The sequence below is a fragment of the Paenibacillus sp. Root444D2 genome, from assembly GCF_001426375.1.
Classification (GTDB): Bacteria; Bacillota; Bacilli; order Paenibacillales; family NBRC-103111; genus Paenibacillus_E.
The window spans coordinates 435,730-493,400 of record NZ_LMEO01000034.1 but is presented as its reverse complement, the minus strand read 5'-3'; the positions used below and the strand labels follow the sequence as shown (position 1 = coordinate 493,400).

Sequence of the window (57,671 nt, the reverse complement as noted above, 5' to 3'; positions counted from 1 at the left end):
AAGCACCCAGACTTGGACGATGTCCCCAACGGACACCACATCCATGGGGTGTTTTACGAAGCCGTTCTTGAGCTGGGAAATATGCACCAGCCCATCGTTCTTAATGCCAATATCGACGAAGGCACCGAAGTCGATAACGTTACGCACCGTGCCGGTCAATTCCATGCCCGGCACAAGGTCTTCAAGCTGCAGCACATCGGTGCGGAAGATCGGCGCGGGGACTTCGTCCCGCGGATCTCGCCCAGGCCGCTGCAGGCTGTCTAAGATGTCCCGCATCGTCGGGACACCTACGCCTAGCTTAGGAGCCAGTTCCTCTGGCTCCAGCGTCTGCAGCAGCGCTAGCAGCTGCTGTGAGCCAAGCTGCGCCAGTTCCAGGCGCAGCTCCTTGAACAGCCGATCCACCACGTCGTAAGACTCCGGATGGATCGGGGTGTTGTCGAGCGGGTTCCGACCGCCCGGAATCCGCATGAACCCGACACACTGTTCGAAGGTTTTCGCGCCAAGGCGCGGAACCTTCGACAGCTCCTGTCGGGAGCTGAACTTGCCGTTCTCCTCGCGATACTTGACGATGTTCTTCGCCAGTGTCGCGTTCACGCCCGACACGTACGAGAGCAAGGACGGGGACGCCGTGTTCAGGTCCACGCCGACATGGTTAACGGCCGACTCTACGACGGCCTTCAAGTTCTCGTCCAGACGTTTCTGCGAAACGTCATGCTGGTACTGCCCGACGCCGATCGCCTTCGGCTCGATCTTCACAAGCTCCGCGAGCGGGTCCTGCAGCCTCCGCGCGATCGAGATCGCGCTGCGCTCGGCTACGTCGAGCTCAGGGAACTCCGTCTGCGCCAGCTTCGACGCGGAGTACACGCTCGCCCCCGCTTCGCTTACGATCAAGTACTTGAGCTTCTGCTCCTTGATCTCGGCAATCAGCTCCGCAACAAACTGCTCCGTTTCACGGGAAGCCGTCCCATTACCGATCACGATCAGCTCGACGCCGTGCTTGCTGATCAGCTGCTTGAACTTCGCCTTCGCTTCCGCCACCTTATTATTCGGTGGTGTCGGGTAGGTGACGGCGATTTCAAGCATTTTACCGGTGTCGTCAATGACGGCCAGCTTACAGCCTGTCCGGTAAGCTGGATCGACACCCAGCACCACGTGCCCTTTGACCGGGGCTTGGAGCAGCAGATTCCGTAGATTTTCCGCGAAAATCTTAATCGCTTGCTCCTCGCCCATCTCGGTCATTTCACCACGCACTTCGCGCTCAATAGAAGGTGCGAGTAACCTTTTATAAGCATCCTCTACAACGGAGCGAAGCACTTCGCGAACAACAGAATCGCCTTTGACGACCTGCCTAGCCATATAATCGTGAATTTTATCGACCGCAACATCCAAACCAACCTTCAAAACATCCTCCCGCTCCCCGCGATTAATCGCGAGAATGCGATGAGGCGGCAAACGTTTAACAGGCTCTTGATAGGCATAGTACATCTCATATACGGATTCAGCCTTAGCATCTTTGGCCTCGGTACGCAAAATCCCCTGATCATGCGTATACCTACGCACCCAAGCTCGAATCTTAGCATCATCCGCGATATTCTCCGCAAGAATATCCATTGCGCCTTGAATCGCATCTGCGGCGCTTCCTACCTGCTTGTCCGCGTTAATATAACGCTCAGCTTCTTGATCCAGCGAGCCTTGGCGAGGCTGCTTCCAAATCCATTCCGCTAACGGCTCGAGACCGCGCTCTTTGGCAACGCTCGCTCTCGTTTTGCGCTTTTGACGGAACGGTCTGTACAAATCCTCGATTTCCTGCAGCTTCGCAGCGCCTTCAATCGATTTGCGCAGTTCATCCGTCAGCTTGCCCTGCTCATCAATCAAACGAACAACCTCGATTTTACGATCCTCTAGGTTGCGCAAGTACTGCAAGCGCTCCTCGATATCTCGCAGCTGATTCTCATCCAGCTCGCCTGTCATCTCTTTGCGGTAACGTGCGATGAACGGAATCGTGTTGCCCTCATCAAGCAGCCCCATTGTTGTCTTCACTTTGCCTGCGGGCAGCTGTAATTCAGCAGAGATCTGCTTCAGGATACGCTCCTGGATCTCTGCTTTCTTTTCTTCAGAGATCTGAACTTTCTCCCTCGGCTCCTCATACTCACTAGCCTTTTTCTTCGTTCCCTCTGTCTCATCCACTTCACTAGCCTTTGTCTTCTTTCCCTCAGTCTCGCTCAACTGTTGCTCTTCCATTTCATTAGCCTTAATCTTCAACTCTTCCGTATTTGCCACAAACAGTTCCCCCACTTCTATTCATTTTTATTCCTATGTATGTATACAAACCAAAAAACGAGGGAACCAATCACCCTCGTCCGTTCCTGATCTTATTCAAAATTCTATCAGTCCCACACTAATCTGCAAAGCGTCGTCCACCTTGCGCATCGTTTCTTCATCCAAATGCGTAATTTTGTCCGTTAGCCGTTGCTTATCGATCGTTCTGATTTGTTCAAGCAGAATCACCGAATCTCGGTCGAAACCATGCGTTTCCGCATCGATTTCCACATGCGTGGGAAGCTTCGCCTTCTGGATTTGAGCGGTAATCGCTGCAACAATCACGGTTGGGCTAAAGCGGTTGCCGATATCATTTTGGATCACTAGAACAGGACGAACCCCTCCCTGCTCCGACCCTACAACCGGCGAAAGATCTGCGAAAAAAACATCACCACGTTTGACAATCACTGCTTACACCCCGCTTACTAAGCGATCAAGCGTACCGTCCGCTTCTTCCTCCGCTTGAAAAGCTTCAGATGCCATGCTGAGATTTATTTTCGCCATCTCCATATACCCACGCTGCATGGATTCGCGTAGACTGCGCTTTTTACGTTCAATTAAATACAGCTTCATTGCCTGGCGAATAAATTCGCTGCGATTCGAATTCTCCTTCTCGACAATACCATCCACTTCTTGCAACAGATTGTCAGGCAAGCTAATCATGATCCTTTTCGTATTATGCGCATTGCTCACACTTTCGCACCCCCAGAAACGATACAAAGACAATATTACCAGTATGTCATTCCAAAAACCAATTTATACAATAGATATATGCATCCAGTATATCAAATATGTTACACACTTGGATATAAGAATCCTACTTACATAGTATTCGATGGTCAATTCGGAAAATCCTCTCCATGCAAAACAAAAAATAAATGGTAATTTAATCTGATATTTTAGTAGCGATGCCGCATGAGAGGATTAATTGCATCTATACGTTTGCCGTCGCGAACATACACGCGAGCAACACGATGTGAAATCATACAAATAATTTCATAGTTAACAGTACCTAGCTGACGAGCTACATCTTCAGCCGTAATGTGTTCTCCGTCTTGCTCCCCAATCACCACAACCTCGTCCAGAGACTGGACATCCGGTACATCCGAGACATTGATCATACATTGATCCATACAGATTTTACCGACGATTGGCACTCTTTTGCCTCGAACAAGAACCTCCGCTTTACCCGAAAGCATCCGAGAATACCCATCCGCATAGCCAATCGGCAGTGTCCCAATTTGTTCATGGCCCTTGGTGTGATAAATCGTACCATAGCTAACTCCAGAGCCTGGAGGCAGCGTTTTAAGATGAACAATCCCTGTTTTGAGACTCAGTACCGGCTTTAACTCAATTTTCGATTGATCGACATCCTCGGAAGGATACAAACCATACATCGAAATCCCCAAACGCACCATCGAATACGTCAATCCCGGCAAATCTATAGCCGCTGCGCTATTGCCTGCATGTATATATGGAAACGTAACACCTTTATCCGTAAAATAGCTCACAATTCGCTCAAAACGGCGATATTGCTCCATTGTATAGCTCTTATCTACTTCATCTGCATTCGCGTAATGCGTGAATAAACCCTCAACTTCCACATTCGGCAGCGTCAACGCTTCCTCAATGAATGGAATAGCATCCTCTTCCGTGTGCAAACCAAGCCGCCCCATGCCAGTATCCAGCTTAATATGGATCTTTAGCTTCTTTTGAAGCTCCTCGTCTTTCATTTGCCCCTGAAAACAAAGCTTTTCGAGAACATCCCTACTATAGACAGCAATCGTCACATCGAGTTCACGCGCTCTATCAACCCCTTCTGGAGGCGTATAGCCTAGTACCAGAATAGGTGCTGTGATCCCTGCATTCCTTAGCTCCAACGCTTCATCAAAAAACGCAACACCCAAGTAATCCACACCCGCATCGAGAGCCTCTTTGGATACTTCAACAGCCCCGTGTCCGTACGCATCAGCTTTAACGACTGCCATCTGTTTCATTCCTGCCGGCAGTACCTTTTGAAAACCTTCAATGTTGCTTCGCAGTGCATCTAACGAAATCTCTACCCACGTGGGACGATAAAAAGCATCCACCAGCGTTCACCTCATTTATCCATTACAAGTAAACCTATGTTAAGCCTAATCACGAAAAACTGTCAACCTTACTTTTGCAGGTCTACAAACAACATTTTTTATATTTCTTGCCACTTCCGCACGGACACGGTTCATTACGACCAGGCCGACGTTCAACCTGAATTGGCATTGGATCTAGCATGCTGATAAACATATCACTAATTGGATCTAGTCGCCCGTTACCACGTGATACTACTGCTTGCTTTCTCTGAGTTTGGAAATAACGAAACACACGGATACCTGATTCCGTTACCGCCATTTGAATGGGAGCTCTTTCGAACGAGTATGTGATTTCTGAATGTGGCATAAACTGAGCTCGAACTAACCCAAAACGCTCCAACACAGGAATTACAGAATGAAGAAACACATCGGTGCTTCCGTTAAAAAGCTCACCCTTTAACTTATTACGAATCCAATCACTATAAGCGTCTTGAGGTTCATCCGCCGGCCACGAGGCAAGAACTTGAGCGATCCGAGCTCTTGAAGCCTGAGTGACTTCAGGTCGGCCTGACTCATTGGATTCCTGTACTTGTGCCCAAGCAACTTTGTTCCATAACGCATCCAGCAGAATAGCTGCCTGTTCCTCATCCGTTAAAGCAAGAAACCCATCCGCCTGGTGCGTGATGACACATTGCTGCTTAATTTCTGCTATTAAACCCAGATGCTGAGATGCATAGAAAAAAAATTGAAATAAAGGAACATTATCTTGGTTCAAAGTCTCTTTATGAAAAAGCTGCCAGCTAAGCTTCTCGTCCAGCTCTTTCCAAAATTTGCGCGGTAAATGTTTTCTTGTAATCGTCAATTTCAAACTCTTGGCATCCTGCACAGCAGTCAGAAACTTTTGAAAATCGGCAACAATTTGAGGCACAGCTGTCTTTTCATCCATCCATTGTTCAAGCAAACTTTTATCTACTGAAATAGGTCTCATCTCAACCTTGATAGGTGCGGATTCAGACGCCTGAAGATCTTTATAAGCCTCAAAATCATTTGAATTATGCCAATCTTCCAAGGCCTGTTCACTATCTGCATCCATATACTGTTCAAAACGCTCTAAGAAAAACTCTTTATTCTTACATACATCTAATATCTCAGCACATTGATTAGCCGAAATCTTTTCAGATTGCAGAAGAAACTGCACCCACTTTTTAATCGAAGGTAAATAAGCACTTATATCAGACTTAGAACTATTCAGTACATTACTGATGTAGAAACGACCAAGAAAATCAATAATTGTCTCGCTACGCAGTTCTTCATAATCAATTTCGTAATTGTCAAAATAAACCGTCGCCATAAATTGCATGCGATCCATATGTTTGTCAATTGTGTCAGCTTTTAATTTGCCTTCATCCGCAAGATACTTGCCGAATAAGGCAATTTCATTTTCCCAGTAATGTTGCTGTTCTTCCATTGTTTGTCTATTCGTTGTTTTCATCAAAGACACTCCAATAACTATTTACTCCAAAGTTGCATTATACCAAAAAAACTCCCTTTATGGGGAGTTGGTTAAATCTTCTTGTTCAAGAATTGGCTAACGTTGCACCTATTTCGTTCTTCACTGCTTCTAATTTATAGATAAAACTCCAAAGGAATTTCTGACTTCCTTCCAGAATATGTACAACTTTTGAGCCTAATGATAGCTTTGCTTGCAGCAGTTTTTGTTCAGAACGAATTTGTTCTGGAAATTGAACTATTTTCAATAAGTCCGTCAAAACAAACGAATTATATGGAAATAAATCCTTCATATGTTTAGCAAAATTATCACCTAACAGTATGTAAGGCTGCTTATCATGCTGTATGTACCAATCAGTATACTCAGGCAACATCCAAATGAAATATAACGGATACTGATGACGTTCAGTTCCCTTGAATTCAAAGATTTTATCTAGATTCTCTAAGGAAAGTTCCATATCAAACATTCGTTTTACATAACTGCTCAGATATTGACGAAGATAATCCAAATATAACATTTTATCCATAGTTTACCTCCTCAAAACATCCTATCATTCGATATGAATTTCTCACCAACAACGGCCCAGTAGTTATTGTCTAAAATTTCGAAGCTTCCCCCGTAACCGTAACGAAACTCTTTATATTTGAATTTAAATTGCTCTATTGAGACAACACCAGATTGTAATATTTCTTTTATATCCTCGATATCCTTATCTAAACCACGACCAAGCTTAATCAAGGCAACATCCAACAACCCTAACGTATACACTAGGATACCTTCAAAATTCGCCTTTAATATCAACCTATTTCGATAATCCTCACAGAGAAAAAGTATATCCTCATTAATGATTTGAATATCATACTTTAAATAGCTCGCCACACGAGTGGTATTGAAAATATCAACATTCGTGGTTTTCCTTTCGGAATCGATTGTGAGAATAATGGAAGCAGCACCAATAACAATAACGGTTGTACCTTGACGAAGTTCTTTGGCAAACATTTCTAATCTGCTTAAAATATCCTCTTTCGCTAGACCGTCATCCTTGTCAAATAGATTGATTAAGTCCATTCTCCCATCACCTCTTGCTACTCATTATACCCGAAAAAATAGTAATAAAAATAAGGAAAGACACCTGCCTATTGCGCAGGGCTTCCCTTTTTTCACATATTCAATTCCTTTTTATTTCCCAGACTGCCCCTCAGTTGCCATAGCGACTTTGATCATTTCATTCGTAGGCAAATCACCAGTCGACAATCTGAATTCTACGCCGTCATTCGTCCAAGTGAGTGTCTTCTTCTCATCCCCTGTGAGCACGCCGATCGTGAATCCAAGATCAACAATCGTACCCGGCTGCAAGGACACTGATTTGGCCTGTGGTCTCACCTCGATAAGACTGAAGTTGTACTTCCCTTTGTATCTCAAAAGGACCGCTGCGTCCTCACCAAGCTTCATATCCGTGATATCCTGCTTCACCACATCTTTTGGCAGGTAGGACGGCTCGATGATACCGATACTCTGCGCTTTGCTTGCCGCGGCAGTTGACTTCGTCGTATCTGTTCCAGGCTTAGTCGCTGTAGCCTTTTGCCCATCTTGAGCTTGGCCAGCTGCTTGATCGGATTGACCGCCTGTTGCTGACAGATTCTTATCAGTTACAGACTTATCACTCGTTGCTGGGTGATTGGCATCCGCAACCCCAGCCATCGTAGGTAAAGACTTCAAATTCCAGCTGGTCATATTGCGCTCCATTTGGAAATAATCCTTGTCGAACTTAGCATCGAATTCAAAATTCGTAAAATTCACCTGAACCAACACATTCTTATTCGCATCCGACACCTGAACCTGCTTAGGCGCGAGTGTCTTCTTATTCAGCCAAATTTTCTGGCGTGACAGCTGCTCATTTTGATAATTGGCGGCAACATCGAACACATACGCATCATTATCCGTCGTAAATTGGCGATCCTTATCGGCAATTATACTCTTCGCAAGAGACTGGAACAGATACACCTGCCCCTGATTCTCCGGCCAATCACTTTGGAAGCGGAAGCTCTTCTTGAGATGCGGCGTCAAAACGAACACGCCCTCCTCATTACGCAGCACGATCTGCGTCACGTCCTTCCCCGCATTCGTAAGTGAAATACGGTAGAAATGTTCCGGCGAGTAAGCCACCTCCACCTGATACTCCTGCGGCTGCTGCCCCGTGTTCAGAATCATGCTTCCTGAAGCCTGATAGCTGCCCGACTTGCTGATCACATGATCCAAATCCTTTACGATAGATCCTGCATCCTTCTTGCCCATCCCGCATCCCGCGAGAACCATTGCTAAGCACATCACCACTGCTACCACCCATGTGACCCGGCGCATTCGATCATCCCCTCACTCATGATTAACATCAACATAGTACATGCATATGAGGGGACTTGGCCGATTATGCAGACGAGTTGGGGCTTGGCCCTGAAAAAGGTTTTATTAAGGGAATTAGTAAACATTTCAGCTGCGTTTCAGATTGTATACATAAATTATTCACAATTCTCTGGCATGATGGTTTGTAGGATCGATACCATGAACCGGAGGAGCTTTTATTGAATAAAAATCAGAGAATCGTGCTTCAAGCTTCACGAGGAGCGGCAGCATTTTTTGTGCTGCTGTTTCACACATCCGCCATGTCCTTCAAGTACTTTCAATACGACTTACTAGGGATTAGTAGCATAGGACGATCGGGTGGTGTAGATTTCTTTTTCGTACTTACTGGTTTTCTACTTTATCATACATATGGCCATAAAATCGGAACCAAAATGAGTGTTCTACCCTATTTATCGAATCGGCTAATACGAATCTACCCTTTCTACTGGTTAATCACACTCGTCGTACTGCCCGTTTATTTTCTGGTCCCGAGCTTTGGCTACGGATATGAGACCCATAAAGATACAATCATCAAATCATTCCTACTGCTGCCTCAAGCTCATGGTCCGGTGCTCCCAGTTGCCTGGTCGTTAAGTTACTTTGTACTCTTTTACTTGGTTTTCAGCCTTCTCATGGCTCTTGGCAAAAAGCCAGCCTATCTCTTCATTTCCATATGGGTAACATTAACCTTCTGCCACATTCTTCATGTACCTCTGATAGGTGCTGATATTGACCGTCATTTCTATTTAAATTTCATCTTCAATGATGTTAATTTAGAATTTATTACTGGCTGTTTATTAGCCAAATGGGCGGAGCATCATAGAAATAAACACTACAAATTGTTGATTGTTATAGGCGTGATTGGCTTTGCGGTAATATGGGTGAACAACAAATATCTTTTTACCCCTTATCACAATTACCAGCTTTACATCATACCAGCTGCATTTGTACTATTAGGCGCTTCATCTGTTCCTGAACAACTCCAGTTGCCTTATTGGGTGGAAATCCTGAGCAAGCTAGGAAATGCTTCCTATACGATTTTGTTAACGCATCTGTTATTTATTTCAATCTTAATGAAGCTGAGTGTGGCGACACATTTGGTTAATCATCTTGGATTTCTATTTACGGATCTAATTATTGTGGCGATGACTATGCCTCTATGCTACGCTTCTTATAAGCTTGCTGAGAAACCGCTTGTTACTGGGCTCAAAAATACAATGAAATTTAGTCCTTCCAAGGCATCTAATCCTGTTTCTTAGGTAAAAAGGCTGCAGTGGCTTTGATTAGCCCATGCAGCCTCTATAAGTGTTAAAAAAGCAATGTAAATTAGCTGCTCTCGTCTTGTAGTAGAGTGAGAACTGAAATTTCTTTGCGACCGCGTATGCGAAAAAATGCAAGATTAGGTTAGCTAATCTTGCTCATTTATTTGACCAATTTGAGTGTGCGTATACTTGCCGGATGCTCCATCATTGGAACAGCAATACCTGCAATCTGCTCAATTTGTTGTATTTGAACTCGTTTGATATCTTGTAAAGTTTCTTCAATTTTTATCAAGCTATTTTCAACACCTGAGAGACGATCCTCTACACCAGTGAGATGATTCTCAACGCCAGTGAGCCGATCCTCAACATTGCCCAATCGCTTGTCTATACTGTCCAACCGATCTTTAATGGCCGTAACATCAGCGCCTATCTCATTCAATCTCCTAAGTATCGCACTTAGAAATTCACGGTCTATAATTTCACTCATCAAGGTTAACCTCCACACCAGAAGCTTTATACATTTCATTATACCCAAGAATTAGTTCAAACGGTATCCCTTCTTCCTTCACCAAAACCATCCTTAAACAGACTTTAAAAGTTAATTCTTAAAAATTAATCTCAGCATCTTTAAGCAGCGGGCTCTTCTGATCCTTATCCGATAAAATTGGTTTATCTGTCGGCCAATCAATGCCAATAGCCGGGTCACTCCACAAGATTCCCCTGTCATGAGCAGGAGAGTAATACTCATCTACCTTGTATAACACTTGAGTTTGGGGCTCCGTCGTACAAAAGCCGTGAGCAAATCCTTGAGGCACAAGCAGCTGGCGCTTGTTAGCCGCACTAAGAGTGACGCCCACCCATTGACCAAAGGTAGAAGAGTTTTTACGTATATCAACAGCCACATCATAAATAGCACCTGAAACAACTCGAACTAGCTTCGTTTGTGCTTTAGGATTCAACTGATAATGAAGCCCTCGCAAAACACCAATTTCTACAGATAAAGAATGATTGTCTTGTACAAAAGGAATATCTATTCCATGCTCCACCAATTTCGCACAATGATAACTTTCCATAAAAAAACCCCGATGATCCCCATGAACATCAGGCTCAATAATAAATAATCCTGGAAGCTTTGTGGCAATAACATTCATCAGCTAGATCACCTCTGAACTAACGTATGCATGATTATTGGTAATTGTCTCTGCCGATGCCAATCAATAGATATACGTAGTCAGCCTCTTTATCCTCCAGATTCCGACATTTTCTTAGACAAAAAAAGAGACTGCTTGGGGCTATAATAGCCCCAGCAGCCTCTTCATTTATGAATTACGTTTTACCACATATACACAACACCGGCAATAATGGCCGCCCAGATCAGGGAGCCGAACACAACACCAACAATCAACCCTTTGCCAACCGACAAATGATCATCCTGGTAAGCGTCTTCATGATCGATCATAAGAATAACCTCCCCGCATACTAAGTATATGCATAGTATGGGGAAGATGTTGACGAATCATGCGGTTGATGCGAAAAAATTTTTAGTACGCATTTTTATTAATAAAACCATTAATAATCGTTCTCCAAATAATTTTAATATCAAATAAAAAAGTCCAATTTTCAATATAGAAAATGTCGTGCTTGATGCGTTCTTCGATAGATGTATCGCCTCGTAAGCCGTTGCTTTGCGCCCAGCCAGTAATACCAGGACGAATATGATGCTTCACCATATACTTCGGAACTTCTTCTTTAAATTGTTCCACGAAATAAGGACGCTCCGGCCTTGGGCCGACGACACTCATATGCCCAAAAAGCACATTAAAAAACTGCGGCAGCTCATCAAGACTCGTTTTGCGGAGAAAGGTACCGACTTTCGTTCGTCGCGGATCATTCTCAACCGTCCACTCCGTATTTGAGGCACTCTCCGCCAACACATTCATACTGCGGAACTTATACATCATAAACCTTCTGCGGTTAAGACCTACGCGCTCTTGCTTGAAAATGATCGGACCTGGAGAAGTAAGTTTAATTGCAATTACTGATGCAATCATAACGGGCAACGTAATGAGAATGGCCACACTTGCGAAAACAATATCGAAAGCTCGCTTGAAAAGTCGATTTCTGAACTCATCCAACGGGATATCACGAACGTTAATCAGCGGCATATCAGCAAAATTATCGAAATAAGGACGAGATGGTAAGAAATCATAAAAGTCCGGTATGATAAGTGTTTTAACTCCAATTTTTTCACACACATTTATAATACTGCCGAACTTACGATGAGCATCTAAGGGTAGAGCGATAATAACTTCATCGATGATGAGATCGTTCAATATGGACTCAAGATCGTCTATCTTCCCGATAATCGGCTTATAGCTCTGGTAAGTGACTTCGTGTTTCTCCTGATAATCATCAAGGAAACCGACTACTTCATATCCTAACTCTGGATGCTGTCTCAGCTTCGTGTAGAATTGCCGACCTAGTGAGCCTGCACCAAGAATTAAAATGAACTGCTTATTATAACCCTTTTGCCGGACTCGCTTTAGTGAGATTTTAATCATATAACGATAAAAACTGATGAAAAGTATATTGTTCACAAGGAATAATAAGAGATAAGAGCGTGAAACGTCGACTTCTTTTAAAATAAACAAAACACTTAACAGCAGCAGCAAGCTGAATATGTGGACTTGGATAATCTTTAAAACCTCATATGAGAACTGCTTCTTTCGTTTAGGTGTATAAAAGTTCATCATATAACTGAGAAAAATGGCTATAATCGCGTAGCTGACACTCCACATTAAGTAATGCTTGATCGGAAGAGGAGAATCGAATGGAATCCAGCCACTTCTAAACTTCAGCCACCATGACAGTAAGAACACGAGCTGAATACAAATGAAGTCGGCAAGTGCATAAAGTTGTGTTAGGAACCCCTGACTCTGTCGAATCAATGTAAATCACCTCGCTGGACGCAGTTTATTTCTTACTAAGGAGAGTATGAATTTTAAGCTAACACCTGCATAAACCATTGCGTTCGTTAGCCAGGAATACTTCTTACGATAATGCTTATTATGAAACAATATCATAGCTCTGTGAAACTCATATATGATCTTAAAAGGCTTCCTACGACTGCTTGCGCCTTTGTGATGGACAATTTGAGTGCCGGGGTAATAATAATTCACCCAACCCGCTTCCTTTATTCTATAACACCAATCTATATCCTCACCATACATAAAAAATTCCTCATCTAGCATCCCCACTTGATCAATCGCCTCGCGGCGGATTAACATGAAAGCCCCAACTAACGAATCGATGGGATAGGCCTCATCCGGACTTAAGTAACCCAGTTGATATTGGTTGAACCGAGGTGTGTTTGGGAATAGTTTAGAGAATCCAAAGGCATAGTAAAAGGACGCTGAAGGCGTAGGAAAGCCCCGCTTACAGGCTTTGTCGAGTGAACCGTCTGGAAGTACGATTTTACAGCCGCTAGCTCCTACGGTAGGGTTCTCGTCCATGAAACGAAGCATGACGTCTAATGTGTCGGATTCGACGATAGTGTCAGAGTTCAAAAGTAGGACGTAACGGCCTTGGGCGATGCGAATGCCCTGGTTGTTGGCTCTGGAGAAGCCTACGTTGTCAGTGTTTGCTATGAAGACCACTTGCGGGTATTGCTCAGTTGTAGCATGGATGATGCCGTCATTTGAGGCATTGTCGATTAAGATGACCTCATATATGTAAGATGTAGCTGACGAAAAAACAGATTCTAAACAAGCTAATGTCAAGTCGCGTGTTTTATAATTTAGTACAATAATACTTAAATCCACTTAAAAACCTCATTTTTATTAATTTCGTTACACTTATTATAACATGGGTTTATAAATTTTAGATTAAAAAAAAGACTAGCTTTATTTAGCTAATCTTACCTGGGTTATTTTACAAACCATCTGTTGATTTCAGAAGTCACTATTTTTTGCTTGCTTTGAATGATCCCTCGCTTTTTTCTTAGCTCTGAATACTTGCGAAAAAAGCTGGACCAAGCTCCAAGCAGCTTTGGTTCCCGCAATAGAGCGTAAACAAAGCTAAGACATTCATATACTAACAGAGGAATGATATGTTTCAACACCAGTGCGATTTGATCGTTTTTAAATATCATTTTATATCGATTAATATACGATAATCTCCTGACAAAAAGCGGCTTACTGCTCCTACCGCCTTCCTTCCAGCCTCGTTCGTGATACGCGACAGCAGATGGCTCATAGTAGGCCTTCCAGCCTAGTAACTGCGCTCGCCAAGCAACATCTACGTCTTCTTTATAAGCAAAAAAGTCCTCATCAAAAAATTCGCCATTCACACTAATGTCATTAATCATTTCGCGAGTATACATGGCAGCGGCACCAGACACACCAAAGACTTCTTCTTTATGCTCGAACTTGTCACTTGTCTGATGTGCACCGCGGTCAAAGGCTCTGCGAGCCTTGTTAATGACTAAGCCCGTACTATCAATGTGGCTATGATCTGCTATAAATAGCAGTTTTCCTGTGGCACTGCCGGCTTTTGTATGATTATTTAAAGATTTAATTGTGTTTAGTACATAATCAGGCTCAAGAACCACATCGGGATTCAGAATTAGACAGTAGTCCGTGTCTGTCATACCTATAGCCTGATTATGACCACCAGCGAACCCATTATTCACTTCGTTTGGAACGATTGTACAATACTCTGACCATTTTGCTAACTTTGTTAACGTATTGTCTTTTGAGGCATTATCGATTACTACTATCTGTTCAATTGGCTGTGATTGCTTAAGAACAGCTTCCAAACAGTCATCAATATATTCAGAACTATTATAAGTAACTATGTGGATACTAACCGTTTTCATCCTTACTTTCTCCTAGCTCCTTCAAAAATGCCCTGAGCCCCTCACGCCAAGGTCGTAAATCCTCAAAACCATTAGCACGGATCGCTCTATGATCCATAGCTGAATTCCGTGGTCTTGGAGCTGGTCGCGGGAATTCCTCCGTCGTACATGATTCTACCTTTATCTTCACGCCACTTTCTTCAAAAATGGCACAAGCAAAGTCATGCCACGAACAAACACCCGAATTAGAAGCATGATATACGCCATAAAGCTCGGTCTGTATGAGATTTTCAAGAAATAAGGCAAGATCCACTGTATAGGTCGGTGAACCAAATTGATCACTGACAACCTTCAAAGAATCTCTGGTTTTTGCCAGATTAAGCATGGTCTTCACGAAATTAGCCCCATACATCCCATAAACCCATGAAGTTCTCACGATAAAATGTTTTGTTGACAACGATTGGACATGCTGTTCGCCAGCACGTTTGGACTTCCCATAGACACTTTGAGGGTTCGTCACATCGTCTTCCACATAAGCACTCTTAGCCGTACCATCGAATACATAATCTGTGCTGATATAGCAAAATTTCGCCCCTATACTTTCTGCAGCCACGACAAGATTCTTAGTTCCATCAGCATTGACTCGATAAGCTTTTGCTTCTTCCGTTTCGGCAAGGTCAACAGCAGTGTACGCAGCACTATGAATGATAACATCTGGCTTCAAAGCTTTTAGAACCTCTAGACATTGACTTTCATTGGTAATATCCAGTTGCTCTCTCCCAAGTCCGTGAACCTCATGCTTAGCTCTTAGCAGTTTTACAACATCTTGCCCCAGTTGACCATTAGCCCCGGTAACTACTATTCTCATTTTTCGACACCAAGTCGTGAGCCATATTGCTCTGCAAAATATTTTTGATATTCACCCGTCTGAATTCGTTTCCACCAGTCTTGATTATCCAAGTACCAACGAATCGTTTCATGAATACCCGTCTCAAAATTATGCTTCGGCTTCCACCCAAGCTCCTCCGTAATCTTCGTTGCATCAATGCCATATCGACGGTCATGACCTGGTCGATCTTTCACGAATTGCATCAAAGACTCTGGTTTACCCAGTTCGCGAAGAATCGTTTGTATTATTTGAATATTCGTTCTCTCGTTATTACCGCCGATATTATAAACCTCACCGTTGATACCCTTATGTAGAACGAGATCAATCGCGCTGCAGTGATCTTCGACATATAGCCAATCTCTAATATTAAGACCGTCTCCGTAAACAGGGAGAGACTTATCGTTCAAAGCGTTCGCAATCATTAATGGTATTAACTTTTCAGGGAACTGATACGGTCCATAGTTATTAGAACAGCGAGTGATGTTAATCGGTAGTCCAAAAGTTTCGTGATAAGCACGCACCAGGAGATCTGAACCGGCTTTACTCGCTGAGTAAGGACTGTTAGGAGATAAAGGAGTTTCTTCTGTGAAAAGACCTGTTTCACCAAGTGTCCCGTAGACTTCATCCGTAGAAACATGGACGAATTTCTTAACGGAATATTTTCTAGCTGCCTCAAGTAAAACTTGCGTACCCAGTACGTTTGTCTTCACGAAAACATCCGGTTCCAAGATACTGCGATCCACATGTGATTCCGCGGCAAAATGAACTACCGTATCGATACCCTGTTCGAACAAACTGTTCACTAGCTCTGCATTTGTGATATCACCTTTAACAAAAGTATAATGGTTATTTTCTTGAATCGATAAAAGGTTCTCTAAATTCCCAGCATAAGTCAAAGCATCGAGATTAATAATTTCGTAGCTAGGATAACGATCCAGCATATAGTGAACGAAGTTGCTGCCGATAAACCCAGCTCCACCAGTTACAAGTACTTTCATGTCTGTATAGCTCCCTATTTAAAAGTTTATTTCCGCATCTTTAAGCAGCGGGTGCTTTTGATCTTTATCAGAAAGAATAGGTTTAGAATTCGGCCAATCAATACCTATAGCTGGGTCGCTCCAAAGAATGCCCCTATCATGTTCAGGGGAGTAGTACTCGTCAACTTTGTAAAGCACCTGAGTATTTGGAACAATTGTACAAAAGCCATGTGCAAAGCCCTGCGGAACAAGCAGCTGACGCTTATTAGCCTCGCTTAGAATAACCCCTACCCATTGCCCAAACGTAGATGAACCCTTACGAATATCTACCGCGACATCATAAATAGCTCCAGTTACCACTCTAACAAGTTTCGTTTGAGCTTTTGGATTCAACTGGTAGTGAAGTCCTCGTAACACGCCGGTTTCCACAGATAAAGAATGATTGTCTTGAACAAAGAGAAAATCAATACCGTGTTCAACAAATTTTGCACTACTATAACTCTCCATAAAAAAGCCCCGATTGTCACCATAGACATCGGGCTCTACAATATATAGTCCTTCTAACTTAGTAGATATAATATTCATCAGTATCAGCACCTCTTACAATTTAAGTTTCCCAAACTCTTCTCCAAAAAACAATTCTTTTGCCAATTCATTGGCTTTAGCTAACGAGGCATGTGTACCTGCATCAGTCCACCAGCCTTTTAAGATATCGTACGTCAGTTCGTTTTTCTGAATGTATGCGTTATTAACATCTGTTATTTCGAGTTCACCACGACCTGAAGGCTTAAGTGTCTTTACAATTTCAAATACAGAACTGTCATACATATAAATACCTGTTACCGCATAGCTGCTTTTCGGTTGTTTAGGCTTTTCCTCAATTGAGATGATCTTCTCTCCCTGTAACTCAGGAACACCGTATCTTTGAGGATCTTTGACCTCTTGAATGAGAATTTTTGCCCCATTTCGTTGAGCATGGAACTTGTTTACAAAAGGAACAATACTCTCTTCAAATACGTTATCGCCAAGAATCACGACTATTTGGTCATTGCCTACGAAGTGCTCAGCGAGGTCTAGCGCTTGTGCGATTCCTCCAGCTTCATCTTGGACTTTATAAGTAAAGGTTACCCCCATCTCACGACCGCTTCCTAAAAGGTTAACTACATCACCCATATGATCTTTTCCAGTGACGATAAGAATGTCATTAATTTCTGCTTCCTTCAACTTTGCAACGGAGTGAAAAATCATTGGGTATTTACCTACAGGAAGTAAATGTTTGTTTGTTACTTTAGTTAAAGGGTACAGTCGCGAACCTGTTCCACCTGCTAGAATAATGCCTTTCATATTTTCATCTCCTAATTAATAAGCTATTTTGATATTAAATAAACACCAAATATTATGGTCGCTACTCCTAACCATCTTGATACTGGGATAAACTCCTTAAAAATAAACATAGATATTATTAATCCTAAAACATATGCAACACTTTGCATAGGATACATATAACTTAACGGTAATCTTGACAACAGGTATAACCAGATTCCAGTTGCTAAAACATAGAGTATCCCACCTGCTATAATCCATGGAGAGAATATTATATTGTATAAATCCTTGGCTTCGTTTAACGGTGTTTTGGTAACACCAACCTTCCAGATAGTTTGACCTATAACAAGTAACAACACGTTCGTTAATAATAATATATTATTCATTTTGACACTCGTTCTCTCTTGAAGATATAATGTTGCCTAATTGCAATATTTCTTCTTTTAATTGTACTTTCTCAAGCTTATTTATTCCTACTTCCTGAGTCAATTGCTTTATTTTGTTTTGAGTATTAGAGATAGTTAACGTAAGACTAAATAGTATGACCATAATTAACAGAATTCCTAATAAAAAAATAGCATTAACTGGTTTTTCAATACCTAACCAATCACTAATAATTAATGAAATACCAGGAAATAAAGCTAAAATTATTGTAGTAATACTAAACAACATCCACAGTAATGAGTATTTAAGTTCCAATTTATATTTTACTATCATATTAATTAACATAAGTAAGCCTAATATTACTATTATTACTAGAAATATTTGCAATTTTATAGATATCATTCTGTGACCTCTTTTTCAACAAAGCTATTAGGCTTCCTTAATATGTCTAACATTATCGCAAGTGATACTTTTATCATATAATATAATGACCCAAATGATTTTATCGATGATTCTCCTCCAACTCTATGTTTCATAATCACGGGTACTTCTAATATTCTCATTCCTATCCTTGATAAATAAACAATAGACTCAGGTTCAGGATAATCAACTGGGTATTTATGGGCAAATAACTTTATTACTTTTTTATTACTTGCCCTGAAACCAGAAGTAGGATCAGTTACTTTTTGATTAACTAGGATTTGAATTAGTTTGCTAAAATATCGAATTCCAATTCTTCTTAGTTGTGTTGATTGAAAACCTTCTTTATTTAGATATCTTGAACCTATAACTAGATCAGCTGCCTCAGATATCAGTGGCTCTAATACATCTTTAATAAATGACGGGTTATGTTGACCATCACCATCGACTTGGATAGCAAAATCATAATTATTATTATAGGCAAATTTATAACCAGTTTGCATAGCACCACCAATTCCTAAATTACATGGTAAATCGATTACTTTAATTTTATTGAGTGCACAAATTTCAGAAGTTCTATCTTTTGAACAATCATTAATAACTAAAAGGTCTATTTTTTTATTGTTCACATGACAATCTTCTAGATCTTTGAGCAATTGTCCGATATTCGCTTCTTCATTATAAGCGGGAATAATTACAAGTATCTTCAAAATCAACCCTCCAATTATTCATACAATCTGTAGATATATAGATCATTTAGATCATCAAAGTATAATCTTTCGAGTTTACTTTCAAACTCATTTAAAGAACCTTTGGATAATATTAACGATATACCTGTTTTAGGAAGGTCACCAAAGTTAATATTGGCTTGGATTGCATCAAGTTGCATCAACTTAAAGTTTGTTTTTTCCTTTGTTAAATAAAACAAAACATGAGCATACCGATTATAAACGTCCTCATATTTATTTTCCTCATCCAATTTCTTCCACATGCTTATATCTGGAAAAAAATGTACACTATTAAACGTATTCAATCCTAATGCCACAAGTAATTGACCATTATATATACTGTTTACAGCAGCCCATTTTTCATGAGGATATTTTTTATTTAACTGTAGAATTTCATTAACAACGGGTTTATCATAAATCGATGCTGTACCTCTTGAGATAGGATTTACTGATAAACCAGATATTACAATTAATACCAACAATAATAGAAAGAATGATTTTACTTTACCACTTAATATTAAATAGTTAAGACAAACAAAGTAAATAACAGTAATTATTGCAAGGCTTGTCGTTAGATATTTTAACATTGGTGTATGCCATATTGAATATAAATAGATAACTCCTATGATAAATGAAATACTAATTTTTTCAAAACTATTAAACGTCTTGTGTTTTTGTATAGTTGAGATTAGCCATAAACTCAAATAAACTGCAGTTAAACCTAATATTAGATATGCTAATCTTTTTTCTGTAACGTATGAATATAATGTAACTTTAGCAAAAAATTTAGGATATTCTATAAACAACCAGGATATTTGAAATAATAAGTACGTAAATATACCCATTATTAGTCTTTTATTATGTTGTTCAAATCTATATACATAGAAAAATACTAATATTAATAATGGTAAAAAATTTACAAAGCTACTCAACTCACTACTATTAGAAAAATTAACATCCTTGTAAGGTAATACCCAATTAACAAGGTAAGTTTGCAGTTCATTGACATCTACACGACCACCAGTTGCAAATCGGTCTCCTGGATACTTTGTTTGAGACAACAATTTCAGATCATCATAAGAAAAATAAATAAAAGTACTTATTGAAATAACTAAAAGAAAAAAGCACGCACTTCCTACCCAAAGTTCTTGTTTATTAAATACAAATTTCTCCTTATTACCCCAATATATAAAAAACAGAAATACTAAAACTAGGTAACCCAATGAAACTTGAACAGGTGGATACAATAACGTAGTGAATCCAATAGTTGACATTGTAAAGAGAATAATAAATAGAGTTCTTAATTTAGTACTTCTATAATATTCAATAAAATATATTAAGGAAACAATCATTCCTTGAGCTAATATTATCAACTCTACAACCGCTGCAGGTGTATCAAACCACCATTGTATTGCCGGAGATAATGTTATCCAAAGGCCTCCTAAAAAAGATAACAATTTATTTTTTGTTAGGAAGTAACTTATCTCTAAAGATAATAAAAGTAACATGAGTAACTTAAAATTCCAGTACCAAGAAAGTCCAAAATCTTTTCCAAGCAATAAAAAACCCCAAAAATATGGTTTACCAATAATATCCGGACTAAATGTAGGTGCGTTAAGTGCAATCATAGAATGCCCATTTGAACCTATATTTTTATTAACAATGGGAAAATATTGATCATTTTGATTTTGTGCAAGCACCCATGGGGTATGTACTAAAAATTCATCAGAACGAATATCCCTTGCCTTACCTATCAAAGTAGTGCTTGAATGTGTCTCTTTATTTGTATTTACCATAATAGAATCCCATAAACCAATTGATGAACCTTGGAATTTAAATAAAACTAATAAAATAAATACTAGTAAAGTAATTTGGTATCTATAGTTAAATAGCATCTCATTATATTTCTTAAAAAATATTATAATTAGATAAATAAATGCTAATCCTAAATTTATTAGTAAAAATTTAATAAAATTAAAATGAAAACCTTTTTTGTTTAATGTAATACTATTTAGTAGAAATAAATCATTTGTTCTCTCAGTTACATCAACCCTTAAGTTTTCAAGGTTAATTGGTTTGTCAAAATTAATTATATATTTCTCTTGTTTATTACTGGTAAGTATTTTAATTGAATGTTCTTCATTGTACTGATGGTTAATATCATCTGTATAAAATACTTGCAAGGTAGCTCCAGAATTAACGTAGGTTATATTCATTTCTATATTATATGTTTTTTTATTTACCTGTTTAAACTCGACTTGTGGATCATTACTTTGAGAAATATATTTATTTGACGCCTCACTAATAATATTAGTCAACACAGCCTTACTTAAATCCAGACTTTGACTTTCCAGAGAACTACCATATATTAAATTTTTCTTGAAATAATCGTAATTAACTGCAAACAATTGTATAAAAATAGATATTATCAAGATTAAAAAAATAACATATGCCTTCTTATTAATTAAAAACACCAAGTACAACTCCTTAAATTAAATCAAGTTCAATGGATTAAATGGACTAAATTCAGGATTTTCTCACATTTCAATTGTATTAAACTCAATCCACCCTTTTGAATTATTTTCAGGCTCTTCGCCATATGGTGTTGAATGATAGAGATAGGGCTCTCTATCATTCGGTTGCAAGTTCAATGCCTGTTTACAAAGGTTTGCATTTTGCATTAGAGCATCGTTAAAACAACGAGGAATATAAGAATAAAATTTTATCAATATAAGTCGTCGATACTATCCTAATTCGCTTAATTATGATAGCGAAAAATCCTCATAATTAAGCGTTAGATTTGGATTATAATACTGATCTTCCAATAGGCTTTTTCCCCATCTTCTATTCATATACTCAATCTCCCCATTAAATCGGGCAATTTTAGCAGGTGTATTTTCTTGTCCACGACTTTTAGATTCGTGATGGTATAATTTTACATGTGGAAGCCACACATTTCTCAAGCCTGTTTTACCAACACGCAAGCAAAAATCAACATCATTAAAAGCTACTTCAAGACTTTCATCAAGCCCTTTAACTGAGACATAAACATCCTTTCTTATCATCAAACATGCCGCGGTCACAGCTGAATAATTTGTTACCATTCTTAACCTCGAGAAATAGCCATAATCCTTGGAATCAAAATACTTATGACTGTGACCGGCAACACCTCCGATACCCAGAATAATTCCTGCGTGTTGAATTGTGTTATCGGGATAAAGTAAACAAGCACCTACCGCTCCAATCTCACTACGCATTGCTTGGGCTGCCATTTCATCTAACCATGTAGGGGTTATAACTTCTATGTCATTGTTAAGAAGTAAAATTAGCTCTCCATTGGCCTTCTCTACTGCGATATTATTAAGTCGCGAGTAATTAAATGGAATGTCAATTCGTTCTACCTTGAATCTAAAAGGTTCTTTTTGAAGCCATGTTTGAAATAATTTTATTGTCGTTGGATCATCACTACCATTATCTACAACAATAATTTCGAAATTATCATAAGTTGTTTTATCGAAAATAGAAGCAATACAAGTATCAAGTATAGCTGTCATATTTTTTGTAGGTATAATAATAGAAATTAAGGGGTTGCTAATTAATTTATGATGTACTACGTATAAATTAGACACCTCTGGATCAGGCTCTACCCATCCATTAATGTTTCTTCTACTAATTGCTTCCTCTAATGCTCTAAATCCAGCATCATTTGTATAGCTTTTGGCAGCACCGCCTGAAGCCGTTGATTGTGGTATTGAGCGCCAATGATATAATATTTTAGGTATATGATAAATACGATTAGTTTTTTCAGTTACTCGCAAGACTAAATCGTAATCTTGGCTACCTTCAAAACCTTTACGGAACCCGCCTAGTTTTTTTATTAGAGATGTGCGGTATACACCGAGATGACATGTATACATTTGAGATAGCAGTGTATCAGGAGACCAATCTGGTTTGAAAAACGGTGAATGTCGCTCACCTTCCATGCTGATTTTATCCTCATCACTATATATCATATCGGCATCTAAATGTTTATTAAGTAATTTCACATTTTCAAATAAAGCATCAATCGTCAATTCATCATCGTGATCTAGTAGGGCAATAAATTCACCATTTGCAATTTCTAAAGCTGAATTAGAAGCTACAGAAATATGACCATTTTTTTCTCGATAAACAACCCTAATTCTTTCATCCAGCTTCTCATACTTCTGAAGCATCTCTCGAATATGAGGCTTTGGTGATGCATCATCAGCCACACACAACTCCCAGTTTGTATATAGTTGATTTCTAACCGATTCAATACACTTGACCAACCATATTTCATCAACATTATATACAGGAAGTATTACTGAAATTAGAGGTTTATATGTGAAACTGGATATTTCTTTAAGAATATCTTCTTTAATGTTATCAGTTATAGAATGACCAATAATCCATGTTTGATAATCTATAGAATTAGTAGTTTGGTTACCACCAGTTACGCTATATTTTATTTTTGTCCAAACTCCCCTTAAGCCTTGTAACTTATATATATCCCATGTTTTTCTTATTAAAGATTTTATAGTTACAAATGTTATGCCGCGTTGTTTAATATAAAGTAACGCTGATCTCATAAAAACGTGGAATCGAGTAATTTTATACATTTCAATAGGCTCAAGTAAAAATTCTGTTTCTAACTCGCCAGTATCAAGTCGGAGATTTAACGCTAAAGGACTTATAAAGACAACAGTTTCTTGAACTGTCTTATAACCTTTCTTTATATATCCGAAGATATGGCTATTAGTTTCTGAAAGCCCATTCCCTTCATCCCAGTACAACTTTAAAGGAAGATTAACATTACTATAAGAAGTCCATTTAATTTTAACCCAACCTTTTGGAAACTCCCCATGCAATTGAAAATGCGGATCGTTTCCAATGCTTGCCCATTGATAACCGCCGATTTCTTCAGTTAAATCCTTCATCGGCACCAAACCAAGAACAAACTTCTTTTGCATTAGCACCCTTAATATATCCCTTAATTTTCTACCTATATTTTTAAATCGTCCAAGTTTTCTCAAAGATTTGGTAATTTTCCAAGAAACTGTGTTTTTAATTCCATCTATCTCTTTTTTCATTTGTGATAGCTCTATTAAATAATCAATTTCATTTTTCTTAAAATTTTCCAACTCATCTTGAAGTGAGACTATATTTTTATTACCTTCTGAAAGATTAGTTTCAAGTTTTTGTAACCATACTGCTGATTCTTCCAATAGCTTAGTCGCATTTATAAGGTTATCTTTTTCTACTTTGTATACTGATTCGAGTTGAGTTAATTCGTCATTTGTCTTCTGTAATTCACTTGATTTAACTGCAAATGCATCTATGATTACACTTGATATATCTGGAGTACAGCTCATTTCAATTGTAATACTAATCTTACTATTAATATCATTTGTTTTTTCTGGGAGATTGATCATAATTTGAGGATCATTATTTAACGAAACTAACTTAAATGAACTAGGGTTTTCTAGTTGTAATAACCCATTATTTACTTTTAATCGTTCAGAATTTGTTTCTCTAGTTATTTCAAAAATTTCATTTTCCATTAAGTTTATTGTTATATGGTTAATTTCTATTAAACATTGTTTATTACTTGGATCAAGCCTTATACTCTGACCAAATTGAGGGACATCGAAAACGTATTGATGAACCTCACCGTCTTCAATAACCATTAACTTCTTAGAATTATTTTCTGTATATTCATTATTTATTGACCAAAACAACTGCAAGTAAGGATCTCCATTTGTTATTGGAATAAGAGGCTCACTAGTTTTTGTAAGTTCTTCAATCGAAATCCCCATAGTCCTATTAATAATCTCTAAGACCTTCTGTTTATGTAATTTAGATGAATCTATGAAAGCCTTTGTATTTAGAACTTTATTTTGTAATGTAATTTCGTTTAGGTGAAATAACAATTGTAATAGATGTTCGTCCACATTGATATTCAAGTTAAGCTCCTGTACTGGAATATTTGAATAATGACTACATCTGTAAATATCAATCCAGAAAAAATGTGTTTTTAAACTAAGGTCAAAATCCGTTAGATATAGCTTGTTATGTCCGAGTATAATATTACGCGTTAATATATCTCTGTTTGTCCATAGTAAATTAGTAGTTAACGATTCTATATTATCATTTATTAATTTATCCAACTTTGATTTAAGTTCTATTAGTGTATGCTCCGATAACTCTAATAACTCTAATGCAATAAAACACATTTTTATGTCTTCATCCAGTACTTTTTGATCAAAAGGAATGGACGGTTGCATCTTAATACTATTGAATAATAAATTTAAAATTTCAATGGTTTCATTATGCGAAAGATCACCTTGTTCCATAACATCAAATAAAGTTGTTTTGTTTTCAAGAAACTCTTCAACGATATATATATAACCATCTTCACCATGATAAATTCCATTAATATGCGGGGCTGATAAATCGGAGAAATCCCGGTACAATCTTTGTGTATACGAGATATTTTCTATATTAAATAAACCATTCGCTGGTATTTTTTTAACAGAGCATAACTTATCACCATTTGGATAGAAAACAAAAAACCTAGCGCTAAAAGCATTTTCGCTCCTCATACCATCACTAAGCTGTAATTTAATTATAAGATTATTTAGATCTTCTGTCGTACTTATGTTTGAGTGAATCAAAGCTTTAAATAGTTCCATTAGAATGACCTCTCTTGCGTATAATTAATGCATATGAAGGACAGAAATATTGCGCAATCTTATTTTTCGCTAATACTTTATACATAGCTTGTAATTCCAGAGGTCGGTCAATGTCTTCTCCACTTATCCCGACATGTTCCGTAACAGGGGCGCCATTAATTAATTCTTCATTAATAAACCTTAAATCAATCATCTGCCTAATGAGTTTATAATCGGGGAAGCAACCATAAACCTTTTCTAATTCTAAGCCTGATTCAGATATCATTTCCTTATACTCTTCTAAACTCCAAGTTTTAGAAGGAAGTTGCTCACCTTTACTTTGTGTTTGGAAGTTGTTCTCAGCGATCCTTTCTTCTAAAAAAGTATGATACTGTAGACCTGTATGATCATCTTCAGTACCTAAAATGTATTTCAGACCCATGCTATTTTCTATACCAATATAGATCATACCATCAGGTTTCAAAAGATCATTTGCTTTTTTTAATGCATCAATTTGGACTTTTCTAATCGAAGTTCCTTTTTCTCTACCAACACCAATCCATTCTAAAGACCCATTAAAGATAATTGTATCAAAACTTTTTTCAAGAAATGGAAAAGACAAGAAATTTCCTTGTGCATACTGTAAAGAAACATTTTCTTGATTGGCAATGCTTCTTAAAATATTAAGTCTGTTAAAAGTTAGATCAAGTGCTACTGAGTTACCTAGACGTCCTAATGGAATACATACTTGTCCCCATCCTGATCCAACATCTAAATAAAGTCCGTTTTTAGGAATATCCAGCATATCCAAAAACATAGGACGGCCTGCATCAGCAATAATTCGGTAAAGCCATGGCGACTTTTCTTGAAAACTTTCCGCGATAACTTCTCTCCAGTGTTTTTTGCTCATTAATGAGATCATTTCCGCTTCTTTTTCATCACTTAAATCAGCATATTTCCCTGTATAACTACGCTCTACAACAAAATTATCCGATAAAATTTCAACTAAGTTTAAGTCTTTAATAAAGTCGCTTGAATTCATAAATTTCACCTTATTTCTTCATTTCGGTTTTCAATAGGTAGTTTACTGAGATTTGAGAATTAAGATTAGCTATGCCAAAGCTCCGATCAGTACCTTGAGGCAATATTTTTATCTCTTTGGCGTCATATCTTCGGTCCAAAGGAACAATTTCATCATTAATTAGTTCGACAAAACCAAATGAAATAAAATAAGTCCCTGGTGCTAAGGACATTTTATGTTTAAATTCGATGTGAATTGGCTGATTGGGTTTAAGAACCTCGAAGGGCATATTTTGAAAATATGTATTTGTACCATATACTTCAAGCCCTTTAACGGACTTAATCGTTATTGCATATATCGGTTTAAGAACCTCTTTACTTGAAGTTACCTCCATACTAATCCTAACTTCATCACAAGTTGTCAGAATTTCTAGCGAGTTCCCCTCTAAGTCAGTTATATCAACATAATTTATGCTACCTTGACCGTTGCCGTAGCGATACTCTTTAGCATCAGCTATCCGTTGATCATTATCTATTGCATTAGCTCCTTGAAAACCAGCAGTATCTTCACTCAATTCGTTATGTTCTAAAAGTTCTGAATCAGGACTTGAAAATAATATTTTAGTGTATTTATTAACAATATCATTAGGTTTACCTTGGTCTAATAAAACACCCTTATCAAATAATAAACATTCATCACAAAATTGTCTTATCGATTGTAAATCATGAGTTACCAACAAGATAGTTGTCCCAGCTTCTTTCATTGTCTTTATTCTTTCAAAGCATTTTAATTGAAATCGACCATCACCCACAGCAAGAGCCTCGTCTACGATAAGAATATCAGGCTCAACGCTGATAGCTACCGCAAACGCAAGTCTAACATACATGCCACTTGAATATGTTTTAACAGGTTGATCAATGTAATCTCCAATGTCAGCAAATGACACAATATCATCAAAACGTTTACTCATTTCTTCTTTACTAATGCCAAGAATAGCCCCATTCAAAAATACGTTTTCCCTTCCAGTAAAGTCTGGATTAAAACCGCTACCCAATTCAAGTAAAGCTGCTACTCGGCCATAAACTTTAACAGTACCTTCTGTCGCTTGTAGAGTACCTGCAATAATCTGTAGTAATGTACTTTTGCCAGAACCATTTCTACCAATAATACCAACAGTTTCGCCTTTTCTTACTTCAAACGAAATGTGTTTTAATGCTTTAAACTCTTTATAGTACTGGCGCTTTCCCCTTAATAATGACTGCATTAGACGGTCTTGAGGGTTATTATATATTTTATAAGTTTTGCTTACATTATCAATTTTGATCGTTACATTTGAATCCACAAAAGAACCTCCAATTTCAAATGCTAAATTACATCTGAAAAACCCGATCTTGTTTTTTGAAACCATGCATACCCCATGTAGAAAATAACTAACCCTATTATCGTTTCGATACCCAAGGAGCTCCAATTAGGTAATTCTCCCCAGATTATTATTCTTCGCATATCCTCTACAACATAACCAATAGGATTAAGATAATATAAAAAGAGCAAATCCTTAGGAATTAAAGTTGCTGGGTACATAATAGGACTTAATAGCATCAGGGCTTGTACAGCTACTGTGACAATTTGGGCAATATCTCTAAGATATACTCCTAATGATGATAAAAACCAACCTAATCCCAACGATAAAAACATCAATGGACATAGTACTAAAGGAATAAAAATTAACGTCCATTCTATCACGTGCATAAAAATACCAACACATAAAACTAATATGCCCATGCTAATAAGACTATTAATTACTGCAGATCCTAGAGCTATTACAGGAAGAATTTCTAAAGGGAAAACGACCTTCTTCACATAATTGGCATTACTTAGTACTAAATAAGGAGCGCGACTGATTACGTCGCCAAATATGCTAAACGTTATCAATCCGCAAAAAATAATAATTGCAAATTCAACCTTACTATTACTTGCTGTATTCCACTTTGCATTAAATATCTCGCTAAATACAAATGTATAAACAATTAACATCAAAAGCGGATTAATAAATGACCACATGATTCCGAGAAAAGATCCCTTATACTTAGATACTACTTCTCTTTTAGCGAAACTTTTGATTAGCTCCCTATGATTCCACAGGTTTTTAAAAATATTTAAAGGATTTACAAACATTATTACTATCAACCTCTTCTGAAAATTTATTATATGAATAGACCACAAATGAACATTAAACTGGGATACTAAATAATAATCACTATTTGGAAACCCTCTTCCAATATGCTAAAATAAAGTCGAACTTTAGCGAAGAAGGAGACTGTTTTGTCATGAGTGCAAGTAAGAATGCCTACGCGGCTTCGCGTGCAAAAGCGAATGGAACGATTACGACAGAGAAGAACTCTGTTATTTTTTGGTTTTTAGTAGTGTTTACAGGCTTGTTTATGTTCTGGGCGCCGTTTCAACGGGCGTTGTTCAATGGTGGAACTTACGATTTTGAGAGAACAATTTACTCGGCTTCCGTATGGTCCTCCATCATATTGCTGCTAATCGCAATACTTGCTTTCTTTGTATTCAAGCTTAAGGAACAGAAAGATGTATTGACCATTCTGGTCTTGCTGATGCCGCTGACTTACGTGATTTCGCTATCGAATTCGGCCTCTCATTATTTGGCAACGAATATGGTTTACATCCAAATGCTGTATGCAACCTTCTTCATTTTAGGTGTATTTCTGACAAAAAACAAGCTTGGCACGTCGATTCTTGCCAGTTTGTTAATTATTTCCGGTTATTTCATTGTCCTCTTCGGACTTTTGTACTGGTTAGGTAATGGAAGCTTCGCTGGTCACCTGGTTAGTTGGTTCGCTCTCATGGATGCAACTACACCTTACTTGTACCGTGATGCGATCATGACAGACTCTAACGGGCTACGTTTAACATCTGTTTTCCAATATGCGAATACATATGCTGCCTTTTTAATCACATTATCCCTTGGCGCATTATTCTTCATTGTGAAGTCTCGTAAATGGTACGTAGTTCTACCACATGCAATCATGTTAGTTCCTATCATTGTTTCGTTCTGGTTAACGCTATCTCGTGGTGCCATAGTAGTTATTCCGGTAGTATTCTTAATTATGCTGTTCTTCTTTTCAATAAGCAGACAGATTCTTGCACTTATTCAATTCGGTATAGCTTTCGCTGCATCTTTGGTTATCCTAGAAAAAGTGACAGATATCGGAATCGGATTACAAAAACAGCCTAGTGCTTCAGAATCCTGGCACGGTTGGTGGATTTTACTTCTTACATCGATAGTTTTCACTGCACTTGCAATCGTTATTCAACGCTTCGGTGCACCTTGGTTAGAGCGAATTACAGCTCGTTTTGATTCTAAGAAATATGCTACTTTCATTCTTCCGATTGCGGCTATTGTTGTTGGGGTAGTAGGAGCCATTCTTATCCTAAGTGATACTGGTTTTAAGAATATTCTTCCAGATAACGTGAAAACGCGTATCGAAAATATTAACTTCCAACAACACAGCGTTCTGGAGCGCGGTACTTTTTACAAAGATGCTGTGAAGCTCTGGTCGGACTATCCGATCATTGGAGCAGGTGGTGGCGCTTGGGCTTCTTTATATGAGAAGTATCAAAACAACCCTTACACAAGTCGTCAGGCTCATAACTTCGCACTTCAATACTTGGTTGAAGCCGGCGCGCTCGGATTCCTTGCTTTTATCGGTTTCGTGATTGCTGTCTTGGTGTTCTATATTCGAAGTTACATTAAGAGTTCGCAGGAGAAAAGAGATCTTCACTTCCTATTTTTCATAGTAACGATTTCTCTTTTGATCCACAGTATGATTGACTTTGATTTAAGCTATGTTTATTTGGGTGCTATTTTGTTCCTTGCACTAGGTGGGATGCTGAGTAACAGTACATCGGCTCCGATACGATTAAAGTCTGATTCACTTGCACTTCACAAAATGTTTCCGGCTCTCCTAGCAGTCTTGTCGATCGTAATGTTCTATATCTCTGCCCAACTGGTCTCAGCGAACAGTTCTTATAAGCAAACACTTGATGTTGTTAAAAAGAGTCAAGATTACAACCAAATCGTAGCTCCATTGGACAAAGCGATTTCTCTGCATCCTGCTCATCCCGACTATTTGTTAACTGGACAAGTCAGCCGAATCGGGATTCTTCTTCAAGTATCTAATCAGATGCAGAAGGAAGACCCGAAGAAAGCAGAAACCTTTTTCAATCAAGCCCAAGATCTTCTCAATCAATTGTTGAAAAAGGAACCGCACAACCGGATGGTTGCCATGCAACAGCTCAATATGCTTCTGATTAAAGGCAAAACCCAAGAAGCGTTAGATTGGTCCACCGCTCAAATTCCTAACTATCCTTGGTATATTGATCTCTATGAAAAAAGCATGTCTTTAAATATCGAACTCGCAAACCAAGACATTCAGAAGAATAATATACAAGATACGAATAAAAAGCTCGACAATGTACTTGCCACATACAATGAAGTTCTGGCTCGCATCGATTCCCTGAAGAATCTGCCTAAAGAACAAGCACAAGGACGCGAGTTCGCTGTGACGCCTAGTATGGCGCTCAATGTTGGTCAAGTTCACTACATGCGTGGTGACTATGCAGGTGCAGCTAATACGATTAAACCGTATGTGAATGATAAATTCGATGATCAGACGAACCGGGTCATCGCCAGATGGTATCTGGCAGCTCTTCAGAAGCAAGGAACTGCGGACAATGATTTGTTAAACAAGCTTATTGCCAAGGATCCAGCGGAGAAACAGAATATTGATGCAATCATAGCTACTAATTTTCAGTTGAAATAGAAAAAAGGCGCCACAGTGATGTGGTGCCTTTTGCTTTTCATTTATCGTCCCGTCCACATATCCATCACACTGTCCGGATCCTGAAACATTTTATAAGGAATGTAGCAGTAACCTTGATCTCCCCAGTCCTCGCCCCAGCTGTTGCGCACGATGACATGACCTGACTGGCCACGGTCTACATACCCGACTGCCAACATGGCATGTCCGCCCAGTACCCGTTCACGCTTCTTCTTCGGAGCCGGAATCTTACCCGTTTGGGCTGCTTCAGTTGATTGGAAGCTCTCATACAACATCATGCCGATAACAACGGGTGATTGCTCAGCCAGTGCTGCCTTAAGGGCATATAAGTCGGTGATCCGATGATAGTCGTTAATTTTGTAATTTGCTGCATCCCGCTCTGCTTTGGGACCGGGAATATCTCTGAAATCTGCAATATTATATGGATAATCATCCTCTGGACAAACGCCAATCTTCTGGAGCACTTTCATCCCATCTCGGATATAGGCCCCTGAATCTTCACCCACATGACCTTCGAGCTTACGTTCGTGCCAATACAAGAAAAGCCGAGAAAGGGCTGTCCACTTCTCCTGACTGCTTACAAGCAAATACTCTCTAAGGCCGCTTGCTATGGCGTTAGCCGTGCAGCTCCCAAGTGCACCTTGATCGACAATGGGGGACATGTTTGAGCGCAAGTCGACTTTCTTGGGCAGCTCGCTTGGGGACTTAAACGCTGTACTCATAAAATGATAATCGCGAAAATCACGCTTTTCCCGTTTCAAAGGGAACACACGATTCGACATAACCACACACCCTTTCCAATATAATACATAATTATACATTTACTACTAAAGCATGTATACAATTCGTTTCGCTAGAATAATAGAAGCCTGGTCGCTATGTAAAGTCAATTTCTTCTGTTCTGGCACCACACAAAACAACCCCCAAAAAGAATCATCAGATTCTTCCCGAGGGTTTCCTTATCAACTAGTCGCGCAGCATACCCTGATGCGGATGCGGGTGTGTACCGCAATATTCATCAGTCTCTTCACAAGTGTACACATGCTCATAGACAGGTACACAGTGATGTCTATTCACGATTTGAATAGGATGAATAACTTGAACTTTCTGTGGGTGGTAGAAGTCTCTTACGATTCTTTCTGGACTTGTCATGATTGGGTCAGTCGGTGGACATTGATATGGTTTGCCTGGGCCAGGTTGGCTAGGTTGGCTAAGCGGACTGAGTTGGCTAGGTTGGAACGGTTGGCTAAGCGGGCCGAGTTGGTTAGGTTTGTAATGATCCATGGATGGGTCAACTCCTCTATAGGTTTATGTTAGTATACGTTTATCCCTAGTCCAATGAATGTACCAATGCCTATTTATCCAATAAATAGGCGGATTTTGTGAGCCAAGCAGGTTAAATATCCAAGCAGGCCCGAAAAAGGCAGGCTAATAGCACAATGATACCTCTCCCCTTTGCTTCATATATTTGTTACAATTGAACAATGGTATATACTTGATGGTATCATCCCATCCCCTGCGTCTTGAATCCCCATACCTTAGAAGGAGGAGGGAGTATGATGAATCATACAACTCAAAACACGAATTCCGCCTTTCGGCATTTAACATACTCTCATGCTCCTGATTATTCGGAGATGCAACTCCATCACAAGCTTTGGAATTATTTCCACGAAAAACAAATCGAGACTCGTTTGCGCTCTTGGACCAAAGCTGCTAAAGGAGATTATTTCCGTCAGCCGCTGGATTGGAATTTTGTTGAGGGCAATCTCGTCGTTCAGCTTTCTCCATTACCAGAAGGCTATTTGCCGTTTTCACATATAGAAAAAGCAGCATTAAGTGATGAATCCAAAGGAAAATTGCTGATTTCCATTTGTAAAGCACTTTCCATTCTACATGAAGAGCAGTTTTACATGGGATTTTTGCTGCCAGAGCAGCTTTTTTTCGATCCACAATCGTTAGCTATTATCATCGATGTCCAACCATTCCCGTCCGCTATAGAATTTATTAATCATTTATTGACGGACTTTTCATTTACTTCTTTTCCGCGTTATGCACGGCGATTTCTTCTTTCCCGAGCTGCTGATTTTGAAGCTATCCATCTACTGATTCATACAATCTATGGCTCCGATTCCGTGCCAAATAACCTGCAGCAATTATCAGAGCGTCTGCGTACTGAGCCAGAAACTATGTTATTCGCAGATGAGATTGCCGATATCATTCGAGCAGCCTTTCAACTGCCTGAGCAGGTGCAACCGCTTATTTACCATAGCAGCCCACAATGGCTGCACCCTGCCGCTGCGCCAATTACGCAAGAGCATCAAAAGCTTTTTCGTAATTTTTTACAGTCAAATGAGAAACGTTTATTAGGGCTCGTTTGTGAGGATGAGGCTATTCGATTTGATGTTTACACTCAGAATGTCAATGAGATGTTAGAAAGAGGCTATTTCTTCAAGATTGTCTCCCAAGAACTTCCTTACTCAACCTTGCGTGAAGTGGTCTCCCGAACCTTACATCTGGCTTATGGCTTATTTCCTGAATCAATCACCATGCTGAGGAATCTTTCTCGTAAATTTGACCAGCTTCTTAAAAAGCACTATGAAGGCGACGATATCCTTTATTTGCTAACCGAGTGGTTGTATCAATTTTTATCTTCCGTAATCCCGATGTTCCCTGTTCAAAACATGTTCTATATTCTTGAAAACTGCGAACACTTCGATGAAGATTCCCAGCTTATTCTCCTCAACTTTTGGCGAGAGCATGGCCATGAGATGACCGGATTGCACGTAATTTTCAGCGGCAGCAAGATACCTTCTCAATTCACTGGCCTTACTTTTCAAACGCTTGAAATACATCATTCGGACCTAGCGATCTATGAACAGCTGTTGTCTTCACAATTTGGACGAGCTGATTCCACCTTAATATCCGAATTGAAAAATTGGTTTTATGAGCACAAAATCAACTTTAGTCACTGCCGCATCATTTTGGAGGAGCTTATTCAATCCGGAAGTATTCATCTAACCAACAAGGGCTGGCATAAAACAACTGGATTCCATCTTAATTATGAAAAGCTTCACTCTCTTCACTTGTTTTCTAAGCGCATCTCCCTTTTGGACCAAGTGGAAATAGAGCTATTACGGCTCCTATGTTGTTTGCCTATGCCAATAAGCGTGTTTTCCCTGTTTAAGGCTAATCAAGTGGATTTAGGGAATATCCTATCATCGGTTACGAAGCTGGCAGAGCTTGGCCTGGTTCATGTTAGTCACAATGACAGTTTATTTATCTCAACTGAAATTACCGAATTGGTCTTGCAGGAGCTGTCTTCAGTTCAACTAATGTCTTACTACCAAAAAGCTTTGGTCTACCAGCAGCAATTCCGTCCACTTGGCTTACCTCAACTCATTGCACTATCCAGCCAAGCGAGTGAGTATAAAGTAGAGTATTATTTGCTTTTAAAATATTATAAACAAATCCGTTCCCTCCTCTCTTATGGGCAAAAGGTTGAATTATTAGAACGCATTAAATATTTATATGAAAAATTGGGAAGACCTTATCTCATTTTCCTAGACAGATTGCTAAGTAGAATGTATCTTCTGCTTAACCAATTTGCTCTTTCCGAACAATTGGCACTAACCGTATACGAACGAACAGGTAAAATCACGGATCGCTTCGGGTGGATATATATCCGCATCTTGCAAAATGATTTGGATGTTTATATTTTACGTGAGCAGCTGTTCCCCTTTATTTTCGATGAAAGTCAGGCATTAGAAGACCGGGTACGGGCTGCATTTCTACTCAACACCAGCAATCTCTGTTTCCCTCTACAGGATGAAGAGGTGCGTAAGCTTCATGTCTTCTATACCGAGGTCGTCTATCCAAAGAGAAATTTGCTTTCACTTCGCCATTTTGCGGAAATTACGAACTATTATACGATTAATATGTTGATTCATTTTCCTAAAACCGAGGAATGGGCTTTATCCATTGCAGCTAAGTTAGAACCGCTTCTGGAAACGTCACCTCATACGGACCTCATGCTCCGTCTTTATGATTTATATTCTTATCAGAGCAACAATAAGCTGATCAATACATACGTATATCGCGGGATTGAAGGTGCCAAGCGCTCTGGCTACACGATCAAGGAACAAGTAGGCCATCTGAATGCCATGGAGTTTTCATTAAATCAAGGAGACTTGGCCAGCTACCACTATCACAAAGAACGTGTCCTGCAGGTTGACGAATTGCGGCGTAAGGATTTGGCCGAGACATATTTAACGAATCAGTTATTATACGCACTTGAATGGGAGCAGTGGGAACTGTTTCAAGAACTTAAAACCCTCCTGTTCGAGCAGCAAATCACAGAGTCGAGTTTGGCTTTACTGTCCGTTTTTCAAGGTTATGTCGCCTTCCGTCAAAATCGACCAATCACCATCCCGGGCTTTTTGAAACATGAAAACACCTCGTTCTTCTTGGACGCACTTTTCCAAACTAGGGAGGGAAATCTGGAGCTAGCCTGCAAGTTTTTTGAACAATTTATTTCGAAAAATAACTCAGGCATGTATGCTGGTTGGGCTTACCGAGAATTGCTCACACTTCTCTTAGAGCTTCGTTCGGAGAATATGGGGATTTGGTTCGAAAAATTTGAAGCTTATCTCAAACGATGCTCTTTTGATATCTTTTGGCCCGATTATTATAGACTTTCAGCTGAGAGGTCCATGTATGAGGGCGATATTCAAAATGCGATGCTGTATTTGCGACGTGCATTGAATGGCTATCAGATTATTCAAAAGGAAACTTGGCGTCCCTACTTGACCGCTTGCATGGAACGGGTTATTCGGCCCACCTTTGCCCCGGCATCACCTGCTATTATGCAGGATGATTTTGTTCAAAAAATGATTGCGGACCGCGAGCAATGGTTGCTCCTCTCCTTGGATTTACAAATCATTATCGAGCTCAGTGAACAGGTTACCGAAACTTTGGATCTAATGACAACGATGCAGAGGTTGACTAAGGCACTTTTTGACTACTTTCCAGTGATTCAACTGGCCATCACTTACAAACTGCTGCATTATAAACACAAGGTTTTCGTTACAGCTTCGGGTCTAAGAGACCACGATGAATTGATTGCCTATCAAAGCCGAAGTGAAGATAGCTGGGCCCACACTTTCACTCTCTTTCAACGAGGTGATCAAGCTATTACGCTCCAGGTTTTTGTAGATGGTATGACTAAAACAAAGCTTCAACATATGGAGCATTTTCTTTCTTTCATCAAACCGCACATTATCAACGTTCTCTTGCATAGGGAGATGGTGATTGATAACCTGACCGGCTTTTATCTACGCGGTTATTTCATGGAAAAGCTGAGGGAAGAATTCGATCTCTCTAGACGTTATAACCTCGACTTATCCGTGATCATGATCGACGTCGATAATTTCCGCAGGGTCAATGAGTTCGGACACCCGGAAGGGGACCGAGTTTTACGAGAAATCGCAGATATTTTCCGGTTCAATTTACGAAAGAGCGACATCGCTGGACGATATGGCGGTGAGGAACTTATTCTCATTTTACCTAAAACGGATGGGAAGGAAGCCCTCAAGATTGCCCATCAGCTGCGAGGCGAAATTGAGAGAGAATTTGCCTTCGGGCGCCCTTACCAAATCACCGTCAGTGTGGGCGTATCTTCCCTAGAGCTCTGTAGTCCAACTTCGATAGAGGAATTGATTGAACAGGCCGATACGGCGGAGATTACTGCGAAGCAGACGGGGAAGAATAAGGTTGTTGCGGCTTGGGATTTGAATTGAAATCAAGCGAAATAAGGGCTGTCCCATAAGTAGTATTTAAGGGCAGCCCTTTATTGAAATTGGACGTTTTCTCAAAAAAATTACTATACAGTAGCGTTATACTTGTCAAGCTTTCTTAGTTTTATTTATTGCTGCTCACTTTATCCTAATATGGGCAAGGGAAGCCTGCCCAATCTCTAGTTAAGGAACGTCGATCCGTTATTTCAGGAAATCTGCCGCTATTATCCAATTGGGGGAACGTGAGTGCGCTATTTGATCAAAATGAACGATTTGGAGGCAAAAACCACGAAGTAACGCATCGTCGTTCCTCTACCTCATGATTTCGCGCATTTTTCGACCAATAACGCATCGACGTTCCCTCAGCAAGTTCTGATTACCAAGTGCTGGTTCAAGCACGCCCCGATTCCTCACCTTTCAACAATTCAGTTATTCCATTGGCATGTTCTTTAACGAGTTGATTTTGGTTATTCTTATATACCACATAGGTGTCATTCGCTTTGGCGTCAATCCTAGCTCGCTCTCCAGTCATTCTGATCAATTTTTTTAAAACCTCAGTTTGCTCCATTTAGGTACACCACCTTGTCTGGATTTTATTTAATTGTACCATCAGACTTAACATCAATGTAATCTGTAAACGAATGATCTTACACCATGTCACCAGTTTCGTGGGTAAGTGATTTTTCTGTGATTTCAAAATAAAAAAGGCTCCCGAAGGAGCCTTTCAATAGAGCTATTTAATGGGCTGATGTAAAAATTACATCATGCCGCCCATTCCACCCATGCCGCCCATGTCAGGCATGCCTGGTTTGTCTTTTTCTGGTTTGTCAGCGATAACAGCTTCTGTTGTTAGGAACATAGCTGCAACGGACGCTGCATTTTGCAGTGCGGAACGAGTTACTTTAGCAGGGTCAACAATACCTGCTTCGAACATGTTCACCCATTGGCCAGTTGCTGCGTTGTAGCCGATGCCTACTTTTTCGTTCTTCAGGCGCTCAACGATAACGGAACCTTCTTGACCAGCGTTAGCTGCGATTGTGCGAACTGGCTCTTCTAGGGAGCGCAGGATGATGTTTACGCCTGTTTGCTCGTCGCCAACAGCTACTACTTTAGCTACTGCGTTGTACACGTTAACTAGGGCTGTACCACCACCAGAAACGATACCTTCTTCAACAGCTGCACGAGTTGCGTTCAGAGCATCTTCGATACGAAGTTTGCGCTCTTTCAGCTCAGTTTCAGTTGCTGCGCCAACTTTGATAACAGCTACGCCGCCAGAAAGTTTAGCCAAACGCTCTTGCAGTTTTTCTTTATCGAAATCGGAAGTTGTTTCTTCCAATTGTGCGCGAATTTGAGTAACACGTGCGCCGATGTCTTTTTTGTCGCCAGCGCCATCAACGATGATTGTGTTCTCTTTGGTTACGCGGATTTGACGCGCGCTACCCAATTGGTCAGGAGTCGTGGATTTCAGATCCAATCCAAGTTCTTCTGTGATCACTTGGCCACCAGTTAGAGCAGCGATATCGCCAAGCATAGCTTTACGACGGTCACCGAAACCAGGAGCTTTAACAGCTACGCAAGTGAATGTGCCACGAAGTCTGTTAACAACAAGCGTTGCTTGTGCTTCGCCTTCAACATCTTCAGCAATGATCAGAAGTTGTTTACCGGATTGAACCACTTTTTCAAGAACAGGCAAGATTTCTTGGATGTTCGAGATTTTTTTGTCAGTGATCAGGATGTATGGGTTGTCTAGGACAGCTTCCATTTTATCCGTATCAGTGATCATGTATGGGGAAGTGTAACCACGGTCGAATTGCATACCTTCTACAACTTCTAGTTCAGTAAGGAATCCTTTGGATTCTTCAACTGTGATAACACCGTCTTTACCTACTTTTTCCATAGCTTCAGCGATCAATTCGCCTACTTCTTCGTCAGCAGCAGAGATTGCCGCTACTTGTGCGATGGATTGTTTGCCTTCGATTGGCTTCGCAATAGCTTGAAGCTCTTCTACAGCCGCTTTAACAGCTTTCTCGATACCTTTGCGGATAACCATTGGGTTAGCGCCTGCAGTTACGTTTTTCAGACCTTCGCGGATCATAGCTTGTGCTAGAACCGTTGCAGTTGTTGTACCGTCACCAGCAACATCGTTTGTTTTGGTAGCAACTTCTTTAACAAGTTGTGCTCCCATGTTTTCGAAAGCATCTTCAAGCTCGATTTCTTTCGCGATGGTAACACCGTCATTCGTGATCAACGGGCTGCCAAATTTTTTCTCAAGAACAACGTTACGGCCTTTAGGACCGAGGGTTACTTTTACAGCATTAGCTAAAGCATCTACCCCACGAAGCATCGCGCGGCGTGCGTCTTCACTGAACTTAATTTCTTTTGCCATGATAGGAAACCTCCTCTAATTTAGAACCTGTACATAGTAAGTAGTAATACGGAAAAACTAAGTATACGTGTTGCCGATCTATATCCTGCTAAATTTAGGCTAATACAGCGAGAATGTCGCTTTCGCGCAAGATCAACAGTTCGCGGCCTTCGTATTTCACTTCAGTTCCAGCGTATTTGGAGAAAATGATGCGGTCGCCTTCGCTTACTTCAAGCGGAACACGTACGCCATCTTTCAACGCGCCTGCGCCTACGGCTACAACTTTACCTTCTTGTGGTTTTTCTTTAGCTGTATCTGGCAGCACGATGCCACTTGCTGTAGTCTCCTCTTTCGCAACGGCTTCAATGATTACTCGATCACCTAACGGTCTGATCATGGAAAAATAGCCTCCTTTAGAAAATTGGTAATGGGTGTATTCGGTTATTAGCACTCGAATGTGTTTAGTGCTAACAACAATTCTTATGATACTCATTCTGGGAGTAATTTGCAAGTCCTTTTACACATTTTTCATTCTTTTGGACACCCCCCTCATTCTACCCAAATGAAAAACAAATATTCCCTTCGAAAAAAGAAAAACAGCCTGCACGTTACGCAGACTGTTTTATCATTTAGGACCGAACTCCCGCTCCCACTCAGCATCCTTCGCCAACTGTTTACGATAGATGAATCCTGACATAAATACGCTAAATTCATACAAAACGATAAGTGGCAAAGCCACTAAGATAGCCGATATCGCATCCGGCGGCGTGATAACCGTAGCTAAAATAACGAGCAGCATGTAAGCATATCTTCTGAACTTGTGCAGACGCTTCGGATTCAAAAGACGAATCTTCGTGAGGAACATCACAACAATCGGCATCTCAAATACAATGGCCAATGGAAGAATGATGTTGAACATGAATGTAAAATATTGCGCCGCCCCATACATCTCTGTGATCTCGAGACTCCGGCTAATGGAGGAAGTAAAATAAAAGGCCATCGGAAAAACAACCCAATAACCGAAGGAAAGACCTACTAAAAATAGCAAAAACGCATAAGGAATATAAATAATCGAAGCCTTCTGCTCAGCCTCACGCAAGCCAGGCTTAACAAACGCCCATATATGATAAAGAATAACCGGGAGGGTAATTAGAATCCCTACGGCCAATCCAAAATTCATATACAAACGCAGGGCATCCCACGGGGAAAAAACGTTCCAACTGATGCTGTCAGCAGGCGGAATGTTTTTGAGGTAACGAATGATCGGCTTCGCGCAGATTAGTCCGCCTACCATCCCTATGACCAGGACGACCAGTACCCACATGATTCGTTTGCGCAGCTCACCAAGGTGTTCTACGAGTGACATTTCTTCGTTCGTTGTCATATTTCACCAACCTGATCTAGTGGATCAAACCTATAAGGCTGAAGCACTTGTTATGCTGAAAAGAAAGCGGCTAATCTGGTAGACGCCGCGTGTTGCTTGTAGGCGCGATAGGCGCCGTTGGCGCTTTCGGGGAGGCAGGTGGTGCGTCCGTTCGAGCGGGTGGCGTCGGAGTGACCGACGGTGCTTCCACAGTGGAGACTGCTGCCGAAGAGACAGAAGGTACATCCGTTGGGATAACTGGTGGGACAGATGCTGCGGTTGCAGTAGACGAACCCGAGTGTGCAGAAGACGCGTCAACCGATGGCGTAAGAGCCGCTGCCATTGCCTGCTCGGGCTGGACAGATGCATGGACTGCTTCAGACTCAGAAGTCGCTGAAGTACCTGACTCCGCTACTTCTGGTGTAGCTGTACTCGGGTCGACAGCCATCTTGACTAATGAGGGAGCTGCCGTTACAAACGCCACTGCCGCTCTCTCGGAAGGAGCATCTGCTTCGACAGCGTTAGACGAGGCTGCTTCGCCTTGAGTCGAAACCTGCGGAGCAGGTTTGACCTGGGCTGCCGGCTTTGGCGCTTCCTCAGGCTCATCGTTCAGCAGGGCGTGAGCGCCTTTCTTAAAATCCCTGATCGTGCGCCCAAGCACGCGGCCAATTTCGGGCAGCTTCTGCGGTCCAAATAGGACAAGAGCAACGACTGCTATTAATAAGAGCTCGGTGAAACCGATATTTTGAAACATGGACTTCATCTCCATCATTTGTTGCGACATCAAATAAACCGTAAAACAAATAAGCAAACAGACAAATCGGCAACGAAGTCTCTAGTCTAGATAAGAAACAAATTCACCCAATTACATGCACAAAATGCAGCAAAATGTCCGAATGTGCTTTAAAAAGGAAGACGCTAGCTGTAGCATTAGCTAGCACTGATAAAACCCACCGTACCCCATCTCCGTAATGTCGGTGCGCACGATAGTCTCACCCGCGCAAATCCGCGGGAGCAGCACATCAAAGGACGTGTACGGGTCGTGCATCACGCAACCCGGCAAGCCCATGATCGGCACATCGCCCAGATAGGCGATCATCAGCATCGAGCCCGGCAGCATCGGCGTGCCGTAGCTGACCACGCGGGCGCCGGCCTGCTTGATCGCACCCGGTGTCCGATCGTCCGGGTCCACGGACATGCCGCCCGTGACCAAAACCAGATCCACGCCCAGCGCTAGCAGCGCGTGGATCTCACCCACAATCGCTTCGCTGTCATCCGACACGAAGCGTTGGTCTACAACCTCGGAGCCGAGCTGCGCGACCTTCTCCTTCACAACCGGGCCGAATTTATCCTTGATTCGGCCCTTGAAGACCTCGCTGCCCGTCGTAATAACGCCGACGCGCAGCTTGCGAAACGGCTTCACCTCAAGCAAGGTGAAGCCCTCCTCACGTCGAGTGGCAGCCAGACGCTCGACCTCTGCAACCTTCGCTTCGTCTACAATCAGCGGGATCACCCGCGTGCCAACTAGCGAAGCGCCTGCCTGAACGACCGTGTTGCTCCGAATCGTCGACAACACGACCTCATCGATAGCGTTCACGCTGTCGACGAACGCCTTATCGATCTTGACCAAGCCGTGAATCGCCGATTTCACGTTCACTTTGCCCTCGTGCGGCTCCGTCAGTGTGAGCCCATCCCCAGCAATCGCCCGCGCCATGCGCAGCGCAGCTTCATCCTCATGCAGGTAGCCAGGCTGCAGCTCCATCACGTAGATATGCTCTTTGCCGATGCTCAGAAGCGCAGGAATATCGGCCTCCGTCACCTGATGGCCTTTGCGAAACAGGCGCCCTTTGAACTCGCCAGGCAAAATCTGAGTCAGATCATGAGGTAAAATCATGCCGATGGCATCTTCGACTTTAACCTCGCGCAGCATGGATTCATGTTTACTCATTTAGGGTCACCTTCTTGCTTGACCCTGGCAATTAGCTCCCGTTCGCTCACCCATGGTCACCTTCTTTGCCTGTCAAAATCCCTAACGCATGCGGAAGCTGATCGATAATCGCCATCAGATTTTCCTGCACGCCCTTGGGGCTGCCCGGCAAATTAATGATCAGCGTGCGCCCGCGAATGCCGGATACCGCTCTGGAAAGCATCGCTTTCCGCGTTTTTTGCATCGAAATCATCCGCATGGCTTCTGCAAAACCAGGTGCAACTCGATCAATCACATTGAGCGTTGCTTCCGGTGTTACATCTCGGGGGGCTAGTCCCGTTCCGCCAGTCGTTAAAATCAAATCTGCCTGATAATAATCCGTCATTTCTATTAATGAAGCCATGATTTCATCCATCTCATCCGGAACGACCCGGTATTCGATGATCTCGCCTTGAATTTCCTCTTCAATCAGCTCGCGGATTACCTGAGCGCTAGTGTCTTCTCGTTCTCCTCGGTAACCGCGGTCACTGGCTGTCAAAATCGCAACTTTCCAGTGCATCCTTCGTCACCTCTCCCTTGTTAACTGAATGAGATAACCCCACTAACCTGAGTGATCGTCGACTTTCATTTCTATGAAAAAAACTGCTTTATCTGTCTAGTCGCGTCACTGTCAACTATCTTGTCTGTGAAAATCCCCGTTTTTGCCGCCTGTTTTGAGGACAAGCAGCGTGGAGCTGATAATCATATCCTTCTCTACTGCTTTGCACATGTCGTAGACGGTTAACGCGGCGGCGGATACGGCAGTTAATGCCTCCATCTCAACGCCAGTTGGACCCGTCGTCCGGACAGTTGCTTCTATGTAAAGTTCATTGTTGCCATTATCAGCAAACTGAATATCAATGCCCGACAGCGCAATCGGATGGCACATCGGAATCCAGTCTGACGTTTTTTTGGCGGCCATGATGCCAGCCACTTGCGCAACGGCGAGGACGTCGCCTTTTTTCATTTTACCCTGCTTAATTAAATCAAGCGTTTCGCTCTTCATGATTAAAGTGGAACGCGCAGTAGCCGTACGCTTCGTCTCTGTTTTGTCCGAAATGTCGACCATTCGTGCTCGTCCCTGCTCATTAAAATGGGTTAATGGGAAAGAATCGGGCAAAGCACTCACCTCTGTTTTAGGATTCTGATTTGAAGACCATTTTGCTCTCGGTAACGATCCCGTCAACTCGGAAATCATGCCAGGAAGAAGGAACCGCAGGAATCAATTGATTATCAAAAGCGGCCGCAACCGCAAATGGTCTCTTAAGCCCGCGCGCAGCAAATAGCTGCATGAAGCGATCATAAAAACCGCCTCCATAACCTAATCTACCGAAATCCAAATCAAAAGCAAGCCCTGGCACTAAGATCATAGATAAGGTGGACAAATCGTGCTCAATCGGCACCTCGTTGCGAGGTTCTCTGATGCCCCATGCCCCGCTTTCCACATCTTCATAGCTGCTTATGACATGCAAATTCATTGTCTTCGTATCTGCTACAACCTTCGGCACAAGCACACGAATTCCCTGCTGCCAACACCATTCCATCATAGGGGCAACATCCGGCTCAGACCGAAAAGGCATATAACTCATGATCGTAGGCGGGGCGGACGGTTCATTCTGTCCATGCACAAGAAGCCTATCGCTGCATAGTTTTTTTAATCTTTCATTTATGCGCTGCTGCTTCTCTTCACGTTCTTCAGACATGATGGAGGAGCGCAGTTCTTCCATTTCTTTGCGTAATTCGATTTTCCGCTCTCGGATGTTCATACTAGCTTCAGCCCTTCCCTAACGAGGAGTGGTTTCCCCCATTTTAACATAAACAAGGAAAAAAACTATACTCGCACCGAAGACCCCAGACGAATGAGCGTTATTACGGGAAAATGGTCCGAGAATATCGTCGGAATCGCCCATGAAGATTCGACATTCTTCCTATTTGTAAAGATGTAATCGATCCTTTTTCCATCCACAAATGTCGATTTCACATCATCTCGTAATGGCACATTGGTGAGCTTCGCTGTATCTATTTTTAACGGGATGGCGTCTAATTCCATATTAAAATCCCCCGCGATAACAAGTGGATCATCGTGTTTTGTTACCATTTCTGAAATACGCGCAAGTTGAAGGCTTCGATCCTCTTTGGAAAGACCCAAATGTGTGTCGGCTATTCGAACAGATTCAGAATTAACCTTGATTTTAACCTCTAACAGACTTCTAGTTTCCTTATTACCTGGAAGCAGCGTGTAGCTGCTATCCTCAATGGGATATCTGCTCAGAATCGCATTGCCATATTGCCCAACCGTATAGGTTAAACTAGGTGCAAAACGCATATCCATCCCAAGAAGCTCGGCCAATTCCTTCGCTTGATCCACATACCCGCTGCGCCAGCGGTACCGATCCACTTCTTGCAAGGCGATGACGTCGGCTTTTCCATTTTGGATGAGATCAGCAATACGTTTTATATTTACTCTACCATCTAAACCTTCACCGTGGTGGATATTAAACGTCATTATCGTGAATGCTGCTGGGGAAGTGGTTGAACTAGACTTGGGAATTGCTGATATGGACTGCCTCCCACTGTCTGATGGGCTTGTTACGCCTTGACATAGAAATATCAACAGAAGCAGGGGCAAGAACGTAAAGCCTTTATGATTAGCATGCCTCAAAAGCACCATTTACCCATCCCCCACCCATTCTGATCTATGCAAAATTAAGCATACGATGCCGCCTCGCATGGTGTATACTAGTGAATTGATGGGATTTATAAGAGAGCGAAAGGGCGGGCAAGCTCAGGTCCTTTCATTAATAAGCAGGAGGTAGCAGCAGATGCTATTACAGGTTTCTAACATTTCCAAAAGCTATGGGGTACGTTCCGTACTCTCCAATATAACGCTTCAGATCGAAAACAGGGAACGGATCGGTTTAGTTGGCGTGAATGGCGCCGGTAAATCGACACTGCTCCAAATTATTGCCGGCGAAATGTCCTATGACAGCGGCGACTTATTCAAGGCGAAGGAAACGAAAATCGGCTATTTGAAGCAAAACAGCGGACTGCAAACGGACAAGTCTATCTGGAACGAGCTGCTCAGCGTGTTTAGTTCCTTGCTCGAGACAGAGAGAGAGCTTCGAGAGCTTGAAGCGTTAATGGCAGATCCTGAATTAATATCGGACGAAAAAAAGTACGAAACTACGATGAATCGTTATGCTCAACGCTCCGAATGGTTTCGTGAACATGGCGGCTATGAAATTGAAGCGAAAATCCGCGGCATTTTGCACGGGATGGGCTTTGGACAGTTTCCTCCGGATACGCTAGTCAAAACGCTTAGCGGCGGTCAGAAAACAAGGCTTGCCCTTGCTAAAATGCTTCTCGAAGAACCCGATCTGCTCATGCTCGATGAGCCGACGAACCATTTGGACATTCCGACGCTAACTTGGCTGGAAGGTTATTTACGCGGCTATCCTGGCGCTATTCTGGTCGTATCTCATGACCGTTTCTTCCTAGATGCTTTGGTGACTTCTATATATGAAATAGAGCGAAATGCTTCCAAGCGATATACCGGAAACTACTCCCGATTCATCGAGATTAAAGAAGCTAATTATGAGATCGAAATGAAGCAGTTCGAAAAGCAGCAGGATGAAATTGCGAAGCTGGAGGATTTTGTTCAGCGCAACATTGTGCGTGCTTCCACGACGAAGAGAGCGCAGAGCCGCCGCAAGCAGCTGGAAAAAATGGATCGACTCGATAAGCCGATGGGGGATCTGAAGCGGGCATCGTTTTCTTTTGAAATCGAGCAGACCTCCGGCAAGGAAGTGCTGCAGGTTGATCGTTTGGCGCTTTCCTATGATGGAAAGAAACGATTGTTGGACGGCGTCTCCTTCCAGCTTCGTCGTTCGGAAACCGCTGCGCTCATTGGACCCAACGGTGTGGGTAAATCCACCTTGCTTAAAACATTAATTGGTCAGCACAAACAAGACGCAGGCACCTTCAAGTGGGGAGCGGGCGTCACGATTGGCTATTACGATCAGGAACAAACGGGACTGACCCCGACCAACAACGTACTTGAGGAAGTGTGGAACACGTACCCGCATCTGGAAGAAGCGCGCATTCGCACGGTGCTCGGGAGCTTTCTTTTTAGCGGCGAAGATGTGTTCAAAAAGGTTGCTGCCTTAAGCGGCGGTGAAAAGGCCCGTGTAGCCTTAGCCAAGTTGATGCTGCAAAAAGCGAATGTTTTGATCCTTGATGAGCCTACCAACCATTTGGATTTGTATAGTAAAGAGGTTTTGGAGTCGGCATTGATGGATTACGAGGGTACACTCCTCTTCATCTCCCATGACCGTTACTTCCTGAACAAGATGGCTGAGAGCATGCTGGATCTGCAGAAGGATGGGCTTACGAGCTATCTCGGCAACTATGACGATTACGTGGAGAAAAAGGCCGAGCTCGCCGAGATGGAAGCGAAGCGTCTGGCCAAAGAAGCGGAGAAGAAGGCCGCTGGAGGCAGCGGTTCGGCTGGGAAGAGTGAACCCGCGAGTACCGGTGGTTACGAAGCAGACAAGCTGGCGAAGCGCGAAGAACGCAGCCGCCAGCGTAAGCTGGAGCAGCTGGAGCTCGACATCGCTCGGCTGGAAGACGAAGTGTTGGCCTTGGAGGCGGAGCTTGCTGACCCAGCTGTGTACAACAACTATGTGCTCGTTCAAGAGAAGACCGCTGCGGTTGATGAGCGTAAGAGTTCGCTCGCTGCTTGTTATGAGGAGTGGGAGACGCTCCTCGCATAGAAAGATAGATATTTATCGGTTCATACAAACAGAGGCTGTCCTAAAAGTAGATTGTAAACTGATCTACTTGAAGGCAGCCCCTTTTGATCTATGAGACTTTTGAACCAATAGAAATCGTAATTTCATTGGATTATTCCAATGAAATGGACCCTCTGCGGGCCTATTGTGTAATTTCATTGGAGACTAGAGACTTGTCGATTGATTCATTATGTCTCTCAACAAAACTCCAAAATTCGATTTTAGAGTCAATCAGCTTTCGTTAGGGCAAATGGGCTACAGTGGCTACCAATGTTGTATTTCATACAACAATTCACACGACAAAGGGTTATTTTTTAAGTTGAAGTTGCAGTTTGTACAACATTTTGAGCCCATTTGTTGCGAAATGGCCTGTATTGGACCAAATTGTTGTACTTGATGCAACAACTAATGGTTGCACTTTTTACAACATCATTCAACCGCGAATATGAACTCGTTCATCCAGCAACCGCAACCCAGCATGTAGGACAATTGATCCCGATGAAGGATACCTTAATTTAGAGCAAAATTTGATGAATTAATCGACGGTCTCGATTATCCAACGAAATAGACCTTCGGGGGCCAATTGCATAAGGAGGGGGTCCGTCTTCTTTTCCTTGCCAATAACCAGCTCCAGAAATCACCCGCAGACATCAAAAAAAGGAGTTAAGCCTATTTAAACTGCTTAACTCCTTTTTTAATGGTACTTTTGGGACAGCATGCAGCACTTCACTTCAGTCAGACATGGTTTAGAAACGGTTTATTGGGCAAAAAGTGACTGGTTCGGATATGGCGAATCGTTTTTGTTTTTGCCCGCATGACGATAGATTGCGTTTCGGCACGATGCCCTGGTAAAAACAGCACCCCGCCTAAAAAATCTCCAGGTGTTATGCCCGTTGCTGCGAAAATGACATCGCCGTCCCCAACCATTTCTTCCATCGATAATATCTTTAGCGGGTCATGCAGCCCCATTTCCCGGCAACGCTGCTCTTCTACCGGAGAAGACGGCATTAATCGGCCTTGAATTTCACCGCCGAGACATGATAATGCCGCTGCGGCAAGCACTCCCTCCGGCGCACCCCCGGAGCCTACATATAGATCAACGCCTGACTCAGGAAAGGCCGGCGCCATAGCCCCGGCAACGTCTCCGTCACTGAGAAGCTTGATACGTACCCCTAATCTACGCAGCGTCTCCATATGTTCGGCATGCCTTTCCCGATCCAAAATAGAAACTGTTAATTCTGATATTGATTTATTTAAAATTTGGGAAGCCTTGAGCAATGTTGTTTCTAATGGCTCTGATAATCGCAGACGTCCTTTTAACAGAGGTCCGCAAGCGAGTTTCTCCATATAGATATCCGGAGCATGCAGCAAATTCCCCTTGCTCGCAACAGCGACAACAGCCAAAGCGTTGTTGATTCCCTTCGCCACTAGTTCCGTTCCTTCCAAGGGATCGACTGCAATGTCAACCTCTGGGCCGTCTTGATTGCCTACCTGCTCCCCAATATACAACATAGGGGCTTCGTCCATCTCCCCTTCTCCGATAACGACGGTGCCTTTGATAGACACAGAGTCGAACATAGCCCTCATTGCCGAAGTAGCGGCCCCGTCTGCATTATGCTTATCGCCTCTTCCCATCCATTTGGAAGCTGCCAATGCGGCAAGCTCCGTGACCCTCACGATTTCTAATGCAAGTTCTCTTTCGATACCGAATTCCTCCCTTACATAACTAAACTGTGAAGCAAAACAATGCCAGATGAAACGAAGGACAAGGGGCAATCGAGGCAACGATGCCTGCTGATGTTGCAATAGCGACAGTGGAATATCCAACAGCAGCTCGCCGGCGATTACAACGGCCAATTTTTATTAAAGCCGCCGCCTGCTCCTATTATTAGTATAATGGAAGCGAAAGGTCCCAGACAATCATTTGTAAACTTTACAGCTCATTCGAGCTGCTTTTGCTTTGCCGTATGACGTGCTGCCTCTGGATATGAAAGCTCCTGCAATCGCAGGAGCTGCATCGGTACAGCGACGAAAATGATCAACGTCGCAGCTGCAACAATGCCGGAGTCGTTAAGCAGCAGCGCTGCGATGGCTCCGATCATATTGGCCGAGAACCCGTACATCCAATACGGGTATTTGTTCTGCCACAAGCGAAGACGACCGCGGGGACGGAGCACAAGGACAGCCATCACGATGAGGCTGGTGATGAGCACTTTGCTCCACACGGATGCACGAAGCAAGTGCACGTTCATCCGCAGCTTGCGCTCGATCAGCTGTCCGATCTGATCGAAGTGCCCGGCGTGCAGCGCGTGAAACGCACGCCCGACATGGCTCTCCCGCGCGAATGCCGCGGGAGAATCGGCGCTGTTGAGCAGCCACAGCGCCCCAAGCCCCAGCGCGAGCAGCGCCGACAGCAGGGCTGCGCCCCTGCCTAGGCGCAGCTCGCGCCAGCGTTCGCCGGCGAAGCAATGCGCGCCGGCTACGCCGAAGGCGACCGCGGCGCTCAAGGCGCCGCCCGCGTTCGCGCCGAGTGACGGTGCTGCCAGGCAGGCCGTCACGAGCAAGAACGCCCCGCACGCGAGCAGCGCGGGCTGTATTTTCCCATGACGGCGCTGCAAAGCCGCCGTCACGCCAAGAACGAGGGCGCCGATCAAGACGCCCATGTACTCATTCCCGATGCCGTAGTAGCGGGCGCCGATCATCGGATCATAACCCAGAATGGAATACTTCATGGCATGGGCCCCTGTACTGCCATCCAGCGTTATGATCAACGCGTTTCCAAGACCAAGCCAGATCATGGCTGTGGATAGGCGGCATTTTTCCATAACAGCAGAGATTAGCAGCGTGCCCACAATAAAAATGGCAATCAGCACCCGCATCGTGCCTTCAATCCCTATTTTTGTTGTCAGAGGAACAACCAACCAGCCCATCAACAGCATAACGGCAGGCGCCGTTAGCAACGAGAAGAGCAGCATACGCACACTTTTGAGCCATGGCACAGCCCTTTCTTCGAGATATCCAGGGTCTGTCCGTCTTTTTTTTATCCACAGACCATATATCAAACTCAAGAGCAATACGAGCATTTCATAAGTAACAAACGGATATAGTAACAGCGGCCTACTGCGGTAAACCATCTGCATGCTGCTCTGTTCCCTGACAAGCCCAGCAAGAACGTCATTTTCCCCTATATAGGATAAAGGAATGCCCACCAGCCCATTCGGTACCGGGATGCTGAACTCTTTTAGCAGCGAACTTGTGAAATCTTGTGCCGTAACAACACCTTGCCTGCGAGTAGATTCAGAAACTAATATTGCTCCTCTGCTGTCGGCCGTGTAATGAAGGATAGGTGATAGATAGGCCTTGGCTCTTGCCGCCTCACTATTCACTTCCGGAGAGAAAATCCACAAGCTTTCATCTTCCGCCATTCCTGTCACCACTTGCCCTAACCATTGATCCATTTCCCTCAATACTTGTCCTTTCAACTGCGTGAAACGATCCTCGTTGTAATGCTCTTTATCCATGTAAAGTCTGTACAAATCACCTAATTCGATTAGTGTAATGCCGGGCAGCTTCCTTTTTTCCCACAAAGAAAGCAGTTGTGCATAATGGGTACTAACACCGTATGGCCTATCCACAACCACAGTCAAGATATCATCTCCGAGTGCACCTTTATCCACAAAGCCATTGGAATCCATCAACATGAGCGGACTGTAGCGCCGCAATTTCTTTTCTTCGATGCCTGATCTCTTCCCTAAATCACTGCTTCCCAGCACGGAACGATATACACCATACTCCTTCAACAATTCCCCTAGGGTGCCTGGTTCATAAGCTTGGTTCTCATTAGCCCTCTGCAGCAATGTGATGTCAGGCACCAGTACGGCGTCAGCTTCAACCGACTTTTCTTCCTGGCAGCATCCTGTGTAACGATTCATAAGTTCGGAAAAGCGTATACCTTGCCTTGTTTCTTTTGCAGCAAAAGCCTGTACTTCTGCGATTCCTACGGAAGGTGCTCCTGCTCCCAACGAGACATACACATCTCGCATCGTTCGGCTCGATGTGCGAATGTTCATAGATCCAACTGCACTTATCTCCGTCAGCCGCCGTAAATGGGGCAGCTCCATAAGTTGATCGGGCCGAAGCTCCATGAACGATAAACCCGGTATTGAAACCACCGTTACGTGCTTGGACTTTACTTCATTGTGGATGGATGGGTCGATACCAGCTGCTATTCCCTCCGCACTTGTGGACAACTCTAACAATAAAGTCAAGATACCCACAAAAATGCCTGCTATTTTTAATTTCAAGTGTGTTCACCCGCTGTTTTTGCTTTTAGCATTTTCATCCAAGTGAAAAGCTATCCACTGCCGGATTGTTCCGATAATTTAAAGTGAGATGATTTTATGCCCAATAAGTTATCCACATCGTTATCCACAAAAAAAGAGAGGCGAAATCCGCCTCCCCCTGCGATATTCCTTCGTTTTCCACAATCTTATCCACATTATCCACAAAAAATTGTGAAAAAGTTATTCTTCTCCGTATTCTTTTAAAACCGTTGGTAATCGTGGGTTTGCACTAGTTATACACATTGTACACAGGGTGTGTGAATAACTTTGCACACAAGCTGTGTATATATCTAAGTTTTCTTACAATTTGATTGTTTAGTAATTTTATCATGCCGTCGTGGCTTCGGTTGGAGCTGCTGCGTTATTTTGCATACGAATAGCTTGGTTGCAGGCTGAGATAAAAGCTTTCGCTACAGCAACAAGCACATCCTGGTCAATGCCTGTGTTTTTGTAAGTTTGGCCACCCACTGAGATGGTGACTTCCGCTTCTCCTGTTGCTTTTTCACCTGTGGATAACGAATGAAGCTCCAGATCGGAGAAATCCACAGCCATCGGAATCGCTTGTCGAAGGCACTGCACGATTGCTTCAATCGGTCCTTCACCAGTCCCTGAGTACACATTTTCAACACCAGTTTGATTGTTCTTTACCGACACGGAGGCAACACGATTGCGGTCACTGCTAGAAACAACTTGCATATGTGTCAGTGTAAATGGCTCCATTTGCCCATCAACGGTTGAGCCTACAAGCTCCATAAGCTGGTCGTCAGTCACCATTTTCTGATCATCTGCTTTTTCTTTGAATCTGGTATAAAGTGTATCCAGTTCTTCTCCTGTGAGCTCGATGCCAAATTGCCCGACGCGATGCTTCAGTGCATGTCGTCCTGAGTGCTTGCCAAGGATGATCATGGACCGTGGAATGCCCAGCTTTTCCGGATCCATAATTTCGTACGTGTTACGATTTTTCAGCAGTCCGTCTTGATGGATACCTGCTTCGTGCTGGAAGGCATTACGGCCGACAATCGGCTTATTGTATGCAATCGGAAAGCCCATGATGCGGCTGACCATTTTGGATGTGTTGAAAATTTCACTGGATACGATCCCAGTTTCAACACCCATGGTCATCTTACGCGTCTCTATGGCCATAACGAGCTCTTCGAGAGAACAGTTGCCTGCGCGTTCTCCTACACCGTTAACGGTTACTTCCACATGTGTGACTCCTGCAGCAATAGCCGCAAGGCTGTTCGCGACAGCAAGACCCAAATCATTATGGCAATGCGCGCTGTACTCCACGGTATCGCCGCCCCTTACACTTTGCCGCACTCTTCGGAACATAGCTCCGTATTCTTCCGGCAGCGCGTAACCTACTGTGTCAGGAATGTTTAGTATCGTTGCTCCCTCAGCAATGACCGCCTCGAGTACTTCAAACAGGAATTCGTCCCCTGTTCGCGTTGCGTCCATCGGCGAGAATTCGATCCGATCAACGAATTGCTTCGTATAGGCGACCATTGAGCGAGCCATCTCTACCACCTGTTGACGGGATTTGCGAAGTTGAAAATCCAGGTGGATGTCCGATGAGGACAGGAACATGTGAATCCGTCTTGAAGCAGCATCCTGTGTGGCTTTTATCGCCGAGTCAATGTCTGCTTTAACAGCACGGGCGAAGCCGCAAATCTCTATGTTCTGCAGTTCCCGTGAAATTTGCTGCACCGCCTGAAAATCGCCAGGACTTGAAATCGGGAAGCCCGGCTCGATCGTATCCACGCCCATTTTCGCTAGCTGCCTTGCGATACGAATCTTCTCTTCCGGATACAGTGAGGCTCCTGGCGCCTGTTCACCATCTCTTAGTGTCGTGTCAAAAATACGAATGCGTCGATTTGTGTTTGTGTTGTTGATTTCCATGTTTATTCCTCCTCAAGGTTGGGCCAGACCTGCTGGCAATGATCTTTTATGGTTTGAAAATGAAAATGAATCGTGCTACGTCTGACTTATGTGTCTTCGCGTTACTTTAGTGCTGTTTTTCATCGCTAACGTAACTAACTTCGGCTTTTCTGTGACTTTAGGGACGTTTTTCACTCTTAAACCAGGTGATTTGAGGCAGACTCCTTATTGGATTCCCCGTTAGTGATGTTTTTCATCACTACAGCTCCTGATGGGGCTGGGGGCTGTAACCTTAGTGATGTTTTTCATCGTTACAGAAGCTACTGTTGGGCGGGCTGTGACTGTAGCGATGTTTTTCATCGTTACAGAAGCTACTGTTGAGATGGAAAGTCTCTGTAGTGATGTATTTCATTCTTACAGAAGCTACTGTAGAGCGGGCTGTGACTGTAGCGATGTTTTTCATCGTTACAGAAGCTCACCTTGACGGGAGCAGGCCAAGTTGGCTGCTTTTAGTCAATTGAGATGCCATCTCAAAAAAACAACAAAAAGACCCGTCATCTCCACATAAGAGACGACGGGTCTTCACCCAGCGCGGTACCACTCTTGTTGGCTCCAAGTTACGGAGCCCACCTCAGACATAGTGCAGCCCAACTAGCTGCTGCTCTACGTCACCCGTTCACGGAGGTCACCCGTTCATCCCTAACAGCATTTGATTCGCTGATCAGGATGACCGCTTCCAAGCGAGTTCGGGGCATTCACGGTCTGCGTCGCATCAACCCGCAGCTTTCTGTACCGTACAAGTGAGCCCTTACTACTCTTGTTCATGGCGTTTTTTGTATGTTTTCCTTGCTACTCTTGTTCATCGCGTTTTTGTGTATGTTTTCCTTACTACTCTTGTTCATTGCCTTGTTATATGTTCATATACCTTCTTCACATTCGTTCATGTTCGCTTCAAGTTTCAGAACAACCAAAAAAGCCTGCCATCTCTATATAAGAGACGACAGGCTTGAACCTTCCGCGGTACCACTCTAATTGATCCGAGCTGTTACACTCGAAACCACTCATGTACCTGATCACGGGGGTCAACCGTCAAGACCTACTTGGGTGCTGGATCCTTGGCATCCTTATCAGTCTTACCGCTCCCGGGCGAGTTCAGGTACCGTTTCGTCTGTGCTTTCACCAAGCGCACAGCTCTCTGAGCGAAACTACTGTTCCTTACTAATCCCGTTCGTTGCGTTTGAAAGTATTGATTGTGATTATAATATGCAGCTTTGGCAAAGTCAATACAGTTGTCAGAAAATTTATTTTATTGCCCTTACCACTCTTCAAGCTTGAGCTGAGGCTCTGCCTTCAGTTCCATGGAGTCGAATTCCTGCTTGTCCCACTTAAGGAAAGCGGCAGCGCCTATCATCGCAGCGTTGTCCGTGCAAAGGCCGAGCGGCGGCACGAGCAGAGGCACATTCAGCTGCTCGCAGCGCTCGGCGAGCCTGCTGCGCAGCCCTTTGTTCGCGGCGACACCGCCCGCGAGCAACAGCTGTTTCGCGCCGTATTCACGCACGGCGCGGTCAGCCTTCTCCACAAGCACGTCGATGACGGAGGCTTGGAAGCCCTTGGCAATCTGTGCGACTTGAACGGCCTCGCCGCGCATCTTGCTTTGGTTGACGACATTCAGCACAGCGGATTTCAATCCGCTGAAGCTGAAGTCGTAAGAGTCTGCCTCGAGCCACGAGCGAGGCATCTTGATCTCGGACTCGGCTTCCTGCGCAAGCCGATCCACATGCGGTCCGCCCGGGTAAGGCAGGCCCATCGCCCGCGCGATTTTGTCGTAGGCCTCGCCAGCCGCATCATCGCGCGTTCGCCCGATGATGCGGAATTGGCCCGGCCCCTCCATCAGAATCAACTCCGTGTGTCCACCGGACACAACGAGCGAGATCAATGGATACTCGAGCTCATGCACAAGTTGATTCGCATAAATATGTCCCGCAATATGGTGAACACCAATTAGCGGCAGATCTAAGGCACAGGCTAGCGCTTTGCCCGCAACGACGCCTACTAACAGGGCCCCGATTAATCCGGGTCCCTCAGTTACAGCAATCGCGGACAGCTCCTGCAGCGATACGCCCGCTTTTTCGACGGCTTCCTCCAGCATCCATGTGATCGACTCCACATGCTTACGGGAAGCCACCTCCGGCACCACACCGCCATAGCGTTGATGGGTTTCGATCTGGCTGGAAATCACATTGGAACGAATGATTTTACCATTTTCGACAATGGCTACGGAAGTTTCGTCACAGCTCGTTTCGATTGCCAAAATATAAACCGGCTTCGTGACGGGAGCTTCCTTTTGCTCTTGTCCTGTTTTACCTTTTAGGACATCCTTATCTATCTGTTGCCTCGTTCCACTCATTTGCTGTTGTCCCGCTTCACTCTCTAACTCTTTCCCTACTTCTCTTGTCAAATTCGTCACCTATCCGAAAGCCTCAGTCCCCGAGACTATCCTTTCTTCTCTTAGGCAAGTCTGCCCACATAATGACAGCATCCTCGCGATTATCCGTGTAATATCCTCTACGCACGCCAACAGAGCGGAAACCGACTTTTTCGTACAAATTTTGCGCAACATAGTTCGAGGCTCGCACCTCAAGTGTCATCCGAATAGCCCCTAAAAAAGCAGCTGTTTTCATCAGCTCCCGAAGCAAACGTTCCCCTAGCTTACGTCCTCTATACGTATCCCGAACTGCCACATTCGTGACATGCGCCTCTTCCATGATAAGCCACATGCCGCCATACCCGGCGACCTCACCTTCGATATCCATAATCATATAATGAGCGAACTGATTGTTCGTTAATTCATTTTCGAATGCACCTTTTGTCCAAGGCGTCGTGAATGCTTCTTGTTCAATTTCACAAATATAAGGGATGTCTTCCATTCGCATGGAACGGAACACCAACGAGTTTTCGGTTGTTTGCGGTTGTCGCTGCTCCATCATCAATGATCCCCTTTCTTCGTCTTAATCCCGGCCAGTAAATTGGCTTCGGCTTCCGGAAGTCTGGTGTAGTTGGGGACAAATGTATGCACATCTGCCTTCTCCCCTTTGGCCAACCTCGGATAGGCTAGTCTCCCGATATATTCCGCTTCAATGCCATAGGAAAGGATACGAACGACTCCGTCCCAATCCCGTGCGAATTGTTCAAGCTCTGCCATGAAGCCCTCGTTTTCACCCACAAACAGAATCTCTTGTGGCCTTTGTCCTTGCGAAGATGAGGCTGCTTGTTTAACGATTTGCTCCGTCCAAGATCCAATAACGCGAATGCCATCAGGCAGTACTTCTTGCCAGCTTGCTTCTAACTCTCCACTAGCTGTCATGGGGGAAGCACCCTCATAGGCATAAACGGCTGTAAAAGCCTGCTTTCTCCTGCCATCCATGAGCGGAACCACCCAAGTTGGCCCATTTCCGGTCGC

General features: G+C 42.6%; 48 protein-coding genes and 2 other annotated features (2 of these 50 only partly in view). Of the genes, 4 read left to right on the top strand and 44 right to left on the bottom strand.

Features of this window, described 5'->3' with window-relative positions:
• The 8 genes from ASD40_RS20465 to ASD40_RS20430 form a co-directional block, all read right to left on the bottom strand.
• Nucleotides 1–2,121, bottom strand: the 5' portion of a protein-coding gene (locus ASD40_RS20465; RefSeq protein ID WP_235549326.1) for a Tex family protein. It extends 57 nt beyond the left edge of the window; only the first 2,121 of its 2,178 coding nucleotides appear in the window; the start codon lies at nucleotides 2,119–2,121; its stop codon lies beyond the left edge, outside the window.
• 255 nt (nucleotides 2,122–2,376) lie between these two features.
• The gene (locus tag ASD40_RS20460; protein ID WP_028553893.1) at nucleotides 2,377–2,727 is read right to left on the bottom strand and encodes a type II toxin-antitoxin system PemK/MazF family toxin; all 351 of its coding nucleotides are present in this window, start codon (nucleotides 2,725–2,727) and stop codon (nucleotides 2,377–2,379) included.
• A 3-nt stretch (nucleotides 2,728–2,730) separates the two neighbouring features.
• A complete protein-coding gene (locus ASD40_RS20455) occupies nucleotides 2,731–3,012 on the bottom strand; it encodes a CopG family ribbon-helix-helix protein (RefSeq protein WP_028553892.1) in 282 nt (93 codons plus the stop codon).
• Between the two features lie 206 nt (nucleotides 3,013–3,218).
• The gene (gene alr / locus ASD40_RS20450) at nucleotides 3,219–4,409 is read right to left on the bottom strand and encodes an alanine racemase (protein WP_057304980.1); all 1,191 of its coding nucleotides are present in this window, start codon (nucleotides 4,407–4,409) and stop codon (nucleotides 3,219–3,221) included.
• An 82-nt stretch (nucleotides 4,410–4,491) separates the two neighbouring features.
• Nucleotides 4,492–5,880 carry an SEC-C metal-binding domain-containing protein gene (locus ASD40_RS39255; protein WP_057304979.1) on the bottom strand — a complete coding sequence of 463 codons (1,389 nt, stop codon included), beginning with the start codon at nucleotides 5,878–5,880 and terminating at the stop codon, nucleotides 4,492–4,494.
• Between the two features lie 85 nt (nucleotides 5,881–5,965).
• Nucleotides 5,966–6,424, bottom strand: a complete 459-nt coding sequence (locus ASD40_RS20440) for a hypothetical protein (protein WP_057304978.1) — start codon at nucleotides 6,422–6,424, stop codon at nucleotides 5,966–5,968.
• 11 nt (nucleotides 6,425–6,435) lie between these two features.
• Nucleotides 6,436–6,966: a DUF6036 family nucleotidyltransferase gene (locus ASD40_RS20435; RefSeq protein WP_057304977.1), complete on the bottom strand. Its 531-nt coding sequence runs from the start codon at nucleotides 6,964–6,966 to the stop codon at nucleotides 6,436–6,438.
• Nucleotides 6,967–7,077: 111 nt separating this feature from the next.
• On the bottom strand, nucleotides 7,078–8,259 hold the full coding sequence (locus ASD40_RS20430) for an outer membrane lipoprotein-sorting protein (RefSeq protein WP_057304976.1): 1,182 nt from the start codon (nucleotides 8,257–8,259) through the stop codon (nucleotides 7,078–7,080).
• A gap of 218 nt (nucleotides 8,260–8,477) precedes the next feature.
• Between ASD40_RS20430 and ASD40_RS20425 the strand changes: the two genes are divergently transcribed.
• Nucleotides 8,478–9,557, top strand: a complete 1,080-nt coding sequence (locus ASD40_RS20425; protein ID WP_057304975.1) for an acyltransferase family protein — start codon at nucleotides 8,478–8,480, stop codon at nucleotides 9,555–9,557.
• A 163-nt stretch (nucleotides 9,558–9,720) separates the two neighbouring features.
• On the opposite strand, the gene ASD40_RS20420 is transcribed toward ASD40_RS20425, so the two are convergent.
• The 18 genes from ASD40_RS20420 to ASD40_RS20340 all read right to left on the bottom strand — a co-directional run bounded on the left by ASD40_RS20420 (nucleotide 9,721) and on the right by ASD40_RS20340 (nucleotide 29,024).
• Nucleotides 9,721–10,047: a hypothetical protein gene (locus tag ASD40_RS20420; RefSeq protein ID WP_057304974.1), complete on the bottom strand. Its 327-nt coding sequence runs from the start codon at nucleotides 10,045–10,047 to the stop codon at nucleotides 9,721–9,723.
• A 118-nt stretch (nucleotides 10,048–10,165) separates the two neighbouring features.
• Nucleotides 10,166–10,711: a dTDP-4-dehydrorhamnose 3,5-epimerase gene (gene rfbC, locus ASD40_RS20415; RefSeq protein WP_057304973.1), complete on the bottom strand. Its 546-nt coding sequence runs from the start codon at nucleotides 10,709–10,711 to the stop codon at nucleotides 10,166–10,168.
• Between the two features lie 182 nt (nucleotides 10,712–10,893).
• On the bottom strand, nucleotides 10,894–11,019 hold the full coding sequence (locus ASD40_RS39130) for a hypothetical protein (RefSeq protein ID WP_261302619.1): 126 nt from the start codon (nucleotides 11,017–11,019) through the stop codon (nucleotides 10,894–10,896).
• 82 nt (nucleotides 11,020–11,101) lie between these two features.
• Nucleotides 11,102–12,508, bottom strand: coding sequence for an undecaprenyl-phosphate glucose phosphotransferase (locus ASD40_RS20410; RefSeq protein ID WP_057304972.1), 1,407 nt, complete (start codon nucleotides 12,506–12,508; stop codon nucleotides 11,102–11,104).
• A 6-nt stretch (nucleotides 12,509–12,514) separates the two neighbouring features.
• Nucleotides 12,515–13,381: a glycosyltransferase family 2 protein gene (locus ASD40_RS20405; RefSeq protein ID WP_057304971.1), complete on the bottom strand. Its 867-nt coding sequence runs from the start codon at nucleotides 13,379–13,381 to the stop codon at nucleotides 12,515–12,517.
• Between the two features lie 104 nt (nucleotides 13,382–13,485).
• Complete coding sequence (locus tag ASD40_RS20400) at nucleotides 13,486–14,436, bottom strand: glycosyltransferase family 2 protein (RefSeq protein WP_057304970.1); 951 nt, start codon at nucleotides 14,434–14,436, stop codon at nucleotides 13,486–13,488.
• A complete protein-coding gene (gene rfbD / locus ASD40_RS20395; protein WP_057304969.1) occupies nucleotides 14,423–15,283 on the bottom strand; it encodes a dTDP-4-dehydrorhamnose reductase in 861 nt (286 codons plus the stop codon). Before rfbD ends, ASD40_RS20400 begins: the two co-directional genes overlap by 14 nt.
• The gene (gene rfbB, locus ASD40_RS20390; RefSeq protein ID WP_057304968.1) at nucleotides 15,280–16,302 is read right to left on the bottom strand and encodes a dTDP-glucose 4,6-dehydratase; all 1,023 of its coding nucleotides are present in this window, start codon (nucleotides 16,300–16,302) and stop codon (nucleotides 15,280–15,282) included. The genes rfbD and rfbB overlap by 4 nt, the downstream gene beginning before the upstream one ends.
• Nucleotides 16,303–16,320: 18 nt before the next feature.
• On the bottom strand, nucleotides 16,321–16,866 hold the full coding sequence (rfbC, locus tag ASD40_RS20385; RefSeq protein ID WP_057304967.1) for a dTDP-4-dehydrorhamnose 3,5-epimerase: 546 nt from the start codon (nucleotides 16,864–16,866) through the stop codon (nucleotides 16,321–16,323).
• A gap of 15 nt (nucleotides 16,867–16,881) precedes the next feature.
• Complete coding sequence (locus ASD40_RS20380; RefSeq protein WP_057304966.1) at nucleotides 16,882–17,625, bottom strand: sugar phosphate nucleotidyltransferase; 744 nt, start codon at nucleotides 17,623–17,625, stop codon at nucleotides 16,882–16,884.
• A gap of 23 nt (nucleotides 17,626–17,648) precedes the next feature.
• Complete coding sequence (locus ASD40_RS20375) at nucleotides 17,649–17,990, bottom strand: EamA family transporter (RefSeq protein WP_057304965.1); 342 nt, start codon at nucleotides 17,988–17,990, stop codon at nucleotides 17,649–17,651.
• Entirely contained in the window at nucleotides 17,983–18,390 is a 408-nt protein-coding gene (locus tag ASD40_RS20370; RefSeq protein ID WP_057304964.1) for a DUF2304 domain-containing protein, read from the bottom strand. Before ASD40_RS20370 ends, ASD40_RS20375 begins: the two co-directional genes overlap by 8 nt.
• Nucleotides 18,387–19,118, bottom strand: coding sequence for a glycosyltransferase family 2 protein (locus tag ASD40_RS20365; protein WP_057304963.1), 732 nt, complete (start codon nucleotides 19,116–19,118; stop codon nucleotides 18,387–18,389). Before ASD40_RS20365 ends, ASD40_RS20370 begins: the two co-directional genes overlap by 4 nt.
• A 14-nt stretch (nucleotides 19,119–19,132) precedes the next feature.
• The gene (locus tag ASD40_RS20360) at nucleotides 19,133–21,610 is read right to left on the bottom strand and encodes a DUF7657 domain-containing protein (RefSeq protein ID WP_057304962.1); all 2,478 of its coding nucleotides are present in this window, start codon (nucleotides 21,608–21,610) and stop codon (nucleotides 19,133–19,135) included.
• A gap of 288 nt (nucleotides 21,611–21,898) precedes the next feature.
• Complete coding sequence (locus ASD40_RS38745; protein ID WP_235549320.1) at nucleotides 21,899–25,849, bottom strand: glycosyltransferase family 2 protein; 3,951 nt, start codon at nucleotides 25,847–25,849, stop codon at nucleotides 21,899–21,901.
• Complete coding sequence (locus ASD40_RS20350; protein ID WP_057304961.1) at nucleotides 25,836–26,870, bottom strand: class I SAM-dependent methyltransferase; 1,035 nt, start codon at nucleotides 26,868–26,870, stop codon at nucleotides 25,836–25,838. Before ASD40_RS20350 ends, ASD40_RS38745 begins: the two co-directional genes overlap by 14 nt.
• A 10-nt stretch (nucleotides 26,871–26,880) precedes the next feature.
• The gene (locus ASD40_RS20345) at nucleotides 26,881–28,191 is read right to left on the bottom strand and encodes an ABC transporter ATP-binding protein (protein ID WP_057304960.1); all 1,311 of its coding nucleotides are present in this window, start codon (nucleotides 28,189–28,191) and stop codon (nucleotides 26,881–26,883) included.
• Nucleotides 28,192–28,214: 23 nt separating this feature from the next.
• On the bottom strand, nucleotides 28,215–29,024 hold the full coding sequence (locus ASD40_RS20340; protein WP_057304959.1) for an ABC transporter permease: 810 nt from the start codon (nucleotides 29,022–29,024) through the stop codon (nucleotides 28,215–28,217).
• Between the two features lie 152 nt (nucleotides 29,025–29,176).
• On the opposite strand from ASD40_RS20340, the gene ASD40_RS20335 reads away from it, so the two are divergent.
• The gene (locus tag ASD40_RS20335; protein WP_057304958.1) at nucleotides 29,177–31,696 is read left to right on the top strand and encodes an O-antigen ligase family protein; all 2,520 of its coding nucleotides are present in this window, start codon (nucleotides 29,177–29,179) and stop codon (nucleotides 31,694–31,696) included.
• 41 nt (nucleotides 31,697–31,737) lie between these two features.
• On the opposite strand, the gene ASD40_RS20330 is transcribed toward ASD40_RS20335, so the two are convergent.
• The gene (locus ASD40_RS20330; RefSeq protein ID WP_082562315.1) at nucleotides 31,738–32,496 is read right to left on the bottom strand and encodes a C1 family peptidase; all 759 of its coding nucleotides are present in this window, start codon (nucleotides 32,494–32,496) and stop codon (nucleotides 31,738–31,740) included.
• A 184-nt stretch (nucleotides 32,497–32,680) separates the two neighbouring features.
• Complete coding sequence (locus ASD40_RS37340) at nucleotides 32,681–32,998, bottom strand: hypothetical protein (protein WP_156390119.1); 318 nt, start codon at nucleotides 32,996–32,998, stop codon at nucleotides 32,681–32,683.
• 272 nt (nucleotides 32,999–33,270) lie between these two features.
• Between ASD40_RS37340 and ASD40_RS20325 the strand changes: the two genes are divergently transcribed.
• A complete protein-coding gene (locus ASD40_RS20325; RefSeq protein ID WP_057304957.1) occupies nucleotides 33,271–37,509 on the top strand; it encodes a GGDEF domain-containing protein in 4,239 nt (1,412 codons plus the stop codon).
• 388 nt (nucleotides 37,510–37,897) lie between these two features.
• Here ASD40_RS20325 and ASD40_RS38260 read toward each other — a convergent pair whose 3' ends face one another.
• From ASD40_RS38260 to ASD40_RS20280, 10 genes are all read right to left on the bottom strand, one after another.
• Nucleotides 37,898–38,074 carry a hypothetical protein gene (locus ASD40_RS38260; RefSeq protein ID WP_200957442.1) on the bottom strand — a complete coding sequence of 59 codons (177 nt, stop codon included), beginning with the start codon at nucleotides 38,072–38,074 and terminating at the stop codon, nucleotides 37,898–37,900.
• 189 nt (nucleotides 38,075–38,263) lie between these two features.
• Entirely contained in the window at nucleotides 38,264–39,892 is a 1,629-nt protein-coding gene (gene groL / locus ASD40_RS20320) for a chaperonin GroEL (RefSeq protein WP_056830967.1), read from the bottom strand.
• A gap of 94 nt (nucleotides 39,893–39,986) precedes the next feature.
• The gene (gene groES / locus ASD40_RS20315; RefSeq protein WP_028553854.1) at nucleotides 39,987–40,268 is read right to left on the bottom strand and encodes a co-chaperone GroES; all 282 of its coding nucleotides are present in this window, start codon (nucleotides 40,266–40,268) and stop codon (nucleotides 39,987–39,989) included.
• 228 nt (nucleotides 40,269–40,496) lie between these two features.
• Nucleotides 40,497–41,255, bottom strand: a complete 759-nt coding sequence (gene tatC / locus ASD40_RS20310) for a twin-arginine translocase subunit TatC (protein WP_057304956.1) — start codon at nucleotides 41,253–41,255, stop codon at nucleotides 40,497–40,499.
• Between the two features lie 70 nt (nucleotides 41,256–41,325).
• The gene (gene tatA, locus ASD40_RS39250) at nucleotides 41,326–41,988 is read right to left on the bottom strand and encodes a twin-arginine translocase TatA/TatE family subunit (RefSeq protein ID WP_063870812.1); all 663 of its coding nucleotides are present in this window, start codon (nucleotides 41,986–41,988) and stop codon (nucleotides 41,326–41,328) included.
• A 180-nt stretch (nucleotides 41,989–42,168) separates the two neighbouring features.
• A complete protein-coding gene (locus ASD40_RS20300) occupies nucleotides 42,169–43,182 on the bottom strand; it encodes a molybdopterin-binding protein (RefSeq protein WP_057304955.1) in 1,014 nt (337 codons plus the stop codon).
• 46 nt (nucleotides 43,183–43,228) lie between these two features.
• Nucleotides 43,229–43,720 (bottom strand): MogA/MoaB family molybdenum cofactor biosynthesis protein, encoded by a 492-nt coding sequence (locus ASD40_RS20295; protein WP_029197035.1) that lies wholly within the window; start codon nucleotides 43,718–43,720, stop codon nucleotides 43,229–43,231.
• 111 nt (nucleotides 43,721–43,831) lie between these two features.
• Nucleotides 43,832–44,320: a cyclic pyranopterin monophosphate synthase MoaC gene (gene moaC / locus ASD40_RS20290; protein WP_268795917.1), complete on the bottom strand. Its 489-nt coding sequence runs from the start codon at nucleotides 44,318–44,320 to the stop codon at nucleotides 43,832–43,834.
• 16 nt (nucleotides 44,321–44,336) lie between these two features.
• The gene (locus ASD40_RS20285) at nucleotides 44,337–44,966 is read right to left on the bottom strand and encodes a 5-formyltetrahydrofolate cyclo-ligase (RefSeq protein WP_057304953.1); all 630 of its coding nucleotides are present in this window, start codon (nucleotides 44,964–44,966) and stop codon (nucleotides 44,337–44,339) included.
• Nucleotides 44,967–45,031: 65 nt separating this feature from the next.
• Entirely contained in the window at nucleotides 45,032–45,871 is an 840-nt protein-coding gene (locus ASD40_RS20280; protein ID WP_057304952.1) for an endonuclease/exonuclease/phosphatase family protein, read from the bottom strand.
• Nucleotides 45,872–46,022: 151 nt separating this feature from the next.
• Here ASD40_RS20280 and ASD40_RS20275 point away from each other — a divergent pair, with 151 nt between their 5' ends.
• Nucleotides 46,023–47,972 carry an ABC transporter ATP-binding protein gene (locus ASD40_RS20275; RefSeq protein WP_057304951.1) on the top strand — a complete coding sequence of 650 codons (1,950 nt, stop codon included), beginning with the start codon at nucleotides 46,023–46,025 and terminating at the stop codon, nucleotides 47,970–47,972.
• 753 nt (nucleotides 47,973–48,725) lie between these two features.
• On the opposite strand, the gene glpX is transcribed toward ASD40_RS20275, so the two are convergent.
• The 6 genes from glpX to tsaB form a co-directional block, all read right to left on the bottom strand.
• Nucleotides 48,726–49,694 carry a class II fructose-bisphosphatase gene (gene glpX / locus ASD40_RS20270; RefSeq protein ID WP_057305118.1) on the bottom strand — a complete coding sequence of 323 codons (969 nt, stop codon included), beginning with the start codon at nucleotides 49,692–49,694 and terminating at the stop codon, nucleotides 48,726–48,728.
• A 236-nt stretch (nucleotides 49,695–49,930) separates the two neighbouring features.
• The gene (locus tag ASD40_RS20265) at nucleotides 49,931–52,294 is read right to left on the bottom strand and encodes a hypothetical protein (protein ID WP_057304950.1); all 2,364 of its coding nucleotides are present in this window, start codon (nucleotides 52,292–52,294) and stop codon (nucleotides 49,931–49,933) included.
• Nucleotides 52,295–52,660: 366 nt separating this feature from the next.
• Nucleotides 52,661–54,232, bottom strand: coding sequence for a 2-isopropylmalate synthase (locus ASD40_RS20260; protein ID WP_057304949.1), 1,572 nt, complete (start codon nucleotides 54,230–54,232; stop codon nucleotides 52,661–52,663).
• A 543-nt stretch (nucleotides 54,233–54,775) separates the two neighbouring features.
• Nucleotides 54,776–55,045: a binding site (T-box leader), on the bottom strand.
• A 156-nt stretch (nucleotides 55,046–55,201) separates the two neighbouring features.
• Nucleotides 55,202–55,452: a binding site (T-box leader), on the bottom strand.
• A 74-nt stretch (nucleotides 55,453–55,526) separates the two neighbouring features.
• Nucleotides 55,527–56,669: a tRNA (adenosine(37)-N6)-threonylcarbamoyltransferase complex transferase subunit TsaD gene (tsaD, locus tag ASD40_RS20255; protein WP_235549319.1), complete on the bottom strand. Its 1,143-nt coding sequence runs from the start codon at nucleotides 56,667–56,669 to the stop codon at nucleotides 55,527–55,529.
• Between the two features lie 22 nt (nucleotides 56,670–56,691).
• Entirely contained in the window at nucleotides 56,692–57,198 is a 507-nt protein-coding gene (gene rimI / locus ASD40_RS20250; protein ID WP_174806667.1) for a ribosomal protein S18-alanine N-acetyltransferase, read from the bottom strand.
• A protein-coding gene (gene tsaB, locus ASD40_RS20245; RefSeq protein ID WP_057304948.1) for a tRNA (adenosine(37)-N6)-threonylcarbamoyltransferase complex dimerization subunit type 1 TsaB crosses the window boundary here: on the bottom strand, nucleotides 57,198–57,671 show its 3' portion. The gene runs 351 nt beyond the window's last position; the window shows 474 of its 825 coding nt (coding positions 352–825); its start codon lies beyond the right edge, outside the window; the stop codon is at nucleotides 57,198–57,200. The genes rimI and tsaB overlap by 1 nt, the downstream gene beginning before the upstream one ends.

Excerpts from the sequence above, each read along its gene's own strand:
- ASD40_RS39255 (WP_057304979.1), bottom strand. The coding sequence starts at position 5,880 with ATGAAAACAACGAATAGACAAACAATGGAAGAACAGCAACATTACTGG.
- ASD40_RS20440 (WP_057304978.1), bottom strand. The coding sequence starts at position 6,424 with ATGGATAAAATGTTATATTTGGATTATCTTCGTCAATATCTGAGCAGT.
- ASD40_RS20435 (WP_057304977.1), bottom strand. The coding sequence starts at position 6,966 with ATGGACTTAATCAATCTATTTGACAAGGATGACGGTCTAGCGAAAGAG.
- ASD40_RS20430 (WP_057304976.1), bottom strand. The coding sequence starts at position 8,259 with ATGCGCCGGGTCACATGGGTGGTAGCAGTGGTGATGTGCTTAGCAATG.
- ASD40_RS20420 (WP_057304974.1), bottom strand. The coding sequence starts at position 10,047 with ATGAGTGAAATTATAGACCGTGAATTTCTAAGTGCGATACTTAGGAGA.
- rfbC (WP_057304973.1), bottom strand. The coding sequence starts at position 10,711 with ATGAATGTTATTGCCACAAAGCTTCCAGGATTATTTATTATTGAGCCT.
- ASD40_RS39130 (WP_261302619.1), bottom strand. The coding sequence starts at position 11,019 with ATGATCGATCATGAAGACGCTTACCAGGATGATCATTTGTCGGTTGGC.
- ASD40_RS20400 (WP_057304970.1), bottom strand. The coding sequence starts at position 14,436 with ATGAAAACGGTTAGTATCCACATAGTTACTTATAATAGTTCTGAATAT.
- rfbD (WP_057304969.1), bottom strand. The coding sequence starts at position 15,283 with ATGAGAATAGTAGTTACCGGGGCTAATGGTCAACTGGGGCAAGATGTT.
- rfbB (WP_057304968.1), bottom strand. The coding sequence starts at position 16,302 with ATGAAAGTACTTGTAACTGGTGGAGCTGGGTTTATCGGCAGCAACTTC.
- rfbC (WP_057304967.1), bottom strand. The coding sequence starts at position 16,866 with ATGAATATTATATCTACTAAGTTAGAAGGACTATATATTGTAGAGCCC.
- ASD40_RS20380 (WP_057304966.1), bottom strand. The coding sequence starts at position 17,625 with ATGAAAGGCATTATTCTAGCAGGTGGAACAGGTTCGCGACTGTACCCT.
- ASD40_RS20375 (WP_057304965.1), bottom strand. The coding sequence starts at position 17,990 with ATGAATAATATATTATTATTAACGAACGTGTTGTTACTTGTTATAGGT.
- ASD40_RS20370 (WP_057304964.1), bottom strand. The coding sequence starts at position 18,390 with ATGATATCTATAAAATTGCAAATATTTCTAGTAATAATAGTAATATTA.
- ASD40_RS38745 (WP_235549320.1), bottom strand. The coding sequence starts at position 25,849 with ATGGAACTATTTAAAGCTTTGATTCACTCAAACATAAGTACGACAGAA.
- ASD40_RS20350 (WP_057304961.1), bottom strand. The coding sequence starts at position 26,870 with ATGAATTCAAGCGACTTTATTAAAGACTTAAACTTAGTTGAAATTTTA.
- ASD40_RS20340 (WP_057304959.1), bottom strand. The coding sequence starts at position 29,024 with ATGTTTGTAAATCCTTTAAATATTTTTAAAAACCTGTGGAATCATAGG.
- ASD40_RS20335 (WP_057304958.1), top strand. The coding sequence starts at position 29,177 with ATGAGTGCAAGTAAGAATGCCTACGCGGCTTCGCGTGCAAAAGCGAAT.
- ASD40_RS20330 (WP_082562315.1), bottom strand. The coding sequence starts at position 32,496 with ATGTCGAATCGTGTGTTCCCTTTGAAACGGGAAAAGCGTGATTTTCGC.
- ASD40_RS37340 (WP_156390119.1), bottom strand. The coding sequence starts at position 32,998 with ATGGATCATTACAAACCTAACCAACTCGGCCCGCTTAGCCAACCGTTC.
- ASD40_RS20325 (WP_057304957.1), top strand. The coding sequence starts at position 33,271 with ATGATGAATCATACAACTCAAAACACGAATTCCGCCTTTCGGCATTTA.
- ASD40_RS38260 (WP_200957442.1), bottom strand. The coding sequence starts at position 38,074 with ATGGAGCAAACTGAGGTTTTAAAAAAATTGATCAGAATGACTGGAGAG.
- groL (WP_056830967.1), bottom strand. The coding sequence starts at position 39,892 with ATGGCAAAAGAAATTAAGTTCAGTGAAGACGCACGCCGCGCGATGCTT.
- groES (WP_028553854.1), bottom strand. The coding sequence starts at position 40,268 with ATGATCAGACCGTTAGGTGATCGAGTAATCATTGAAGCCGTTGCGAAA.
- tatC (WP_057304956.1), bottom strand. The coding sequence starts at position 41,255 with ATGACAACGAACGAAGAAATGTCACTCGTAGAACACCTTGGTGAGCTG.
- tatA (WP_063870812.1), bottom strand. The coding sequence starts at position 41,988 with ATGTTTCAAAATATCGGTTTCACCGAGCTCTTATTAATAGCAGTCGTT.
- ASD40_RS20300 (WP_057304955.1), bottom strand. The coding sequence starts at position 43,182 with ATGAGTAAACATGAATCCATGCTGCGCGAGGTTAAAGTCGAAGATGCC.
- ASD40_RS20295 (WP_029197035.1), bottom strand. The coding sequence starts at position 43,720 with ATGCACTGGAAAGTTGCGATTTTGACAGCCAGTGACCGCGGTTACCGA.
- ASD40_RS20285 (WP_057304953.1), bottom strand. The coding sequence starts at position 44,966 with ATGAACATCCGAGAGCGGAAAATCGAATTACGCAAAGAAATGGAAGAA.
- ASD40_RS20280 (WP_057304952.1), bottom strand. The coding sequence starts at position 45,871 with ATGGTGCTTTTGAGGCATGCTAATCATAAAGGCTTTACGTTCTTGCCC.
- ASD40_RS20275 (WP_057304951.1), top strand. The coding sequence starts at position 46,023 with ATGCTATTACAGGTTTCTAACATTTCCAAAAGCTATGGGGTACGTTCC.
- ASD40_RS20260 (WP_057304949.1), bottom strand. The coding sequence starts at position 54,232 with ATGGAAATCAACAACACAAACACAAATCGACGCATTCGTATTTTTGAC.
- rimI (WP_174806667.1), bottom strand. The coding sequence starts at position 57,198 with ATGATGGAGCAGCGACAACCGCAAACAACCGAAAACTCGTTGGTGTTC.